Origin of the sequence: Nonomuraea sp. NPDC047529 (genome assembly GCF_040642995.1) — a bacterium.
Lineage (GTDB): Bacteria > Actinomycetota > Actinomycetes > Streptosporangiales > Streptosporangiaceae > Nonomuraea.
Map to the genome: position 1 here is coordinate 1 of NZ_JBEYTJ010000006.1, position 56500 is coordinate 56500.

Below are 56500 nucleotides of genomic sequence, written 5' to 3' on the forward strand. Positions count from 1 at the left end.
GTTACGCTCCCAGCTGCGGGTGCCGCCCCCCCCCCCCCCCCCCCCCCCCCCCGCCCCCCCCCCCCCCCGCCCGCGCCCCCCCCCCCCGCCCGGGGGGGCCTGCCGCCCCCCCCGCCCGGGCCGGCGCCCGTGGGCCCGCGGGCCCCTCCGTGTTCTCCGGCTCGTTCGTGTTCTCCGGCTCGTTCCCTAGGCCGGGCTCACCGTCATCGGCAGCCCGCCGCGCACCCGCAGCGACAGCATGGCCTCCGGGACCGCCCGCCGTCCGGGCAGCCCGGTCAGCCGCAGCTCGCGGGTGACCATGGCCAGCACGAACGTGGCCTCCATCATCCCCAGGTGGTTGCCCACGCAGAAGCGCGGGCCCGCGCCGAAGGGGATGTAGGCGTACCGCGGCCGGTCGGCGGGCGCGCCCGGCTCGAACCGCTCGGGACGGAACGCGTCCGGATCCCGCCAGTACGCCGGATGCCGGTGCAGCGTGTACGGGCTGATGAGCACGTCCGCCCCGGCCGGGACCCGGTAGCCGCCGACCTCGTCGGCCTCCCGCGCCACCCGCGTCAGCGCCCACACCGGCGGGTACAGCCGCATGACCTCCTCCAGCACCGCCGCCGTGTACGTGAGCCTGCGCAGGTCCTCGTAGGTCGGCGGCCGGTCGCCCAGCACCGAGACGGCCTCCGCCCGCACCCGCTCGCGCACCTCCGGATGCCGGTCCAGCAGGTGGAAGGCCCATGACAGCGTGCTGGCGGTGGTCTCGTGCCCGGCCAGCAGCACCGTGACCAGTTCCTCCCGCAGCCGCTGCCGGCCGGCCGGGTCCTCCCGCAGCCGGGTGGACCCGATCAGCAGCGACAGCAGGTCGCCGCCGCCGGTCGGGTTCGCCAGCCGCTCGGCCACCAGCAGGTCCACGACCCGGTACAGCTCCCGCCGGGACCGCCGGAAGCGCAGGTGCAGCGGCAGCGGCAGCCACAACGGCACCATGGCCAGCGTGACCATCTCGAACATGGCCTGGTCCTGGACGCCCTCGAAGGCGTGCCCGATGGAGTCGTGCGCGCCGAGGTCGGCCTCCAGCAGGGTGCGGCCGAGCACGCCGAGCGCCAGCCCGGTCATCTCCCCGGCCACGTCCACGGGCCCGCCGCCCACCCGGGCCCGCAGCCGCTCGACCAGGCGGCCGGCCTCCTCGGCCAGCACGGTGTCCTGCTGGGCCAGCCGCTTGTTCTGGAACAGCGGCTGGATGGTCCTGCGCTGCTGCCGCCAGCGATCGCCGTCGCTGGTCAGCAGGCCGTCGCCGATCACCCGACGGGCCTCGTCCAGGCCGATGCCCTTGCGGTAGTTGCCGCTGTTGTCGGCCAGGACGTGCTTGGCGTGGTCGGGATGGTTGAACAGGTAGATGGCCTTCGGGCCGATCGTCATGCGCACCGCGTCGCCGTACCGGGCGGTCGCCTTGGACAGCAGCGCGAGACGGTCGGTGACCAGCCGCCGGTACAGCACGGGCGCCGCCCAGGGCGGCGGGCCGGGCGGCACGCCGCCCGGCGCCACCGGGCGGGTGCCCAGCGCGGTCACGCCGACACCTTCAGCGGGGCCGGGGAGGTCTCCCCGAAGCGGCCCCGGTGGACCAGCAGGCCGTCGCAGTCGTCCCGCCGGCCCACGGACAGCACCTCGCCGACGATGATCGTGTGATCGCCGCCGTCGTAGGCGCGCCAGACCCGGCACTCGAAGCGGGCCGCCGCGCCCGCGATGAGCGGCACCCCGGTGACCTCGCCCGGCGTCACCTCGACGTCGGCGAACTGGGCCAGGCCGAGCGGCCGGTAGCGGTCGGCGAAGTGCCGCGCCTCGGCCTCCTGGTGCCCGGCCAGCACCGACACCCCGAACGACGTCGCCGCGGAGATGCACTGGTGCATCACGGCGCCCTTGCCGACGCACACCAGCAGCAGCGGCGGGTCGAGCGAGACCGAGGTGAAGGAGTTGGCGGTCATGGCGTGGGGGACCTCGCCGCCCGTGGTGATCACGGTGACGCCGGTGGCGAACGCCCCGAACGCGTCGCGCAGCGCCTTGACGTCCGCGATCCGCGGCGCCGGGGCCGATGAGTGGAGTTGCACGGTGACCTCCTGGGTCCGGGTTCTAGGCCAGGTACGGTTCGAGCGCCCTGACCAGGGGCTCGGGCACCCTCGCCGGCGCGGTCTTGGTGTTCGGCCCCCGCATGCAGGCCACCCGCTGCCTGCCGCGGGCGACGAGGACCTCGGGCGCGCCCGGGGTGACCCGGACGTAGTCGAAGCCGAACTCGATCTGCGTCTGCGCCAGCTCGATCAGGCGCATCCTGATGGACAGCTGGTCGAAGGCCGTGATCTCCGCGAAGAACTCGCAGTCGACCTTGAGCGTGAACAGCTTGAGGTCGTCCTGCAGGTCGTCGAGCACGTCGCGGGCCCGTTCCATGAGGAACATCTCGCGGCAGCGTCCCTGCCAGCGCAGGTAGTTGACGTAGTAGACGTTGCCGACGAGGTTGGTCTCCTCGAAGCCGACCGTGTGCAGGTACTCGTAGTAGGTGCCCATGGGCTAGGACCGCCCTTCGGTGAGGATCGCGACGACGACGGGGGCGGGCAGGCCGTTCACCCGGGTGGCGAGCGTGGCCACGGTCACGCCGCCGCCGGTCAGGACCACCCAGCCGTCGGACCCGGCCCTGTCCACCGCGAGCGGCACGTCCGTCCCGGCGGGGTCGGTGGTCCGCAGGCAGGTGAGCGCGGCGCGGATGCGGGCGCGGGCGGTGCCCGCGTCGTCCCCGCAGGCCGCGGCGATCTCACCGGCGAGCGTGTCCCGGCCGCCGTCCCGATCGTCACCAGGGTCGGTGGGGGTGACGGTCTCGACGGCGCAGGACACCGGCCCGGGGGCCGCCACGCACACCGCCAGGCCCGGCACGCCGGCCGACACCGTCCGCACACCCTCCGCCGCACTTCCGGCCACACCGCCCGCCGCACCGGGCACGGCCAGCCGGGCCGCGGCCAGGTCGCCGGCGCCCTCGCCCGGCTCCACGGCGACCGCCACCCGCGCGCCCGTCAGGTCCTCCAGCGTGCGCTCCAGGTACGGGCCGAGCAGCGGCGCGGCCCACGGACCGGCCCCGCCCTTCTTCCGCACGGCCTGCAGCCGCAGCCCCTCCCAGCGCTCGACGACCTCGCCGTCCTTCGTCCGCACCGCGACGTCGTAGACGTAGGCGTCGCCGTCCCTGGACCGCTCGGAGGCGCAGTAGCGCACCTCGTCCGCGCCGGACAGCGCGGCCCCGGCCGGGTGGACGCGTTCGATGCCGGTCGGCAGCAGGGTGGCGTCGGGCACGCACACCTGGTTGCCGTGCATCAGCGCGTCCCGCATGCCGGGGTCGCCCAGGAGCAGGTCCGGGGGCAGGAACCCGGCGAACCAGTCGCACTCCTGCGCCACCTGGAGGTCGGCGTCCACCTCGCGGGCCGCGGCCCGGTGGTAGCGGCGCAGCCGCTGGAAACGCCTGCCCTGGAAGAGCACCTCGCCGTAGAGCTGGGTGTCGGGGTCCAGCGCGACCGGCGGCAGCTCGTCGCCGGCCTGCTCGGGCGGGCCCTCGGGCGCGGCCCCGGCGTCCAGGCGCAGCACGGCCGTGAAGTGGTCGACGTCGAAGCCGGTCTCCTGGCTGCGGATGGCCACGGCGACCGTGTCGTGCCCGGTGACCGCCGCCGCCACCCGGAGCGTGGTGCTCCCGTCGGGCGGCACGATGATCGGCCGGACGAACTCCGCCTGCTCGACGACGGGCGCCCCGGGACGGCCGGTGGCCGCGTACGCCACCTGGGCCATGGCCTCCAGGCCGAACACCGCCGGGAACAGCAGGTTGCCGTCCAGCAGGTGATCGGCCAGGTACAGGTCGGTCCCGGCGTTCACCTCGACCTCGCTGACCAGCTCCACGCCGTGGTAGCGGACCAGCGGCGCGCCGACGAAGCGCAGCAGCGGCAGCTCCGGCTCCTCGCGGCGCACGGTGTGGATGCCCTCGGTCCGCCCGCTGATCACCACCACGCCGGGCGCGTCGGGATCGCTCACCAGGCGGCGCATGATCTCCACGCCCCGGTCCACCGGGATCGGCGTGATGCCCTGCTCGACCAGCCGGTCCACGACCGACAGCCGCTCGCCCATGCCGACCTCGGACCAGACCGACCACTCCATGCAGATCGCCCGGCAGCCCGGGTGCTGCTCGCCCGCCTCGCGGGTCAGGTCGGCCAGCCACTCGTTGGCGGTCGCGTAGTGGCCCTCGCCGTGCAGGCCCGCCCGGCCGATGATGCTGCCGAACGTCACCAGCAGCCGCAGCCGTCCCGGCTCGACCGCCTCCAGCACGTTGCGCAGACCGTCCACCTTGGGGGCGAACGTGCGGCGGAAGGCGTCCATGTCCAGCCCGGCGACGCCCTCGGGCTCGTTGCGCCCGGCGCCGTGCAGCACGGCGGTGACCGGCCCGAGCGCCTGCTCGGCCTCGGCCACGGCCCGCCGCACCTGGGCGGCGTCGGTGACGTCGGCCCTGGCGTAGTGGACGGTGAGCCCGGTCCCGGCCATGCGCCGCAGGTTCGCGGCCAGCTCCTCGTCCTGGGCGGGGTCGGAGCGGCCGAGCACGGCCACCTTGGCCGCACCGGCCGCCCCACTCGCCATGGCCATGGCGCACTCGGCGGTGATGCCCTTGCCGCCGCCGGTCACCAGGAGCACGTCGGAGCCGGTCAGCGGCTCCTCCGTCCGCTCCTGCCGGTACGGCAGCGCGCGCAGTGTCGGCACCCGCCGCGTGCCGTCGGCGTCGTAGTGCACCTCGCAGAACGCCGCCGTGGCGGCCGCCTCGGCGGCTACCCAGGCGGCGGCCTGCGGCGCGTCGTGCGGCAGGTGCACGACCGTGGTGGGCACGCCGCTCTCCAGATGGAGCGTCTTGGCCAGCCCCGCCGCGCCCCGGCCGTGCTGGACCAGGACGAACCGGGCGCCCGGCCCGCCGGCCAGGGCCGCCTTGGCGCCGAGCAGCGCCTGCTCCAGGTCGTCGGCCGCGCACCGCGCGGGTAGGCACACCAGGACACCGGAACCGATCTTCTCCCCTTCGAGTGCCTCGCGCAGCGGCCCCGCCAGGGGCGAACCGGCGGGCGTGAACACCTGCCACGACCCGTCGCGCTCCTCGGCGGTACGCCGGGGCCGCGGCTGCTCGTCCAGGTCCACGGCGAACGGGCGCACCCACGGCGCCGCGCCCGTCACGCCCCGCGCCGACTGGGCGCGCGGCTGCGCGGCCAGCCGGTCCAGGGCCTCGCCCAGCTCCTGGAGCGTCGCGGTGGCGACGTTGGCCGGCGCCATGCCCGCGGGCACGCCCAGATGCTGGGTGGCCTGGTCGATGATGTGCATGACGGTGACCGAGCTGAGGTGCAGCTCGTCCAGCGGCTTGCTGTCCTCGGTGACCATCTCCAGCGGCAGCTCGGCGCGTTCGGCGGCCAGCCGCCGCAGCAGCTCGACCGTCGACTCGCCCGGCTTGGCCGCCGTCCCGCCGCCCTGCTCGGCCGCCCGCTCCGCCGGCTGCGGGGCGGCGGCCTTGACGCGCACCTGCGGCGCCTGCTCGGCCGGGCTGGTGAAGAACGAGAACACCGCGCCGATCTCCAGCGGCTTGACCAGGCGCCCGTGGAACAGCTCCTCGCAGGCGACGGGCACGCCCGCCACGTGCGCGGCGCCGACCACGCCGAGCAGCCCGGCCAGCGACTCGCCGTCGGTGTCCAGCGCGACGGCCGGCACGTCGGTCAGCTCGGCCGCCAGCCTGCTGAGCACCCGGCCGGGGCCCACCTCGACCAGCAGGTCCACGTCCGCGGCCAGCGAGCCCAGCGCCTGGGCGAACCGTACGGGGGCGGTGATCTGCCGGTGCAGCAGCTCCGGGACGTCGGTGCCGGGAGCCAGGTCGCCGCCGGTGACGGTGGAGACGACGCGGCGGGCGACCGGCCCGAACCGCTCCTCCGCCAGGTAACCGGCCAGCGCCTCGGCCGCCGGGGCGACCAGGGGCGAGTGGAAGGCGTGCGAGACGTTCAGCCTGGTCCAGGTGAACCCGGCCCGCTCGGCCAGGCGGCCGGCCTCCTCCACCGCCGCCACCGGCCCGGCGACGACGGTCTGGAGCGGCCCGTTGTACCCGGCGATCACCACCGGCAGGTCGCCGGCCAGCTCCAGCACGCTCTCCGGCGCGGCCCGCACGCCGGCCATCGTGCCCGGCTCGCCGCGCTCCCGCATCGCCCGGCCGCGCTTGGTCGCCACGCGCAGCAGCGCGTCCTCGTCCATCGCGCCCGCCCAGTGCAGGGCCGACAGCTCGCCCAGGCTGTGCCCGACGGCCGCGTCCGCCTCGATGCCGAGCAGCGACAGCGCCCGCAGGCCCGCCATCGAGCCGGTGACGATGCGCGGCTGGGCGATCTCGGTGGCCGCCATGTCGCCGTCGGCGGGCAGGGCGGCGGTGGCGTACACCTCGGCGACGTCGGGGAAGCGCCTGGCCAGCGCGCCGCCGTCGGTGCCGCGGCCCGAGCCTTGCCCGGGGAAGAGGAAGCCGATCCTCGGCCGGGCCGAGGCGCGGCCCGCGAACGCCTTGCCGTCGGGGGTGGACAGGGTGTTCTCGCCGGACTCCAGCACCGTCAGCACGCGGGTGAGCTGCCGTACGGCGTCGTCGGGCGAGGAGACCACGACGGCCGCCCGGCACGGCAGGCCGCGCAGCCGCCCGCGCAGCGTGGCGGCCAGGTCGGCGAGCTGGCCGTAGGACACCTTGGGCACGAAGGCGAGCAGCTCCGACACCAGGCCGCGCAGCTCGTCCCAGGAGCCGCCGTCCAGCAGGAACAGCTCGGCGTCCTGCGCGGCGGCGGCCAGCGCCTTGACGCGGCTGGACGCCCGCCGCCGCGGGCCGGTGTTCTCCAGCACCACGTGCGTGTTGATGCCGCCGAAGCCCATGGCGGTCACCGCGGCACGCAGCGGCGCGCCCTGCGGCCACGGCTCGGCCGTGCGCAGCACCCGCAGCGTGGCGCCCTCGTCGGTGAGCACCTGGTGCGGGTCGACGCAGCCGATGGTCGGCGGCAGCACCTGCTCGTGCACGGCCATGGCCGCCTTGATCAGGCCCGCCACGCCCGCGGCCGCCTTGGCGTGGCCGATCATGCCCTTGATCGAGCCGACCGCGGCCGGCCGCGCGGCCGACTCCCTGGCCCGCGACAGCGCGGTCAGCTCGGTCGCGTCGCCGAGCGCCGTGCCCGTCCCGTGGCCCTCGAACAGCTCGACGGTCTCGGGGCCGAACCCGGCCTTGTCGTAGGCGCGGCGCATCGCCAGCAGGTAACCGCTCACCTCCGGGCGGGTGATCCCGCCCTTGCCGTCGGAGGAGACGCCCCAGCCGGCGATCGTGGCGTAGATCCGCCGACCGGCGGCCAGCGCGTCCTCCTCGCGCATCAGCACGACGATGCCGCAGCCCTCGCCGGGCCAGAACCCGTTGGAGTGCCGGTCGTACAGGCGGAAGTCGCTCTTGGCCAGCGCGCCGGTCTTGGCGAACCCGATCACCTCGAACGGGTCGATGGACAGGTCCACGCCGCCCGCGAGGGCCACGTCCACGTCGCGGTCGGTCAGTGCCTTGCCGGCCGTCACCACCGACAGCAGGGACGAGGAGCAGGCCCCGTCCACGGTGTAGCCGCCGCCGTTGAGGTCGAAGTGGTTGCAGATGCGCCCGGCGATCGTGTTGGACAGGCCGCCGGCCAGGGTGTCCTCGTCCACCGGCGGGAAGGGGCTCTTGTAGGACTCCTCGTAGTCGGCCAGGAACGCGGCCAGGCGCTCGTCGTCCCAGCCCTGGTCCTTCAGGGCCGCGGCGAGGGTGCGCCGCACGTACGGCCAGCGCAGCCGCAGCACGTTGGCCCGGGTGAACTCGCCGGTGAGCGTGTTGCCTACGACGACGCCGGTGCGCTCGCGCGGCAGCCCCTCGCCGTCGGCGAACCCGGCGTCGGCCAGGGCCCGGCCGGCCATGTCGAGGGCCAGCCAGTGGGCCAGGTCGGTCGACCGGTACGTGCTGCCGGCGATCTTGTGTGCCACCCGGTCGAAGGCGTAGCCCTCGATGACCGCGGCGGTCTTGGCGTAGAAGCGGTCCGGCGCTGCGGGATCGGGGTCCCAGTAGTCCTCCAGCCGCATGCGCTCGTCCGGGAGCCGGCGGAAGGCGCGGCGGCCGGCCACCGCGTTCTCCCACAGCTCCCTGGGCGAGGCGGCGTCAGGGTACCGGCAGGCCATGCCGACGATCGCGATCCTCGTCATGCCTTCGCGACCTCTTCCCGCGCGTGCTGCAGCGCCTGGGCGGCGGCTGCGCTGACCCTGGCGGCGTCGAGCTCGCGCGCCTTGTTCACGATGTGCAGCGCCCACAGGAAGCCGCCGCGGATCAGGCAGACGGCCGCCGTGGCGAAGAAGATCCCGTACGGGATGTTCATGCCCATGAGCAGGCCGTACACCACGGCGACGCCGCCGCCGAAGGCGACCTGGGACAGCGGTCTGGACGGGCTCGTGCCCGGGTCGGTGATCATGTAGTTGGTGAACAGGATGAACGCCACCCCGGTCATCATCGACAGCCCGCCGAGGATGGAGATGTCGTCGATGATCAGCCCGCGCACCACGGCCTGGAGGGCGAAGACGCCCACCCACCCGCCGATCAGCCACATGCGGCCGGTCAGCTTGCCGTTGATCATCGTGCCGCCGATGATGATGATCCCCGGGATGATCCAGTCGATCGGGTTGTCGACCTTCTCGGTGAAGTGGTACGGCGGCGCGATGCTGGCCCACGGCAGCAGCAGCAGGATGATCGCGATGCCGAAGTTGGACGGGTTCATGAAGTGCCGCATCCGCCCGCGCACCGGCGCCTTGAGCACCCACTTGGCGCCCACGGCGACGGTGACGCCGAACATCATGACCAGCACCTGGTCGTTGACGTAGATCAGCATGTTGAGCGCGATGGAGGTGATGTGCGCGGGATACAGGAACTCCATCAGCCCGCGCGGCCCGTTGCCGAGGAAGCGCGGCGCGCGGCCCTCCTGGCGGGCGCCGATCACCTCAAGGATGATCTCCACGGTGTAGCCGGTGGCCAGCGCCACGAACGGCCACGACCACGGCTGCTCGAACCCCAGCACGGTGTAGCCGAGGATGTTGAAGATCGTGATCGAGATCGCGAACCGGCGCAGCGCCGTGATCACTTTGGGATCGTGACGTGGCGGGGTGATCGTCTTGTCGGCCATGCCGTCACTTCTCCTTCGCTTGCGAGCCGAGCTGGAGGGTGTGCCAGCCGGGGGTGAGCGTGAGCTCCTGCTGGTGCCGCTGCCCGGCGCGGTCGCGCCAGTTCAGCTTCACCCGCACGGGGCCGGTGACGTTCGCGCCGAGGCCGATGTGCACCGCGTGCGCGCGCTTGCCGGAGTGGCCGCTGCCGCCGTCCACGCGGCCCATGAAGGAGCGGCCGTCGGGCGTGGTGGCGGTCACCGTCGCGCCGATCACCGGCGAGCCGGCGGCGGGCAGCGGGCCGGCCGCGGAGGGGCTGTCGTACTGCAGGCGCAGCCCGAGGAACGCGTTCGCCGAGCGGCTGGTGTTCAGGTAGAAGGCGGGGGCCTCCCACTGGCGGGCCACCGCGAAGTCGATCAGGCCGTCGCCGTTGACGTCCCCGGTCGCGATGCCGCGCGTCGGCACGGGCACGGCCAGGCCGAGCTGCTCCGACAGGTTGGCGTAGCGGCCGTCGGGGCCCTTGGCGAAGAAGGCCAGCGTCTGCGCGCCGGCGATGTCGGCGCCCTCGGTGACGTTCGGCCACGACTTGGGGTTGCTGGTCACGCCGTCGTTGGCGGCGGCCAGCTCCTGCAGCGGCGGCCAGCGGTTGACGTCGCCCTTGATGAACCCGGTCGCCTGGACGATCTCGTTCTCGCCGTCGTTGTCGAAGTCCTCGATCTTCGGGTCCCAGCCCCAGCCGGACCAGGCGGTGCGCAGCTCGGCGCTGAGGTCCTTCCACGGCGCCTCGCCCTGCCGCAGCTTCTCGCGCAGCTCGGCCTGGGTCTTGACGGTGGACAGGAACGTGAAGTTGCTCTCCTGGATGCCGTACGGGGTGGTGATGTTGCTGACGAAGAAGTCGAGCACCCCGTCGTGGTTGAGGTCGCCGGCGTCCGAGCCCATGCCCTTGAAGGAGTCCTCGCCGAGCACCTTCGACTTGGGCACGCCGATCTCGTGCGTCCCGATGGTGGGGGAGAACTTGATCGTGCCGGGGGTGGAGACGTTGTAGAGCAGGTGGTCGGGCCCGAAGTCGTTGTTCAGCAGCAGCTCGGGCAGGCCGTCGCCGTCGAGGTCGGCACTGGTGGCGCCCAGCTCCCAGCCGGTGGAGACGTCGGAGGGCAGCACGCCGTCCAGGCGGGTGAAGCCGCCGTTGCCGGTGCCGCGGAAGAAGTAGTCCCGGCCGCCGTTGAGGGCCTTGGACAGCGAGTGGTTCATCTGCACGCCGCCGTCCACGCGGCTGTCGAGGATGGGGCTGCCGTCGGGGAAGTAGTTGCCGACGAAGATGTCCTGCTTGCCGTCACCGTCGAAGTCGGCGACGGTCGCGACGTTGCTGTTCCACAGCTCGCCGGTGTACTTCGCGCCGCCGGAGTTGGGCACCAGCTCGGCCGCGTCGAAGGCGGCGGCCTCGAACCGGGACGCCGTGGGCCGCTGCAGGTGCAGCGTGGGCGTCCGGCCCCACCAGTAGACCAGCAGGTCGGTGCGGCCGTCGTCGTTGTAGTCGGCGGGGACCGCGCCCATGGGCGCCATCGCGTCGGTGACCGGCAGCGAGCCGAGCGACAGCGCGAACGGCCGGTACCGCTCGCTGCCGCCCTCGACCGGCGCCGGCGTGACGACCACCTGGTCGGTACGCGGGTCCACGATCACCAGGTCGTCGTCCCTGCCGTTGCCGTCGAGGTCGTTGAGCGCGATCGCGGCCCCCACGGAGGAGATCCAGGCGTCGATGTGCTTGTAGGCCTGGTTCACCTTGCGGACGGTCTTGGCCGGGCCGCCGCCCGGCATCGCGATGCTCAGGGGCTTGAAGCCGTACGCGCCGGCCATCCCGGCCTTGGTCGCGTCGGAGGCGAAGGTGGGGTGGCCGATCGCGAAGACGGCGATCATCAGCGCGAGTGCGGCGACGCCCGCCGCCTGCTTGCGCAACCACGCGGCTACCGAGGTCACGAGGGAACACCTCCATGGAAGACGAACGTCTCGGCGATGCGCCGGCGCCACCCCTCATAGGCGGGCGGCTTGTCATGCGATGTCGCGGTGGGACGGGTCGCGCGGCTCACCTCGGCCGCCTGCTCCGCCGTGGTGCCGCAGAGAACGCCCACGGCCGACTCGGTGTGCGGGAAGAGCAGCCCGGCCCGGATCCTGGCCTCGGCGGCGAACACGCTGCCCTGGGCCAGCGGCCCCTGGTGCGGTCCGGCGCGCTCGCGCAGCCACCGCAGCTCGGCGTCGTCGGCGCCGCCCGCGTAGGTGGCGGCCAGGCCGATGCCGGCGTAGAGGTCGGCGTGGCGGGACTCGGGGAACCGTTCGACCAGCGTGACCGCCCGCTCGGCGCTGGTGCCGGCGACGAACCACAGGGCGCGGCCGATGCCCTGGTCGAGGGCGTGGGCCGCGTACTCCTCCTGGCCGGCCGGCCAGGAGAAGCGGGCTTCGCGCACCTGCTGGTGCACGTACCGGTCGGTGTGGAAGTAGGCCTGGTGGAAGCCGTACCCGTCGTGGACCAGCCACAGCAGCAGCGGGTCCAGCAGGCCGGGCTTCGGCCACAGGAAGCGGGGGAGCCGGGCCATGGCCCAGCCGATCCCCACGTAGACCATGTAGTTGTGGTGGTGGCCGCGTCCCTGGAGGAAGGCGTTGACCCGGCGCAGATTGCCGAAGGTCATGCAGTCCAGGATGGCGAAGCCCATGCCCGCGCCCTCGTAGGCGAAGCCGCGGAAGCGGGCGGGCACCTCTTCGAGCCGGTCCTCGGCCTCGGCGACGGTGCGCGACTCCACGGCGTAGGCGTAACCGGCGAGAAAGTATTCGCCGACCGTCTCCAGTATTTCGGTGGATGCCGCGTTCTTCACCCAGAAGCCGCGCGTCTCGACTTTCGTCTCGCTGACGTCCGGCACCAGAATTTTGCGTCTGAGCGACCGCAATGCGCTTGCCAATTGAGCCTCCGCCGCTTATAGCCCGAACAATTCAATTTCATTGACACATGCCGCCCGGTGGCCGGACAACTTCGGGTTTGCTCAGCTCGGAGGGTCATTTTTGGGCGTGCGAAAGCGAATGACGTGCTTATTCGGGGACGCCGGTCAGCGGGACGGCACTTCGGCCTCGACCGCGAAATGCGCGCGCACCCTTCCGCGCCACAGCTCGTAATCCGGGACGCGTTCCGACGTGCCCGCGGCGACTTCGCTGTCGTCGGCGAGCGCGACCGCACCGGAAACGTCGAGCCCGGTCAGCACCGCGCCCGTGGCCGCCGAATGCTCCGGGACGAACCCCGAGTAGTGCCGGGCCTTGGTCGCGAACACCGACCCCTGGGCCAGCTCGCCCCGGTGCTCCCCGGCCTCCTCGCGCAGCACCGCCGCCGCGCCCGCCTCGCACCCGGCGAACGTGGCCGCCAGCCCGACCCCGCTCCACAGGTCCGCCTGCCGGCCCGGGGCGAACGCGCGCACCGCCGCGGCCACCTCGCCCGGCCTGCCGCCGTGGATGAACCACAACGCCCGGCCGACGCCCTGGTCCACGGCGCGCGGGAAGTAGGACGCGTCGCCCTGCCAGGGGTAGGGGTCGGGCACCTGCTGCCCGTCCACGTGGCGGCGGGTGTGGAAGTAGGCCAGGTCGAAGCCGTAGCCGTCCACGGCCAGCCAGCTCATCGTCGGGTGGTACGGGGTGCCGCTCAGGTCCGGCAGCACCTTCTTCCACAACACCCGCGGCAGCCGGGCCATGGCGAAGCCGATGCCGATGTAGGCCAGGAAGATGTGCGGCTGCCCGGGGCCCGTCAGCAGGTCCCGGGTACGCCGTCCGCGCCCGCCGCCCATGGCGTCGAGCACGGTGAAGGCCATCGTCGCGCCCTCGTAGGCGAAGCCGCGCTGCTCGACGTCCACCAGGGACAGCCGGCGCTCGATCTCCCACTGGTCGCGGACGTCGATGCCCCACTCGAAGCCGCACACGACGGCCTGCGGGATGGCCTCCAGGCGGTCGGTGAGCGCCGAGGGGACGACGGGGAAGCCGCGTGCGCCGAAGGTCACGTCGGCCAGGGATGGCGCCAGCACGAGCCGGCGCAGCGAACCGAGCAGAGACGACATGGTGTGCTCCTCCTTCAGGAACGTGAAGACCCCGCCTGCGAACGGCCCATGCGCGGGGACGGCCGTCCCCGGCGGGGGAGTTGGGGGCACGTCCCGCCCTGGCGGACGACGGGTCCGCTTCAGGATGCGGCCGGACCGGCGCCACGGGCATGTCGCAAAGTGCGCGATCGGCGCACGGGGGTCAGCTCGCCCAGGCCGCCAGCCGCCAGTCGCCGCCTCCGCCGGGCAGCGGCCTGCGCACCAGGACGGACGGGTCCGACCAGGCCGACGCCTCGCGCTCGGCCGCCTCGGCCAGGCGGCGGAAGACCGCCGCGACGACCGCTTCGAGTTCTTCGGGGGTCGCCTGCCCCCGCACCACGGTGAGTTCCATGCCTTCGACGCTCGCCCGCGGGCCCGCACGCCCGCAACTTCCTGCATGCCCGGTGCGCACGCCCGAGCCCGGTCCGGCGACGAAGGGCCGCCCCGTGCCCCCGCCCGTGCCCCCGCCCGTGCCCCCGCCCTGCCCCTGCCCGTGCCCCGGGTCAGGGGCGGACGGTCAGGGTCGGGTGGTCAGGGCTGGGCCTGGTCGTCGAACTCCACCACGAGCGGGAGGTCGGCCCGGCGGCGGATGTTCAGCTTGCGGTAGGTGCGGGTCAGGTGCTGCTCGACGGTGCTGATCGTGATGTAGAGCTTGGCCGCGATCTCGCGGTTGCTGTAGCCGGCCGCCGCCAGCGCCGCGACCCGGCGCTCGCCGACGCTCAGCACGCCGATCAGGTCGCCCGGCAGGGGGGAGGACGCGCCGTCCGGGTCCGCGGCCCGGCTGAGCGCGCTGATCATCGGCTCGGCCCCGCACTCCAGCGCCGCCGCCTGCGCCCGTCCGGCCACCGTGCGGGCCCGCCGGTACTCGCCCAGCGCCTCGTACGCCTCCACCAGGTCGAACAGCGCCCTGGCCAGCTCGTACCGGTCGCCGGCGAGCTGGAGGTACTCCACCGCCTGGCGCAGCAGCGCCGGACGGCGGGCCGGCTCGGAGACGGCCGCCTTGAGCCGCATCCCGATGCCGCGCCCCCGGTAGGCGCCGGGGCCGCAGCCGTCCAGGTGGGCCTTGATCAGCTCCCTGGCCTCCTCCGTCTGGCCCATCCGCAGGCACGCCTCGGCGGCGTCGGCCTGCCAGGGGATCAGCGCCGGGTTGTTCAGCCCCCAGGCCGTCACCAGCTCGCCGCAGCGCAGGAAGTCGTGCAGAGCCGGGACGAAGGACTCGCCGGCCAGGTTGTAGCGGCCGCGGGCGTACAGGTAGTGCAGGCCGTAGCGGGTCTGGAACATGGCCTCGGCGACCGGCCGGTCCAGCGGGTCGCGCACGGCCTCGTGCCGGCCCATCGCGGTCAGCGCGATGACCAGGCTGGCCAGCGGGCCGCCGATGGCCACGCCCCAGCTGCTCATGGGGATCGTGTCCAGCGCGATGCGGGCGTGCCGCTCGGCGGCCGGCATGTCGCCCTGGCGGATCGCGATCTCGGCCCGGATGGCCGCCAGCCGGGCCCGGCGGCTGGGCGCCTGCCGGGCCGCCGCCTCGTCGCCGAACAGGTCGCACAGCGGCGCGGCGCGCTCGCAACGCCCGGCGTAGGTGAGGGCGAGCAGGGAGTTCTCCACGACGTCCAGGGACATCTCGTCCAGCCGCTCGCCCTCCAGGATGCGCTCGACGGCGTCGAGGTTGTGCTCGCGCGGGCCGTGGGTCAGCACCTCGGCCAGGGCGAGCGTGGACTCCAGCCGCCGGTTGACGGCGACCGACACCATGCCGGCCAGGATGTGCTCGCGGGGCGGGTTGGCCACGTAGGCGGCCAGCGGCGGGCACGTCACGCGCAGCCAGAGCTGCGCCACGACCAGCTCGGCCAGCGTCGCGTGGTCGGAGGCCGACGCCTCCTGGTTGAGCTGCTCCAGCACGTCGCGGGCGTCCTCGAAGCGGCCGTGCCACAGCAGCGCCCGGGCCAGCACGACGGCGTCGCTGCCGTGCAGGCTGCCCTTCTGGAGGGCCTCGGTGAGCTGGTCCAGGTGCCCGGCGGGGGCGGCCGGGTTGATCCGCCACTCCGCGCGTACGAGCATGGTCATCAGCTTGGAGCGCTGGAGCTCGTCGGTGCACTCGCGCCAGGCCAGCTTCAGGTAGGCCACCGCCGACTCCACCTCGCCCTTGCGCAGCGCGGCCAGCGCGGCCTCCTCCAGCGTGGGCACCACCCACGGCGCCTCGACCCTGGCGGCCTGGAGCAGGCGGTCGGCGACCACGCCGGGGCGCACGCCCCGCGTGTAGGCCAGCTCGGCGGCGCGGCGGTACAGCTCCTTGCGCTCGGACAGGTCCATGCCGGCCAGCACCGCCGAGCGCACCGCCTCGTGACGGTAGCCGCCGCCGCGCAGCAGGCCGGTCGCGCCGATCGTGAGCAGCTCCCTGCTCACGTCCACGGTGGGCAGTTCGAGCATCTCGGCCAGTCCGTCGGCCTCGCCGAGGATGGCCAGGCCCTGCGCCACCCGGACCGTACGCGGGTGGCTGCGCCGCAGGCACGTCTCGACCGCTCGGACGAACCGGTCGCCGACGACCAGCTCGCGCGGCGGCGCCTCCACGGCCCGCAGGTGCTGGCGGTAGTCGGCGGCCAGCTCACCGGCCAGCAGCGGGTTGCCGCCGCTGATCGTGTGCCACTCGTCGGCGAACCGCTCGGTCGCGCTGAGCCCCACCTGGCCCGCCACCAGCGCGGCCACGCCCCTGCGCGACAGCGGGGCGAGCTGCAGGCGCAGGCAGTGCGGCAGCCGCAGCAGGTCGGTCTCCAGCGGCCCGTCCGTGCCCTGGCGGTCGTTGAGCGCGAACACCGCCACGATCCGCGCGTTCCGCACCCGCCGCGCCAGGTAGGCCAGGCAGAGCAGGGAGGTGCGGTCGGCGTGGTGCACGTCGTCCACGACGACCACCAGCGGGCAACGTTCGGACAGGTCGAGCAGCACCGTGACCAGCGCGTGCACGACCTGCGGGTCGAGCAGCCGCTCGGCGTCGGCGTGCGCCGCGGTCGCGGTCCGCACGCCCTCCGCCAGCAGCTTCTCCGAGCGCTCGCGCTCCTCCTCGACCAAGGGGGCGTCCTGGATGAGCTGGCGGAGCAGGCCGAGCTGCAGGTCCTGCTCCATGCGCGATCCTGTCGCCGTCACCGCGAGCGCGCCCAGCTCTATGGCCTGTTCGGACAGCGTGCGCAGCAGCGCGCTCTTGCCCGTCCCGGCGGGCCCGCCGACCAGCGCGACCCGTCCATGGCCGAGGATGGCGTTGGCGACGAGCGACTCCAGGCAGGACATCTCCTCCTGCCGTTCGATGAGAGTCATGGCCGTCTCCCCACATGTCGTGTTGCGCTCACGCTAGGCCGGGGCGGTATTCGATCTCTATCGTCCCGCCATCTGGCGCCGGTTCCTGGCCGGGCGCCGGCGTCCCGCATCGGGAAGGGGCAGGCCGGAGGCGGGGGCGGCGGGCGGCCGGCCCTCGCGGCGGGCGCGGGCCAGGGCCGCGCCCACGGCGGCCAGGGCCGCGGCCCCGGCCTCGGGCCCGGCGCCGGCGCCCCACGCCGTGCCGCCGTCCAGCCCGCACCGGGCGTAGACGGCCACCTCGCCGCCGGTCGCGCCGGTCGCGCCGTCGAGGTGGTGCACGGCGCGGACCCGGACGCCGGCGGCCTCCAGCGCCGCGCGCAGCGCCGCCACCGTGGCCGAACGGGCCTGCCCGTACGTGCCGTCGTCGACGTACAGCGTGGCCACCGCCCCGGCCGGGTCACCGACGGGCGCCGCCCTGTACTCCTCCTCGAACAGCCGCCTGATCCGCTCCGGCTCGACCTCGCCCTGCCCGGCCTCGGCCATCGCCTGGACGGCACGCGCCAGCTCGATCTGCAGCCCGCGCGGCAGCGTGATCCCGTACCGGGCGTTCAGCAGGTACGCCGGGCCGGCCTTGCCCGACTGGCTGGTCACCCGGACCACCGCCTCGTACGTGCGTCCCAGGTCCCGCGGGTCCACCGGCAGGTACGGCACCTCCCACGGCAGCTCCGCCGGATCCCGCCCGGTACGGGCCGCCTCCCGGTCCATCGCGTCGAACGCCTTCTTGATCGCGTCCTGGTGCCCGCCGGAGAACGCGGTGAACACCAGGTCGCCCCCGTACGGGTGCCGCGGCGGCACCGCGAGCCCGGTGCACTCCTCGACGACGCGCCGCACCCGGTCGAGGCCGGAGAAGTCGACGCCGGGGTCGACGCCCTGGGTGGCCAGGTTCAGGCCCAGCGTGACCAGGCAGACGTTGCCCGCCCGCTCGCCGTTGCCGAACAGGCAGCCCTCGACGCGCTCGGCGCCGGCCATCAGCGCCAGCTCCGCCGCCGCGACCCCGGTGCCGCGGTCGTTGTGCGTGTGCACCGACAGGCAGACGTGCTCGCGATGCGGCAGGTTGCGGTGCAGCCACTCGATCTGGTCGGCGAACACGTTGGGGGTCGAGCGCTCGACCGTGGTGGGGAAGTTCAGGATGATCGGCCGGTCGGGGCCCGGCTGCCAGACGTCCATGACGGCCGCGCAGACCTCCAGCGCGAAGTCCGGTTCGGTGTCGTGGAAGTGCTCAGGCGAATACTGGAACCGGACATCGCCCTCTTCAAGCAATTTATCGGCATATTTCATGACCAGTCGGGTTCCTTGGACTGCCAGATCCTTGCACTCGTCCCGGTTCATCCCGAACACCAGCTGCCGCGCCACCGGCGAGGTCGCGTTGTAGAGGTGGATCGTCGCCCTGGGCGCCCCGATCACGCTCTCCATCGTGCGTTCGATCAGCTCGTCGCGCGCCTGGGTCAGCACGGTCACGCACACGTCGTCCGGGATGCGGTCACGCTCGACCAGGAGCCGGACGAAGTCGTGGTCGTCCTGGCTGGCCGCCGGGAAGCCGACCTCGATCTCCTTGTAGCCCATGCCCACCAGCAGGTCGAACAGCACCAGCTTGCGTTCGGGGTCCATGGGCCTGGGCAGCGCCTGGTTGCCGTCCCGCAGGTCGGTGGACAGCCAGCGCGGCGGCGCGGTGAGCACGGCGTCCGGCCACGCGCGGTCGCCGAGCGGCATCCGCGGGAAGGGGCGATAGCGGCTGATCTTCATGTCCGGCCTCACTGTCCTTCAGCTGAGCGATCCGAAATAGACGGTCGAGAAATACGGCGAGATCAGGACCACGATGTTGTTCACGGCCGTCTCGTCCACCATGCGGAAGGTGACGACGATCTCCGGATAGGCCGGCCGCAGCCCGAGCCCGACGAAGTACGGGTCGGTGGCGAACACGATGCGGTAAAGGCCGCGGTCGAGCAGGCGATCGGCCCATGCGCTGACCGATCCGTCCTGATCCGTACGGGTCTCGGCTTCGAGCACCCACTGCCCGTCGGCGTCATGGTCGAGGCGTACGTGCAGATCAGCCGCCCCCCGGCCGTAGACGGCGTCCTGGGCTTGCACCGCTATTCCCATCGAACCTCTCCGAGTGGTCCGCGCGGGCCCTCCGCGCACGTGGCCACCCGGACGGCGACAGCTCGCGCCGCCCGGGCTCGCGCCCAGGCTGGCGTCGCCTGCTATTCGCCGGACCTCCGGCCGCTATCGCTGCGCTATCGCCGTCCGATCGCCGTGCGATCGCAGATGAGGCGTTCTTCTTATTTTGCGCTATCCCGGCTATCGCCGGCGGGTGCCGGGATGGGTGTGCACAGCGTCCAACGTGCGCTGATGGCAGGTGAAAAGGAGATGGATAAAGCGTGAATTGCGGACCGTGTGAGCGTCCATTCCGAAGCCGCGAACAAGACCGCGGTAATCACACGGAGGTAGATCGAAATGACCGCGACCACCGCCATCACCGCCCGCGTCCGCCTCGCCCTCGCCGTCGTGCTCGCCGCGCTCGCCGGCTTCGCGGCCATCGCCGCCGCCCCCGCCCCCGCGCACGCCGTCCCGTCCGCCGTCCAGCACGACGGCGTCAACGGCACCATGGACTGGCCCTGGGGTCTGATCGACGGTGTCTTCCAGGACTGACGGCGACAGGGAACCCGGATCACCCTGAAACGATCCAAAACTGGCCACATACCCAAGGGCGTTGTACCATCCACCCAACCATGGCAGAAACTTTTGAGGGGTAAGCACCAATTACGCCGCTCATCATGGCAAACACGCCCGGTTTCCGGTCGCGTCGGGAAAGATCTCCGACCGAGGGCGGTGATTTGTTTGAGGGGATGCGGGTGGAGTTTCGCGTGTTGGGTGCGCTCGAGGTCACTGCGAGCGAGAGACAGCTCGATCTGGGCGGGGCGCGGCAGCAGATCGTCCTCGCCGTCCTGATCCTGAACGCCAATCACTCGGTCACTCTGGACCGCCTCGTCGAGGCGATCTACGACGAGGACCCGCCGGCCACGTCGCGCGCACAGGTGCAGATCTGCATCTCCGCGCTCAGGCGCCTGTTCAGCGCCCACGGCCATCCCGAGATGATCGTCACCACCCGGCAGGGCTACATGTTGCGCGCCCCCGCCGACGCGATCGACGCACGCCGTTTCGAGAGCCTTGTGAGCCGGGCCCGCAAGGCTCGGGACGGCCGTTCCTTCCCCGAGGCCATCCAGCACTACCGCGAGGCGCTGGCGTTATGGCGCGGCCCGGCTTTCGACGGCATCGACAGCAGGGCCGTGCAGGCGCTGGCCAGCGGCATCGCCGAACAGCGCGTCACCGCCAACGAGGACTGCGTCCAGCTCGAACTGGACCTCGGCCGCCACCACGAACTGGTCGGCGAGCTGGCCGCGCTCGTGCAGGAACACCCGCTCAGGGAGGGGCTGGCCGCCCAGCTCATGGTCGCCCTCTACCGCTCCGGACGCCAGGCCGAGGCGCTGCAGGTCTACCGCGACGCCCGCCGGGTGATCGTCGAGGAACTGGGCATCGAGCCCAACGAACGCCTTCAGCAGCTCGAATCGGCCATCCTCACCTCCGACGAGAGCCTGGAGGCCCAGCCGCCCGCCGCGGTGGCCCCGCCCGAGCCGCCCGCCCGTCCGCCCGCGGTGCCGGGCATGCTCCCCTCCGACATCGCCGACTTCATCGGGCGGCAGGCGCAGCTCGACGTCATCAGGCAGCGGGTGACCGTCCCCCTGGCCGGGGACGGCCGCTTCGCCGTGCCCATCATCGCCGTCGCCGGACGGGCCGGGATCGGCAAGACCACGATCGCCGTGCACGCCGCGCACAGCGTCGCCGCGCACTTCCCCGACGGCCAGCTCTTCGCCGACCTGCACGGCGGCGTCTCCCGCCCGGTGCACCCCATGCAGGTGCTCGACCGGTTCCTGCGGGCCTGCGGCGTGCAGGGGACGGCGCTGCCCGACACCCTCGGCGAGCGCGCCGAGCTGTACCGCATGCTGCTGGCCGACCGCAGGATGCTGATCGTGCTCGACGACGCCGCCGCCGAGAGCCAGGTGCTGCCGCTGTTACCGGGCAGCCCGACCTCGGCCGTCATCACCACCAGCCGGACCCGGCTCGGCGGCCTGGCCGGCGCCACCCACGTGGACGTCGACCTCTTCGACGCCGCCCAGTCCGTCGAGCTGCTGTCGCGCATCGCCGGGGCCGAACGCGTACGGGCCGAGCCGGAGTCGGCCGCCGCCCTGGCCGAGCTGTGCTGCTTCCTGCCCCTCGCGCTGCGCATCGCCGGCGCCCGCCTGGCCTCACGCCCCCACTGGGCCGTCGAGCAGCTCGTGGACCGGCTCGGCGACGAGGCCCGCCGCCTGGACGAGCTCAAGCACGGCGACATGGGCATCAGGGCCAGCCTGTCGCTCACCTACGACGCGCTCAGCGAGCAGGCCCGCCGCCTGTTCCGCCGCCTGGCCATCCTGCACTCGCACATCTTCTCCGCCTGGACCGGCGCCGCCCTGCTCGACCGGCCGCTGGCCGACGCCCAGGACCTCTTCGACGACCTGGTCGACGCCCAGCTCATCGAGGTCGCGGGCGCCGGCAGGAACGTCAACGTCCAGTACCGCTTCCACGACCTCGTCCGCGTCTACGCCCACGAACGCCTGGCCGCCGAGGAGCCGCCCCCCGAGCGCACCGCGGCGCTGGCCCGCGTGCTCGGCGCGCTGCACCGGCTCACCGAGACCGCCAGGACCCGCGAGTACGGCCCGCCCGCCGGCCCCCACCTGAGCCCCGCCCCCGACTCGCCGCTCCCGGCCGAGCTGGTCGAGCGGCTGATCGCCGACCCGATCGGCTGGTTCGAGCGCGAGCGCCACGTGCTGCTCGCCGGCATCCGCCAGGCCGCCCAGGCCGGGTTCGTGGAGCTGTGCTGGCGTACCGCCATGAACGCCGAACCGTTCTTCGAGCTGCACGTCTACCTCGACGACTGGCGCGAGATCCAGGAGATCGCCCTGGAGGCCGCCCGCCGGGCGGGCGACGAGCGCGGCCAGGCCGAGATGTTGTGCGTCCGCGGCACGCTGGCGCAGACCGAGCAGCACTTCGGCGAGGCCCGGCGCGACTTCGAGGCCGCCCTGACGCTGTTCGAGAAGACCGGCAACGTCGTGCAGATCGCCCGGTCCCGGCGGAACCTGGCGTTCCTGGAACGCATGAACGGCCAGCTGGAGGCCGCCGCGACGCACCTGGAACAGGCGCTGGCCATCTTCACCGACATCGGCGACCAGATCTCGGCCGCGCACACGCTGGACAACCTGGCCGCCATCAGGTCGGAGTGCGGCGACATCGACGACGCCAAGATCATGCTCGCCGAGGCGCTGGTCCGCGGCAAGAGCGGCGGCAGCCGGCGCATCATCTCCCAGATCCTGCACCGGATGGGCCGGGTGCACCTGCAGGCCGAGGAGTTCGCGCTGGCGGCGGGCGCGTTCGAGGAGGCGCTCACGCTGGTGGAGGAGATCGGCGACACCGTCGGCGAGTCCTTCGCCCTGCACGGCCTCGGCATCGCCCACCTGCGCAGGGGACGGCTGCGCGAGGCCGCCGACCTGCTGCGCCGGGCGCTGGCCGTGGCCGAGACCGCCCGCCACCGCCTGGCCGAGGCGCACGCCCTGGCCGGGCTGGGCGAGCTGGCCGTCACCGCGAACGAGCCCGGCGACGCGATCGGCCGCCTGCGCAAGGCGGTCACGCTGTTCCGCCAGATGCGCGCGCCGCTGTTCGAGGCGCAGACGCTCACGATGCTGAGCGAGGTGCTGGTCGCCCTCGGCGACGCCAGCGCGGCGGAACGGGCGCTGTCACGGGTGCACGAACTGGCCGACGCGGTCGACGAACGGGCCGGTCAGCGGCTGCGCGACAACCTGTCCTCGGCCGCCGGGCTCGTGGAGGGCATCGGGTAGCCCGCGGCCCTCCGGCGTCATCCCGCACTGTCAGAGATGCCCGCGGGGGTCCGCCGTTGGGATTCTGGCGAGCATGAAGGCTCTGGTGCTGTCCGGCGGGTCCGGCACCCGCATGCGTCCCTTGAGCCACTCCATGCCGAAGCAGCTCATCCCGATCGCCAACAAACCGGTCCTGGAGCACGTGCTGGAGAGCCTGCGCGCGCTCGGCGTGACCGAGATCGGCCTCGTGGTCGGCGACAGGGAGGCGCAGATCGCCGAGGTCGTCGGCGACGGCTCACGGTTCGGGACGCGCGTCACCTACATCCGCCAGCTCCGCCCGCTGGGGCTGGCCCACTGCGTCAAGCTGGCGCGCCCCTTCCTCGGCGGCGACGACTTCGTCATGTACCTGGGCGACTGCGTCCTGGCCGACGGGATCGGGCCGATCGCCGAGGAGTTCCACGCGTTGCGCCCGGCCGCCCAGATCGTGGTGCACCGGGTGGCCGACCCCCGGCCGTTCGGCGTCGTCGAGACCGACGAGACCGGCGCGGTGCTGCGGGTGGTGGAGAAGCCGGAACGGCCGCGCAGCGACCTGGTCATGACCGGCGTCTACTTCTTCACCCCGGCCGTCCACGAGGCGGTGGACCGGATCGTCCCCGGACGCCGGGGCGAGCTGGAGATCACCGACGCCGTCCAGTGGCTGCTGACCTCCGGCCAGGAGGTCAGGGCCAGCCTCTACCGCGGCTACTGGAGCGACGCCGGCCGCGTCGACGACGTCCTGGAGTGCAACCGGCGGCTGCTGGCCCGGCTCTCCCGCGACATCGCCGGCCACGTGGACGCCGCCAGCCTGGTACGCGGCGACGTCGTGCTCGGCCCCGGCGCGCGGGTGGTCGCCTCCGTCGTCGAGGGACCGGCGATCATCGGCCCGGACACCCTGATCGTGGACAGCCACATCGGGCCCGGCACCTCCATCGGACGCGACTGCGTGGTGCGCTCCACCCGCCTGTCCGACTCCATCGTGCTCGACGGCGCCTCGATCGTGGCCGCCAGCGGCCTGCGCGGCTCGCTCATCGGGCGCTACACCACCGTCGCTCCCGGCCGCAGCGACCACCGTCTCGTGGTCGGCGACCACACGCGGATCGAGCTGACCACATGAACCCAGGGAACAAGGAGTGAGGACGTGACCGACGACGGCGCCCCGCGCGCGGGGCGGAAAGAGTGGCTCGGGCTGGTGGCGCTGTTCCTGCCCACCATGCTCGTGGCCCTGGACATCAGCGTGCTGTTCCTCGCGTTGCCGCACCTCAGCTCCGACCTGGGCGCGGACGCCACCCAGCAGCTGTGGATCACCGACATCTACGGCTTCATGACCGCCGGGTTCCTGGTCACCATGGGCTCGCTCGGCGACCGGATCGGCCGCCGGCGGCTGCTGCTGGCCGGCGGCGCGGCCTTCGGCCTGCTGTCGCTGCTGGCCGCCTTCTCCACCAGCCCCGAGATGCTGATCCTGGCCCGCGCCCTGCTCGGCGTCGCCGGGGCCACGCTGCTGCCCTCGACGCTGTCCCTGATCGGCGTCATGTTCCGCGACCCCCGGCAGTTCGGCCTGGCCATGGCCGCCTGGGGCACGGCCTTCATGCTCGGCATCGCGCTCGGCCCGGTGGTCGGCGGCGCGCTGCTGGAGCGCTTCTGGTGGGGGTCGGTCTTCCTGATGGGCGTGCCGGTCATGCTGCTGCTGCTCGCGGCGGCCCCGCTGCTGCCGGAGTTCCGCGATCCCGCCGGCGGGCGGATCGACCTGGTCAGCGTCGTGCTGTCGCTGGGCGCCATCCTGCCGCTGATCTACGGGCTCAAGGCGGTCGCCCGCGACGGCTGGGGCGCCGGTCCCGCCGTCGCGGTCACCGCCGGGCTGCTCGTGGCCGCGGTGTTCGTGCACCGGCAGCGCGCGCTGACCCACCCGCTGCTGGACGTGCGGCTGTTCCGCCACCGCGCGTTCACCGCCGCCGTGCTGATCGGGCTGCTGTGCGGGGCGCTGCAGACCGGGACCGGGATGGAGGTCGCGCTGTTCCTCCAGACGGTCGAGGGCATGTCGCCGCTGGAGGCCGGGCTGTGGCTGCTGGGTCCGGCCGTCGCGCTGATCGTCTCGATCAACCTCACGCCGCGGCTGGCGAGCCGGGTGCGGCCGGCGTACCTGCTGGGCGGCGGCATGGTGATCGCGGTCGTCGGGCAGCTCCTGCTCACCCAGGTCGTGGTGGGCGCGGTGACCGCGCTGATCGTCTTCCTGGGCGTGTGCTACTTCGGCGTCGGCCCGGTCGGCGGCATGATCAACCAGGTGGCGATGAGCACCAGCCCGCCGGAGAAGGCCGGCTCGGCCGCCTCGCTGGTGGCCACCGGCGGCGAGTTCGGCGTCGCGCTCGGCGTCGCGACCCTGGGCAGCCTCGGCACCGTGGTCTACCGGGGCGCGTTCACCCCGCCCACCGGCACCCCGGCGCTCGCCCAGGACGGCATCACCGGCGCGGTCGCCGTGGCCCGGGACCTGCCCGCCGACCAGGGCGCGGCGCTGCTCGGCGCGGCCCGCGAGGCGTTCACCGCCGGTCTGCACGCGGTCGCGTGGGCGAGCGCCGCCCTGTGCGCCGTGCTGGCCGTGCTCGCGCTGGTCCGGCTGCGCGGCGTGGCGCCCTTCGCCGGCGTGCACGACGGCCACCACCAGCCGGACCAGGAACCCGTCCTGGTGGACTGAGCGCACACCAAGGACTGAGCGCACACGAAGGCGGGCCCGGGGAACCGGGCCCGCCTTGGTCCTGCGAGGGGTCAGTCCAGGCCGAAGCGGGCGCGGGACAGCTCCCGGTTGGCCAGGGCTCCCAGGTAGATCGCGAACCCGGCGTGGCTGTGCGTGGTGGACATGTCCCGCCAGATGCGCTCGATGCGCTGCCCGTCCCGGACCGCGCTCGAACCGGCCGTCGGGAACAGGCAGCCCTCGACGGCCCGCCAGGCCAGGCGGGCGACCTCGCGGCTGATGGTGGCCAGGCGCACGTCCCGCTCCCTGGTGAACGCCTCAGGGCCCGCCGCGCAGGTCCGGCTCCACTGCTGGACGGCGTTCGTCAGGGCCGCCTCGGCGGCGGCGAGCATGCCGGCGGCCTCGCCGTACCAGGACTGGTAGTCGGGGTCCTCGGCGCGGATGGTGAACGGCGGGAAGATGGTCGTCCTGGTCCGCATCAGCTCCTCGTAGGCGTCCAGGGCGCCCTGGGCCATGCCCAGCACGACGGCCGCGCTGCCGAGCAGCATGACGCTGAGCGGGCCGCCGCCGTACTCGGGGTTGCCGTGCAGCTCGCGGCCGGGGGTGCCGCCGGTGACGACGGCCTGGCTGAGGTGCAGCGGCAGCGTGAGGTGGCCGGGGACGCGGCCGCCGTCCATGACGATGCTGTGCGAGCCGCTGCCCTTCAGGCCGAGCTGGCCGCCCCAGTCGTCCAGCCGGCGCCACTGGTCGCGCGGCGCGGTGAACAACATGGGCTGCCCGTCCACGACGACGTGGCCCATGAAGTGGGTGGCGTACGGGGCGCCCGAGCAGTAGCTCCAGGTGCCGTCGAGCAGCCACCCGCCCTCGCCGTCGGGACGGGCGGAGCCGCCGGGCGCGACCGTGGCCGGGCAGATGAAGTCGCCGCAGGCGAACAGCTCGCTCTGGGCCCGCTCGCCGAACAGCGTGGCGACCGCCAGTGTGTGCGCCGAGCCGAAGGAGTACATCCAGCCGGTGGACGGGCAGCCCCGCGCGAGCGTCATCGACACCCGCATGAAGGTCTCCACGCCGAACTCGTAGCCGCCGAAGCGGCGGGGGACCAGGATGCGGTACAAGCCCGCCCTGGCGAACGCCTCGTGGGTGTCGGGTGCGTAGTAGGTGCGCCGTTCCGTCTCGGCCTGGCGCTCGACCAGGGCAGGCACCATGGCCTCGGCCCTGGCGACGATCTCGTCGGGGGTGAGTCCGGGCTCGGGCGGAGCCACGGGGGCGTGGGTGACGGCTGTCATGCTGCGCGAACCCTTCGTCTCGGGTTTTCCCCCAAGACTCGCCCGGCCCCGGTGACCTTCGCATCTCCGTGCGTGCCCGGCAACCCCGCACGCCGGAAGATGCGCCCCGCAACCGGCGAATGGGACGTTCAGGGAGCAGTGTCCCGACTGACGTCCCGGGAGGACATGGTGTTGATGACAGGTGCTCCGGCGCGGGAAGACCTCGTCCGCCGCGCGACGGAGGCAGGCCCTGTCCTGCGCAGGAACGCGGCCTGGGCGGAGGAGAACCGCAGGCTGCACGAGGAGACGATCGAGGCGCTGGCCGAGGCCGGCGTCTTCAGGCTGCGGACCCCGCGCCGCTACGGCGGCGCCGAGGCGGACACGCGCACCCTGGTCGAGGTCGCCGCCGAGCTGGGCCGCGCCGACGGCGCCGCGGCGTGGACGGCCTCGGTCTACTGGATCCCGACCTGGATGGCCGCCCACTTCCCCGAGGCCGTCCAGGACGAGGTGTTCGCCACCCCCGACGTGCGGATCTGCGGCACGCTCAGCCCCACCGCGATGGCCGTGCGCGCCCAGGGCGGCATCGTGGTCAACGGCAAGTGGGGCTTCGTCAGCGGCGCGCACCACAGCCACTGGCAGGAGATCGTGGCCGTCGTCGTGGGCCCGGACAGCGAGCCCGAGCCCGTCATGGCGCTGGTCCCCATGAGCGACCTGGTCGTCATCGACGACTGGCACACCTCCGGCCTGCGCGGCACCGGCAGCGTCAGCACCGTGGCCCAGGACCTGTTCGTCCCCGCCGAGCGGGTCATGCCGCTGGGCGCGATCCTCCAGGGACAGCACGCCGACGACGTCAACGCCGGCTCCCCGATCTACCGCTCGCCGCTGCTGCCCGTGGCCGCCGCCTCCTCGGTCGGGACCGTGCTCGGCCTGGCCAAGGCCGCCCGCGAGGTCTTCTTCGAGCGGCTGCCCGACCGCAAGATCACCTACACCGGGTACGCCAGCCAGAGCGCCGCCCCGCTGACCCACCTCCAGGTCGCCGAGGCCACCTTCAAGCTCGACCAGGCCGAGTTCCACGCCCACCGCCTGGCCTCGACCGTGGACGCCAAGGACACCGCCTCCGCCCAGTGGACCATCGAGGAGCGCGTACGCGCCCGCGCCGACATGGGCGCCGTCTGCCGCCTGGGCAAGGAGGCCGTCGACATCCTGGCCACGGCCAGCGGCGGCTCCTCGATCTACAGCGACGTGCCCATCCAGCGCATCGCCCGCGACGTGCACGCGGTCAACCAGCACGCCCTCATGCACCCCAACACCAACGCCGAGCTGTACGGGCGGATTCTGTGCGGCCTCGAACCCGACACCCTCTACATCTGAAGGAGATCGCCATGACCACCGTGTCGGCCCCCGACCAGACCCTCGCCGTCGCCGCCCTGCCGCAGCAGATCATCGCCGCCTGGGCCGCCCACGACGCCGAGGCGTTCGCCGCCGTCTTCACCGAGGACGGCTCCATGATCCTGCCCGGCGTGTACCGCAAGGGCCAGGCCGAGATCCGCGCCTTCATGGGCCACGCCTTCGCCGGGCCGTACCAGGGCACCCAGGTCACCGGGCAGCCCATCGACCTGCGCTTCCTCGGCGAGGACGTCTGCCTGCTGACCACCGAGGGCGGCGTGCTGGCGGCCGGCGAGAGTGAGGTCGCCCCCGAGCGCGCGGTCCGCGCCTCCTGGCTGGCCGTCCGGCGCGACGGGCAGTGGAAGCTGGCCGCCTACCAGAACAGCCCGCGTGACTGAGATGACCGCTCACGTCGCACAGCGCGCGGTGGTGCTCGGCGGAGGCATGGCGGGGCTGCTGGCCGCGCGCGTGCTCGCCGAGCACTGCGCCGAGGTCCTGCTGGTGGACCGGGACACGCTGACCGGCGCGGAGGGCCCGCGCCGGGGCGTGCCGCACGGCTGCCACGCCCACGCCCTGCTGGCCCGCGGCCAGCAGATCCTGGACGAGCTGTTCCCCGGCCTCACCCAGCAGATGATCGACGACGGGGTGCCCGCCGGAGACCTCGCCACCAGCCTGCGCTGGTACTTCAACGGCCGCCGGCTGCGCCCGGCCCCCACCGGCCTGATCAGCGTCTCGGCCACCAGGCCCGTCCTGGAGGAGCAGGTCAGGAACCGCGTCTCGGCCCTGCCCAACGTGCGCTTCCTGGAGCGCACCGACATCCTCGGCCCGACCGCGACGCCGGCCCGCGACCGGGTCACCGGCGTGCGCGTGCGCGACGCCGCCGGCGTCGAGGAGCATCTGGCCTGCGACCTGCTGGTGGACGCGACGGGCCGCGGCTCGCGCACCCCCGCCTGGCTCCAGGAGCTCGGCTTCCCCCGGCCGGAGGAGGACCGCGTCAAGATCGGTCTGGCCTACACCACCCGCCACTTCCGCCTGCGCCGCGACCCGTACGGCGAGGACCTGTCGATCAACCCGGTCGCCTCGCCCGCGAACCCGCGCGGCGCGTTCTTCCCCAAGCTGCCCGGCGACATGAGCATGCTCTCCCTCACCGGCATCCTCGGCGACCACCCGCCGGCCGACCTCGACGGCTTCCTGGCCTTCGCCAAGTCCCTGCCCGTGCCGGACGTCTACGAGGCGATCCGCGACGCCGAACCCCTCGACGAGGGCGTCACCTTCACCTTCCCGGCCAGCGTGCGGCGCCGCTACGAGCGCCTGCCCGCCTTCCCCGACGGCCTGCTGGTGCTGGGCGACGGCGTGTGCAGCTTCAACCCCGTCTACGGCCAGGGCATGACCGTCGCCGCCATGGAGGCGATGATCCTGCGCGGGCACCTCCAGGCGGGGGCGGTCCCGTCCTGGCGGGCCTTCTTCAGGGACATCTCGCGGGTCATCGACGTCCCGTGGGACATCTCCGCCGGCGCCGACCTCGCCTTCCCCGGGGTGGAGGGGCGGCGTACCGCCAAGGTGCGGATCGGCAACGCCTACATGGCGCGCCTGCACGCCGCGGCGGCCCGCGACGGCGCGGTCACGGCCGCGTTCATGCGGGTGGCCGGGCTCGTGGACCCGCCGCAGACGCTCATGCGGCCCGCGCTCATGCTGCGGGTCCTGTGCCAGAGCGGCGGCGGCGCGGCTCCTGTCGCCGCCCCCGGGCAGCAGCCGCAGGTCCCGCTGCTCAGGTCCTGACCCCGTCCGCACGAGAAAGGACGCCGGCGGAATCTCCGCCGGCGTCCTTTCGCGTCGTACGGCTACCTCAGCGACCTGGCGAACGCGCGCACGTCGCCCACCAGCAGCTCAGGCTGCTCCATGGCGGCGAAGTGGCCGCCCCGATCGAACTCGGTCCAGTGGCTGATCGTCGGGACGTCCCGGTCGGCCAGCCTGCGCACCGGCACGAAGATGTCCCTGGGGAAGACCGCCACGCCCACGGGCACGGTGATGGGCGGCGGCCGGTGCCCCTCGGCGGCCATCTTCAGCCCCGCCGCGCCCTCGTAGTAGAAGCGCGCCGACGACCCGGCGGTCGCGGTCAGCCAGTAGATCGACACGTTGGCCAGCATCCGGTCCCGGTCGACGGCGTCCTCGGGCGCCTTGTCGGAGTCCGTCCAGTCGTGGAACTTCTCCACGATCCAGGCCAGCTGCCCCACGGGCGAGTCGGTGAGCGCGTACGCCAGCGTCTGCGGGCGGGTGGACTGGAGTTTCATGTAGCCCGACAGCTCCTCGTCGAACCGCGCCAGCCCGGCCAGCCGGCCCTGCTCGGCGGGCGACAGCCCGGCCAGCTCGGCCGGGTCGCCGGACGGGAAGGCCATCAGCATGTTGACGTGCGCGCCGATCACGTGCTCGGGAGCCAGCCTGGCCAGCTCCAGCGAGATCACCGCGCCCGCGTCGCCGCCCTGCGCCAGGTAGCGGTCGTAGCCCAGCCGGCGCATCAGCTCGGCCCACGCCAGCGCCACCCGGTACGGGTGCCAGCCCGCCTCCCTGGTGTGCCCCGAGAACCCGAACCCCGGGATCGACGGGATGACCAGGTGGAAGGCGTCGGCCGGGTCGCCGCCGTGCGCGCGCGGGTCGGTGAGCGGCCCGATCACGTCCAGGAACTCGGCGACCGAGCCCGGCCAGCCGTGCGTCAGCAGCAGCGGCACGGCGTCCGGCTCCGGCGAGCGCACGTGCAGGAAGTGCACGTCCGCGCCGTCGATCTCGTCGACGAACTGCGGGTGCCGGTTCAGCTCGGCCTCGGCCGCCCGCCAGTCGAAGCCGTGCCGCCAGTGGTCGGCCAGCTCCTTGAGGTAGCCCAGCGGCACGCCGCGCTCCCAGCCGGTGCCGGGCAGCTCGTCCGGCCAGCGGGTGGCGTCGAGCCTGCGGTGCAGGTCCAGCAGGTCGGCGTCGGGGATGTCGATGCGGAATGGACGCATGAGTGTCCGCCCTTCTCTCCTCAGGGTTGGGTCGAGCAGGTCAGCCGGTGCCGGTGCGCCGCAGCTCCTCGAAGGAGGACAGGTCGGGCACCGTCCAGCCGTCCAGGTCGTACTCGCCGAGACACCGGTCGACGAAGGCCGCGTACTCGTCGAGCTGGCCGCCGGCCATCTGCGAGAACAGCAGCTCGACCCGGGTGTTCTCGTGGTTGCCGCCGTAGTTGCGCTCGTAGAGCTCGTGGCGGCCGCCGAACTCCGAGCCGATCGCGTCCCACAGCAGCTTCATCACCTTGACGCGGCCCTCGGCGTCGGTGCCGTCCGAGCCGCGCAGGTATTTGTCCAGGTACGGGCGGATGTCCGGGTTCTTGAAGTCGGCCGCGCCGGAGTTGACGTAGATGAGCCCGCTGGCCACGTCCTGCAGGATGATCTCCTTGATCCGCGGGTAGCCGATCTGCATGAACCAGCGGTAGGCCAGGCCGTACTGGGGGTTGGGCAGCAGGGCGCCGTTGCGCCACTCCACCGGGTTGCGGGCGGCGGCGTCCGACAGCGCCCAGAACAGGTTCCGCCAGGCCAGCACCTCGCCGATCCGGGTCTGCACGCCGCGGAAGTCCTTGGTGCCGGTGATCTCCAGCGCCCTGACCAACAGCCCGGCGATGAACTCCAGCTTGACCGCCAGCCGGGTGCAGCCGTGGAAGGTGAAACGCTCGGTGAAGCCCGACTGGCCGGTGAACAGCTGCGCCTTGCCGAGGTCGCCGTAGATGAACACGTTCTCCCAGGGGATCAGCACCTTGTCCAGGACGAGGATGCTGTCGTTCTCGTCCAGGCGGGAGGAGAGCGGGTAGTCGAACGGGCCGCCGGTCAGCGCGGCGGCCATGCCGTAGGACGGGCGGCAGATCAGCTTCAGCCCCTGCGCGTCCATCGGGACGGTGGCCACCAGCGCGAACTCGCGCTTCTTGACCGGCAGGCCGTAGTGGGCGATGAAGTTGTAGTGCGTCAGCGCCGAGCCGGTCGCGACCACCTTCGCCCCGCTGACCACGAGCCCCGCGTCGGTCTCCCGCTCGACGTGCACATAGACGTCGTTGACCTCGTCCGGCGGGCGGTTGCGGTCGACCGGCGGGTGCACGATCGCGTGGTTCCAGAACAGCACCTTCTCCTGCGACTCGCGGTACCAGCGGCGGGCGTTGCCGTCGAAGGGGGCGTAGAAGCCGGCGTTGGCGCCCAGGGTGCCGAGGAAGGAGGCCTTGTAGTCGGGGCTGCGGCCCATCCAGCCGTAGCTCATCCTGGCCCACGTCGCGATGGCCCGCTGGTCGGCGACCAGGTCCTCGACCGTGCGCGGGGTGGTGAAGAAGCGGTGCGTGTAGCCCTCGCCGCCGCTGTCGGTGGGGCAGGTCAGCAGCTCACGGGTGCCGTCGGCGTGCAGGGCGTCGTAGAGCCTGGCGGTCATCCGCACCGGGTTGTGGAACGCCGGGTGCTCGGTGACGTCCTTGACGCGCTCACCGTAGAGGTAGATCTCACGATCGTCACGCAGGCTCTCGACGTACTCGCCGCCCGTGAGCGGACGGGTCTTCGGCGCGGCATCGGGCATCGGACATCTCCCAAGGGCAGGCGGCACGGTGCACCCTCAGCGTGGCACCCGGGGACGCGGCGGCCATCTCGCGATGTGCGCTGTTTCGCGGGCGCGGACGCGGGCGGCACTCTGGAAGGTGCCCCTGCGCGCGCCACGGTGTGACGATGGCCGCGTGACGGAGCATCGCCTGTGGGCGCTGGCCCACCTGGGAACCCCGATGGCCATCCGGGTGGCCGCGACGCTGAGGATCGCCGACCGGCTCGCCAAGGCGCCGGCCACCGGCGCCGAACTCGCCCCCGCCGTGGGCGCCGACCCCGGCACCCTGGAACGCCTCATGCGCTACCTGGCCGCCAGGGGAGTGCTCGGCCGCGACGACGACGGCAGGTACACGCTGACCGCGCTCGGCGAGGAGCTGCGCGACGACCACCCGGCCGGGATGCGCGCCATGCTGGACATCGAGAGCTGGGAAGGACGGGCCGAGCTGGCCTTCGCCCACCTGCTGCACAGCGTGCGCACCGGTGAGGCGGCCTTCCCCCGGCAATTCGGCCGCTCCTTCTGGGAGGACCTGGCCGCCGACCCGGCCCGCGCCGCCGCGTTCGACGCGCGCATGGCCGCCGAGGTCCCCGGCCGGGCCCCCGCCATCGTGGCCGGCTACGACTGGGGCAGCCTCGGCCACGTCGTGGACGTCGGCGGCGGCGACGGCTCTCTGCTCATCGCGCTGCTCACCGCCCACCCCGGGCTGCGCGGTACGGTCGTCGACCAGCCCGCCACCGCCCGGGCCGCCGCCGCGGCGCTGGAGGCCGCCGGCCTGTCCGGCCGCGGCGACGCCGTCGGCGGCAGCTTCTTCGACCCGCTGCCCCCAGGCGCCGACGGCTACCTGCTGTCGTGGATCCTGCACGACTGGAGCGACGACGACGCCGCCGTCATCCTGGGCCGCTGCGCCGCGGCGGCCGGGCCGGACGGCTCCGTCTTCGTGGTGGAGGACTTCGGCCCCGACGGCGAGTCGCCGCGCACCGGCATGGACCTGCGCATGCTCGTCTACTACGGCGGCCGCGAGCGCGCCGTCGCCGACCTGCGGGCCCTGGCCGGGCGCTGCGGCCTGGAGATCGCCTCGGTGCATCCGGCGGGCGCGCTGCGGATCGTCCGGCTGGTGGCCCGCCCGTGACCCCCGCCGAGATCGTCGCCGCCCTGGTCGCCCCCGAAGGCCGCCGTGACCCCTACCCCCTGTACGAGCTGCTGCGCGCCCACGGGCCGGTCGTCCCGGTACGCCCCGGCCTGACCGTCGCCGTCGGCTACGCCGAGATCAACCGCGCGCTGCGCGACAACCGGCTCCGCGTCCAGGACGCCGCCGGGTACGACCACATCTATCCCGACTGGCGCTCGCACTCCTCGCTGCGCGGCTACACCGACTCCATGCTGTACCGCAACCCGCCCGGCCACACCCAGACGCGCCGCCTGGTCAGCAGCGGCTTCACCCCCGCCCGCGTGGCCGGGATGCAGGAGTCGGTCGAGCGGATGGTCCACCGGCTGCTGGACCGGCTGGCCGACCTGGGCGCCGGCGGCACGCCCGTCGACTACGTCGCCGAGTTCGCCTCCCGGCTGCCGATCGCCGTCATCAGCGCGCTCATCGGCGTGCCCGAGGACGACCAGAAATGGTTCCGCCAGGTCGCCTCGGACCTGACGATCGCCCTGGAGGGCATCACCAACGTCTCCAGGCTGTCCATCGCCGACAAGGCCATGGACGAGCTGGCCGGCTACTTCGGCGACCTCATCGACGACCGCCGCCGCCACCCGGCCGACGACATGCTGACCGCCCTCGTGCGGGCCCACGACGACGGCACCCGGCTCAGCCACGACGAGCTGGTCGGCAACCTGATGCTGCTGCTGACCGCCGGGTTCGAGACGACGAGCTTCCTGCTCGGGCACGGGCTGCGGCTGGCGTTCGAGCATCCGGGCCTGGCCGCGCGGCTGCGCGAGGAGCCGGAGTTCGCCGCCGCGTACGTGGAGGAGGTCCTGCGGTTCGAGGCGCCCGTCCAGGCGACCAGCCGGTGGGCCGAGACCGCGACGGACATCTCGGGCATCCCCGTGCCCGGCGGGACGAAGGTCGTCCTCATGCTCGCCGCCGGCAACCGGGACCCGCGCCGCTTCCCCGACCCGGCGCGCTTCGACCCGGACCGGCCGGACGTCCAGCCGCTCAGCTTCGGCGCCGGGCCGCACTTCTGCCTGGGGGCGCCGCTGTCGCGGATGGAGGCCCGCATCGCGCTGCCGCTGCTCCTGCGGCGCTTCCCGGCCCTGTCCGCCGCCGAGCCCCCGGACCACCGCGACCGCTGGGTGGGCCGCGGCCTCCACCGCTTCCTCATCACCACCACCTCACCCGTTCCCGCGCGCCCGTGACGGGTGCGGCCTCGCGCAGTTCCCGCTCCAGTCCCGCAGCGGCGGAGGTCGTGACGCGTGTACCGGCCTCCTGCCCGGCGTGGCTGCCCGGCAGGGTCAGTGGGCGCTCCAGCCGCCGTCCACCGGCAGGATCGCGCCCGTCAGGTAGGACGCGGCCGGGCCGGCCAGCAACAAGGCCGCGGAGGTGAGTTCGCCCGGCTCGGCCCAGCGTCGGAGGGGAACCTCATGGTGCAGGAACTGCCGCACCTGCGGGTCGTCGTCGGCGTTCGTGTTGAGCGGCGTGCGGAAGGGGCCGGGGGCGAGGGCGTTGACGTTGATCCCGAAGGGGGCGAGCTCCACGGCCAGGCTGCGGGTGAGCTGGACGACCGCCCCCTTGCTCGCCGCGTAGGCGGACCGAGCGGCCGCGCCGACGAGCCCGAGGGCGCTGGCCAGGGTCACGATGCGCCCGTACCCCGCGGCCCGCATCGCCGGCACGACCGCCTGGCAGGCCAGGAAGGTGCCGACGACGTTCGTCTCCAGACAGCGTCGCAGGACGGACACGTCCAGGTCCGTGATCTCGCCGCGGGCCTGGACGCCGGCGCTGGTCACCAGCACGTCCAGGCGTCCGTGACGGGACAGGATCTCCGCCACGAGCCGCCGGGTGGCGTCCTCGTCGGTCACGTCGCAGGCCAGCCCCGACGCGGGGCGGCGGGTCGCCCGGGTGATTCCCGCGGCCGCCTCCTCACACGCCTCGCGGCGCCTGCCGGACACCACGACGTGGGCGCCGGCGCCGGACAGCGCCTGCGCGATGGCCAGCCCGAGGCCGGACGAGCCGCCGGTGACCAGGGCGACCTGACCGGCCAGGTGCGAGTCGTTCATGCGTACGTCCTCAGAGATCGGCGAACGGTGGTGCGGAGGAGGACGTACCCGACCAGGAGCGAGACCACCAGCAGCGCGGCCGCGTCCACGACGGCGGCCAGCCGGACACCGCTCAGCAGGGCCGCGGCCGGGGCCTGGCCGGCGGATCGGAGCGCGGACGCGCGGGTCACGCAGACGGCGCTGAGGATCGGGATGCCCACGGTGATGCCGATCTGCTGGGCGCTCGTCACCAACCCGGTCGCCAGCCCTTGAACCGTGTCGGGGAGCCCGGAGGTCACGGTGACGCCGTAGGAGACCACGGCCGACATGTGGCCCACCGAGGCCAGGCACACCACGGCCAGGACCGGCCAGGCACCCTCGGTCACGGTCATCGCGGCGGTGCAGACGCCCTGCAGGGCCAGCCCCGCCGCAAGCGTCCGCCCCGCGCCCAGCACGCGGATCACCCGGGAGGAGACCATGCCCGTCACGGCCAGGACGACGCCCTGACCGCCGAAGAACAGACCTGTCCACAAGGGGGACAGCGCCACGACCTCCTGCAGGTAGAGAGTCAGCAGGAAGATGAACGCGCTCATCATGGAGAAGGTGATCAGGCCGCCCAGGCTGCCGAAGGCGACCGTGGGCCGGCGCAACATCGTCAGCGGAACCAGCGGTTGCGCGGCCCGCGACTCGATGATCACGAACACGCCCAGCGACAGCACGGCCGCCGCCAAGGCCACCACCCTCACCGCTCCTGTGGCCGACAGGGCGTAGATGAGGCAGACCAGCCCCGCGCTGACGGTGGCCGCGCCGGGCAGATCCAGCCGGGAGGATCGGGCACCCCGGCTCTCGGTCAGCAGGCCGGGCGCCACCACGGCCAGGACGACGCCCGCGACGGCCAGTGACGCCATCGTCGACCGCCAGCCCAGAGTGTCGGTCATGGCGCCGCCGACCAGCATGCCGACAGTGAATCCGAGCGAGAGCACCGACCCGCTGACGCCGAGCGCCCGGTTGCGCCGCGGCCCCTCGGGGAAGGTCGTCGTCAGCAGCGACATGCCGGTGGGTACGACGGCGGCGGCCCCCAGCCCCTGCAGGGCACGCCCCGCGACGAACACCCCCGGACTCCACGCGAGGGTGGCCAGCACGGAGGCCGCGGTGAACAGCAGGACGCCGCCCAGGAAGAGCCTGCGCCGGCCGTGCAGGTCCGCCATGCGGCCGAACAGCAGCAGGCATCCTCCCGACGGCAGCGCGAAGGCGGTGACGGCCCACTGCAGGTCGGCCTGTTCCATCCCCAGCTCCCGGCCGAGATCAGGCAAGGCCACATTTAAGATCGAAAAATCCAGAGAAATGATGAATTGCGCGGCACACAGGATGGCAAGGATGAGTTTCGCACGCGTCGTGAACCGGGCGTCGTGCTCCCCGGAGGAGGTCCCGGCAGCGGCGTCCCTCGGCAAGGGGTCGATCGTCATGGCGTCCACGCTCGGCCATGACGGGACGCCGTGGGGAGAGCGCGGTGACACTGGTGGTGGCACCACCAGCCGAGGCGGTGCGCGATGACGCCGGGAGAAGGACGTCGCCGGGACCTGCGTGACTTCCTGGTGAGCAGACGTGCCCGCATCAGCCCGGCCTCGGCCGGCCTCCCGGCCGGTGGGCGCCGGCGCACGCCCGGGCTGCGCCGTGAGGAGGTCGCGGTGCTGGCCGGGGTGAGCCCGGGGTGGTACCAGTGGCTGGAGCAGGGACGCGAGATCAACGTCTCCGCGCAGGTGCTGGACGCGGTGGCCCGGGTGCTGCGACTGGACGAGGTCGAACGGCGGCACCTGTACACGCTGGCCGGGCTCAATCCACCGCCGCCGACCGGGCACCCGCACGCCTACTGCGACGGCCTGCAACGACTGATCGAGGCCTGGGATCCCAAACCGGCGACCATGCTGGACGCCTCCTGGAACCACGTGGCCTGGAACGAGTCGGCCAGGCTCGCGCTGAACATGGCGCAGGCCGAGCGCAACTGCCTGGTGGGCTTCTTCCACGACCCGCGGTTCCGCCGCCGGGAGCGGGCCTGGCAGGACCTGGCGCCGACCGTGGTGGCGGCCTTCCGCGCCGCGGCGGCCGAGCAGCCCCCCGATCACGACATCCATGACGTGGCCGGGGCACTGGCCGCGACCAGCCCCGAATTCGCCCGGTTGTGGGCACGACAGGACGTACAGGCGGCCGGAATCTGGATCAACGAGGTCGACCATCCCGTCGTGGGCACGCTGACGTTCGAGAGCAGCCAGCTGAGACTGCCCGCCAGACCCGACCTGACCATGGTGCTGTACAACCCGCTTCCCCGCACCGACACGGCCGACAAGATCGCGTGGCTACGGTCCGCCACCGCGACCCTCTGACCGCCTCACCGCCCTGCCTGTAGAGAGGGTCGTGAACCGGAGCGCGTCTCTCGACGACGTTACGGCGAGATGTGCCCCCCCGGCGGTGAGGCATGTCCAGAGCAGTCGCCGAACCGCGCCCACCCCATCGGGCTCGACCTTGGCGCGCGCACGTCGGAAAATACGGCCGTGGCCATCTGCGCCGGGCTGACCCACCTCCGCCGCGTCGCCGACGGCCGCACGTCGACCACAGCCGAAGGACACATCCACCTATGTCACCACCGATCACATAGGAGCCTAGGAGTCCCTTCCATGACCACCGTCATGCTGGTCCACGGCGCCTGGCACCGTCCGAGCACCTGGGCGAGGCTGGAGCCCGAACTGCACGCACTCGGTTACGCCACGCGCACGCCCGCGCTTCCGAGCGCCGGTGAACGTCCCACCGCGGGCATGCACGACGACGCCGCCGTACTGGCCGGGGAACTGGCCGCGGTCGAAGGCCCGATCGTGCTGCTCGCCCACTCCTACGGGGGAATCCCGGCGACCGAGGCCGCCACCGGGGCGGGCAACGTCGAGCGGCTGATCTACCTCACCGCGTACATGCCGGACCGGGGACAGTCGTTGTACACCCTCCACGGCCTGCCGGACACCGACGACACGAGCGGCCTGTTCCCCCTCGTCGACCAGCCGCGCACCTCGCTCTACGGCGACCTTCCGGACGCCGAGGCCGAGCAGGCGATGAGCCGCCTGGTCAACCAGACCAGGCGGTCCTTCACGGAGAAGGCCGACACGGCCGCCTGGCACGACATCCCCTCCACCTACATCATCGCCGAGCGGGACCAGGCTCTCCCGCCCGCCCTGCAAGAGCGGATGGCAGCCCGAGCCGCCGAGATCCGCAGGCTGTCCACCGGCCACTCCCCGTTCCTGTCCCAGCCGGACCGTCTGGCCGCCCTCGTCGACGACATCGTGCGGTCCGCGGCCGGCTGAACCCTGCTCAACGCGGCCTCTACGCCAAAGGCTCCGGCTACGACTCCGGCGCGACCGCGGTCAACCGTTCGACGGCCTTCCAGAGGTCGGCTTCGCGCTGCGGGTCGTAGGACTCGTCCGAGGAGCGGCCCACACGGTTGCGGTCGACGTAGGAACCGGTCGGCGCCCGGAGCGTGCCGAGGACGACGTCGGCGAGGTGGCGTCCGGCGGCGCCGGGGCTCGTGGCGAAGGGGGTGAGGATCATCAGGGGCATGACGCGCCGCATCGCGAACCGGGAGAAGGGATCGGCGTCGCGGGCCAGGCCGGTGCCGGGGACGAACCCCGGGTTGTAGGCCACGACGTCGATCCCGGACGGCAGGCGGCGCGCGTACTCGTGAACCAGGTAGATCGTGGCCAGCTTGCTCGTCGAGTACGCGGTGCGCCCACCGGCCGCGGTGTGCGGCTCGGCGAAGGCGCCCGTACGGGCGAGAGCGTCCGGGGACTTCCAGACCGGCCCCGGCACCATGCCCAGGTTGTGCCTGAGGTCGCCGAAGTGGGTGTCACTTGACGTGATCACGATCCGGGCAGGGGTGGCGAAACGGTCCTGGAGCAGGCGTACGAACAGATGGTTGGCGAGCACGTTGACCGTGAAGGTGGACTCCAGCCCCTCCGGTCCCTCGGTCAGCGCGTTGCTGTGCTGAATGCCGGCGTTCCCCACGAAGCCGCGCAGGGGCGGCAGGTCGCCGCGGTCGAGCCGGTCGCGGATCTCGACGGCGGCCGCCCGGACGCTGTCCAGCGAGCCGAGGTCCGCCTGGACGTGCGAGACCGGGCGCCCGCCCGAGGAGAGCTCCGCGGCGAGCCGCGCGCCGGAGGACGGGCGGGCGACGACGACGAGATGCGTCTCCGGCGACCGGCGCAGGATGTGCCGGGCGGCGACGCGGCCGATTCCGCGGCTCGCGCCCGTCATCACCAGGGTGTGCTTCATGCCGGGTTCCTTCGCTGTCGCACCGGTGGCGCCCGCTCCGGGCGCAGGTCCACGGTCGTCCCAAGCGCCGTCGCCGGCCAGTGCACCGTCCGTCACTAGGACCGGCAGTACCCAGGCTCAGCCGTCGCCGTGCCGCGAGAATGGGTCCATGGCTGCCTCCCGCTCCGATTTCGCCGCGCTCCTGCGCGCCTGGCGTGACCGCCTCTCCCCGGCCGACGCCGGCTTCACGGCGACCGGCGGCCGTCGCGCGCCGGGACTGCGCCGCGAGGAGCTGGCCCAGTTGGCGGGGCTGTCCGTCGACTACGTTCTGCGCCTGGAACAGGCCCGCGCCAAGAACCCCTCGGCGCAGGTCGTCGGCGCTCTCGCGCGCGCCCTTCAGCTCGCCCGCGCCGAGCGCGACCAGCTCTACCGCAGCGCCGGGCTCCTGCCGCCGCAGGACGGGACCGTCGACACCCACGTGCCCCCAGGCATCCAGCGGCTCGTCTCGCGCCTCGGCGACGTCCCGATCGGCGTGTTCACCGCGGACTGGACCCTGGTGTGGTGGAACACCATGTGGAGCGCCCTGCACGGCGACCCCGCCGCCCTCCCGGCCGCCGAGCGCAACCTCGCCCGCGCGCTCTTCGGCGACGGCGCCGCGAGCGCCCTGATGCTCCCCGTCCGGTCCGAACGCGGACCGGACGCGTTCGCCGCCTCGATCGTCGCCGACCTCAAGGACGCCGTCTCCCGCTATCCCACCGACGCCCGGCTCGATCGTCTCGTACGAGAACTCCGCGAGACATCCGGCGCCTTCGCCCATCACTGGGCCGCGCGGACGACCGCCGCCCCGCACACGACCGACGCGAAGACCATCCGGCACCCTCAGGTCGGCGACATCCTGCTCGACTGCGACGTCCTCATCGTTCCCGGCGCCGACCTGCGCCTGGTCACCTACACGGCGGCGTCCGGAAGCGCCGAGGACGGAAAGCTCGACCTTCTCCGCGTCACGGGAGGCAGCGTCGCCACTGTCGCCGCCACTGTCGCCGCCACGCATCACTGACCGGTTTTCGTTACTCGACCTCGGTGTCCTCGGGGACGCTCCCGGCCAGTGCGGCGAGGGTCGCCGGCGCAGCGCCGAGGCCACCCGGTCGCCGATCGCCTCCGGTTCCGGGAGCACTCCGCAGCCGTCCATGGCGAGCGGGACCAGGCTGATGTCGAGGCGGATGGCGATGACGAGTTAACCCCGATCGGTGACGCCCGGCTCGTGCACGAGATCATCCCGGGCTCCGAGCCCGCCGTCACCGAGGACACCGCACACCTGCCCGACCTCGAACGACCGGCCGAGTTGAACGAGGCGCTGAGCAGGTTCCTCGACTCGATCCCGCAGAAGCGATGACCCCATGACGGCGTCGATCACCGCCGCTCCTGCGGGTCACCTGGTCCTGATCCGCTCCAGGGAGTCGTCCCGGCAGCCGGCGGGCGCGCTCACCGGGTTGCAGCGGACCGGCGCCCCGCTCGGCAGCTCGGCCGTGTAGTCGCTGCCGTGCCTGGCCGACAGGCCGATCGCCGGGAAGTCGGTGCTGACCATCTGCGCGCCGCTGTCGAGTGCCGCCTTCAACCGGCCGGTGCTGCCCGACCTGGCCTCGGTGAACGGCACGTCGGACCGGGTCCGCACGTAGTAGCCCTTGCGTACGAGGTCCTGGATCTGCGCGGTGTTGGAGCCCTCCGGCTCATTCCAGCCGACGAAGGCGGCGTCAGGCCGGCCGGGCCGGGAGTTCGTGAACAGCACCCGCCCTTCAAGGCTCGGCCGGCCCGCCAGGTAAGGCTCCTGGATGGCGCTCGCCTGGTTGTCCATGAAGAACATGACCTTGCCACGGGACGCCTTCAGCTCCGGCCAGCCGTACTTGAGCACCGACTGTTCGAGGGTGAGCCCCGGCCTGCGGACGTCGTCGGGGGTGATGAGCCGGTCGGCGGGGAAGACCGAGCGGATCTCGGCGTCCAGGGCGTCCATGAGCGCCGGGTCCCAGGCCGGGCTCCTGGCTCCGCCCATGGCCTCCTTGGCCGGGTCGGTGCTCTTGAACTCGGTCAGGATCGTCAGCGGAACGTGGCCGGGGTTCTTGTCGGACCACTCGCGTACCTGACGCAGGCAGGTGAGGAGTGCGGAGCAGTTGGTGCCGTAGTCGTGGTCGGCCCAGTGCAGCACCTTGAAGCCGGGCCGGGCGAGGGCGGGGTCGTCGAGCGCGGGCAGGCCGGCGTCGCGGCGCACCAGCGGGTTGCTGTAGAGGCCACCCCGAGGGTCGGGGAAGACGTCCAGCTCGATGCCGCGCACGTGCTGGGCGCCGAACTGGTTGGGCAGGGCGGTGTGCGAGTACTGCAGGTTCCACCAGTTGGCGTCGGTCCTGCGCTGCACGTCCTTCTCGGCGTCGGTCAGCTCGCGGTGGTAACTGTTGTGGGTCGCGATGGTCTGGACGTGGTTGATCCGCAGGGTGCCGTGGCCGTTCGTGGCGGCGTCGGCAGCGGGGACGGCCGCGAGCGCGGTGACGGCGGTGGCGGCGATGAGGGCGAGACGGCGCATGGGATCCGACACTCCAAGGCGGCGGTGAACAGGTGATCAATAAATGTCCCAACGTGTCGGGAAAAATGCGCAAACGTCAAAGGATGACCGGCGGCTGTCCGTCACCGAGCCGAGCGGCCGAGATATCGGCGCAGGGCTTCGCGCCCACCCGGAACGAAGGGCCCTCGATCGACCACCTTCCGCAGTTCGGCCTCGGTGAGCCAGGCATGCCACCCGATCTCGGACGGATCTGCGGCCAACGGCCCGGCGATCACGGCCTCGTGCACCCCGAACCAGACGGGGCTGATCCCGCCCTGGCACAGGAACTTGAACAAGAAGCGGACCGGGACGACGGCGCCCAGTTCCTCGGCCAGTTCGCGGGCCGCCGCGTCCTCGTACGATTCGCCCACGCCCGCGCCGCCGCCGACCATCACGTCATAGTGGCCGGGAAGACGAACATGCCCCTCGGCCCGGCGCAGCACGAGGATCCGCCCCGTCGGGTCGCGGCACACGGTCGTAGACGCCACTGACAACCCGGCGTGGGGTCACCCCCGCTGCTTCCACGACTCGACCTTCAGCGCCGACAAGTCCCGGCGTGCACCGTCCTCACCCACGACGGCGCTCACCCGGGCATCGGGAAGGTAAGCAACCTCAGTTGACTAAAGCCGAATTAGTCAACTATGGTTGCTTGCATGCCGGCAGAAACCACACCTCAGGACCCTGCCGACGCGCTCGCGGCGGTCGCGGCGCTGCGGCGCCTGGCCGACCACCTCGAGGACGCCGCCGTGGAGCAGGCCATGCGCGCCGGGTGGAGCTGGCCGGAGGTCGCCGAGGCGCTCGACGTCACCCGGCAGGCGGTCCACAAGAAGCACGCCAAGCGGCTCATCGCCGCCGGCGTGACGCTGAGGAGACGACAGTGAGCACGATCGACCACTACATCAACGACATCGTCCTGCGGGGAGCGGCCGAGGCGCGGGAGGAAGGCTCTGCCGCCACCGAGGCCCACCACCTCCTGCTGGCCATCGCCGCCGTCGAGGGCACCGTCGCGCACCGCGTGCTGACGGCGGCGGGGCTCGGGCGGCAGGCCGTCAGGGACGCGCTGCACCGGGAGTTCGAGCACAGCCTCGAAGCGGTCGGGGTGTCCCTCGCCTCCCATGACCTCCCGAAGCCCTTCCGCGACCCCAAGGATCAACCGAAGCCCGGCGCCTCCGCCCGGCTCGCGCTCGAACGCGGTTTTGCCGCCGCCAAAGGCAAGAAGGACCTGCGTCCCGCGCACCTGCTGCTCGGCGTCCTGAGTGCCGACGTCGGCATCGTTCCCCGTGCGCTCGCGCTGGCGGGCGTCGACCGGGCCGGACTGATGGATCGCGTCAAGGAGACGCTCACGCGCGAAAGCTGGTGACCAGCACCCCTGCCTCCCCACGCACCGGCCCCGGTTCGGGCCGCGATGCGCCATGCCCTCGCGCCGGGCTTCGCCGGCACGAGGGCATCCGATCACGAGAAGAGGTCATCTCATGACGAAGAGCAACGGTGTCGTGCTCGACGTCGACGGGCTGCGCATGCGCTACGGCCCGCTCGACGTCCTGCACGACGTCACGTTCCAGGCCCGCCACGGCGAGGTTCTGGCCCTGCTCGGGCCGAACGGCGCGGGCAAGACCACCACGATCGAGATCCTGGAGGGTTTCCGCGCCCGGTCGCAGGGCCGGGTCTCGGTACTCGGCGCCGATCCCGCGCACGGCGACGAGCTGTGGCGGGCCAGGCTCGGGATCGTGCTGCAGTCCTGGCGCGACCACGGCAAATGGCGGGTACGCGAGTTCCTCGCCCACCTCGGCGCCTACTACGCCCCCTACGCCGCCCCCGGGATCCCGCGGCCCTGGGACCCTGACGAGCTGATCGAGAGGGTCGGTCTGACCGAGCACGCCGGCAAGAAGCTGAAGACGCTGTCGGGCGGCCAGCGGCGCAGGCTCGACGTGGCGGTCGGCCTCGTCGGGCGCCCCGAGATGTTGTTCCTCGACGAGCCGACCACCGGCTTCGACCCGCAGGCCAGGTCCGACTTCCACGATCTCGTGCGCGACCTGGCCGAAGCCCGCGAGACCACCGTCCTGCTCACCACCCACGACCTGGACGAGGCCGAGAAGCTGGCCGACCGCATCCTCGTGCTGAACGGCGGCCGGATCGTCGCCGACGGCACCTCCGCCGAGCTGGCACGGCGGATCGCCGGCGAGGACGAGGTGCGCTGGACGCGCGACGGGCGGCGGTACGTCGAAAGGACGCCCGACTCGACCACGTTCGCCCGCGAGCTGTTCGCCCGCCACGGCGACGACGTCCAGGAACTGGAGGTCCACCGGGCCTCGCTGGAGCAGACGTACCTGGCGCTGGTGCGCGAGGCCGAGAGGGAGGCCCGATGAACGCGACCGCCCTGCGCGCGGGCTGGTCCCGGGGCCTGATCGAGCTGCGGCAGTCGTTCACCAACGGCGCCGAGCTGTTCTCCCACTTCCTGTGGCCCGCCCTGATGGTGGGCACGCTGTTCTTCATCCGGGACCTGCCGGTCGGCACGCTCATGCTCGGCGCCCTGGCCTTGCCCGGCATCCTCGGCATGAACGCCGCGACCGGCGTGATCGGCATGAGCCAGCAGCTCACCGCCGACCGCGAGGACGGCACGCTGCTGCGCGCCAAGGCGACCCCGCACGGGATGCCCGCCTACCTGATGGGCAAGCTGATCTCGGTGTCCGGCGGCCTGCTGGCCGACCTGGTGATCTTCCTCGTGCCGGCCGCGCTCCTCGTCGAGGGCCTGCGGATCGGCCCGGGCTCCTGGCCCGGCCTGGCCTGGGTGCTGGCGCTCGGACTGGTCGCGACCCTGCCCATCGGCGCGGTCCTGGGCTCGGTGTTCACCACCGCACGCGCCCAGGGGCTGGTCCAGCTGCCGTTCCTCGCCCTGATCGGCATCTCCGGCATCTTCTACCCGATCACCGCACTGCCCGAGTGGCTGCAGTGGCTCGCCCAGATCTTCCCCGTCTACTGGATGGGACTCGGCATGCGCTCGGCCCTGCTGCCGGACTCGGCGCTCGCCGTCGAGATCGGCGAGTCCTGGCGGCACCTGGAGACCGCCGGAGTGCTGGGCGCCTGGGCGGTGCTCGGCCTGCTCGTGGCGCCGCTCGTGCTGCGGCGGATGGCACGCGGGGAGTCCGGCTCGACGGTGGCGGCACGCCGTGAGCGTGCCCTGCGGCGGGTCGGGTGACCGCCGTGACCGTCACGACGGTGACCGGCCGATCCCTGGCGCCGGACCTGGCCCGGGGCGTGATGTTGCTGGCGATCGCGGTGGCGCACGCGCCGGTGTTCGTCACGGGCACGTCCTTCGGGGTGCTCGACGGCGTGGCCGCGTTCCTCGATCATCTGCTCGCCCACAACCAGGCCCGGCCGATGTTCGTGGTGATGTTCGGCTACGCGCTGGGCCAGTTCGCGTACCGGCATCAGGTGAAGGGCGGGGACTGGGACTCGCTCAAGAAGCTCCTGCGGCGCCGGAGCCGATGGCTGATCGTCATCGGCTTCGTGCACGGAGTGCTCGTGCCGCTGGACATCATCGCGGTGTACGGGCTGACGTTGCTGATGCTCGTCCCGCTCGTACGGGCCCGGGACTCGGTGTTGTGCTGGACGGCCGCCCTGACCCTCCTCCCGGCGGTGCTCGTGACCTCCGGACCGGTCCTGATGGCCTTGGCCGGCGCCGTGGACGTCGCCGGGGCAGGGATCATGCCGGCCGACCTCGGCTCCCATCTGCTGTCCGGCCTCCAGATGTGGCCGCTGAAGACGGTCCTGGGCACGATCGACATCGTGCCGGGCATGATGCTGGGCATCTGGGCGGCCCGCCGCCGCCTCCTGGACGACCCCGAGCGGCACCGGCCCCTGCTGCGCCGCGTCACCGTGATCTGCCTCGGTGTCGCACTCGCCGGCCGGCTCCCGGGAGCCCTGCTGCTGTCCGGCGCGTGGACGCCCCCCGCGCCGTGGGCAGCCGTCCTCGCGCACACCCTCACCGGCTATGCCGGCGGCATCGGCCTGGCCGCCCTCATGGGGCTCATCGCGACACGCCCCCGCCTCGGCCCCCTCACCGCCGCACTCGCCGCCCTCGGCCGGCGCTCGCTGACCTTCTACCTGTTCCAGTCAGCGGTGTTCCTCGCCCTGTTCTACCCGTTCACGCTGGGCCTGTCCGACGACCTGGGCTTCGCCGCCGCCTTCGGAACCGCCCTCGCGGTCGGCGCCGTCTCGATCGTCCTCGCGACCTGGCTGGACCGCACAGGCCACCGAGGCCCGATGGAGGTCCTCCTACGGCGCCTGACCTACGGCCACCGCAACACAACGGCCTAGTGCAAGAGCTGTTCCTTGGACCCGCCGGCCGCGCCCGGCCCCGCCTGGAGCGTCGATCAGCACCCGGATCACGGCACCTCCAGCGGAACCCGCGCGCGGAGCCGGTAGCCGCCGCCCGGCAGCGTCCCCACTTCCAGCCGCCCGCCGGCGTTCCCGACCCGCTCGGCCAGCCCGGCGAGCCCGTTCCCCGGAGCACGGGCGTCCCCGTCGTCCATGGGGCCGGTCGGGCGGCCGTCGTCGCGGACCTCCAGGCTGGCCGCCGTCTCACTCACCCCCAGCTCGATCCAGCACCGCCGGGCCCGGCTGTGGCGCAGGACGTTCGTGACGGCCTCGCGTACCGCCCAGGCCAGCAGCACCTCGGCGGCGGCCGGGATGGGCCCGTCGGCCGGCGAGACCCGCACCTCCACCCCGGCCACCTCAAGATTCTGGGTGGCGGTCTCCAGCTCCGCTGACAACGACGGCGTGCGATAGCCCGCGATGGCGAGCCGCACCTCGTCGAGCGCCCGCCGCGCGGCCCCTTCCACCTCACTCATCTCCCGCGCCGCCCGCGCGGCGTCGGTGGTCGCCAGCCGGGCGGCGAGCTGGCTCCTGATGGTGATCGAGGTGAGCGTGTGGCCGAGCGTGTCGTGCAGGTCCCTGGCGAAGCGCAGCCGCTCGTTCTCCACGGCCAACCGCTCCACCTCGGCGTACGCCGCCTGGAGCCGGACCAGCAGCAACCCCATGTGCTTCATGCCGTAGCAGGTCGCCGCCTGCACCGCGATGACGAGCGGCACCCACCACAGCTGCCCGAACGGCACCTCGGCGGCCACCAGGACCAGCACCTCCACGACGGCGGTCGCGGCCGCCGCCGCCGCGAACGCCCGATCGCCCAGCGAGGCCGCGAACGCGCTGATCACGAACACGAACGACGTGTACGCCCACGGCGCTCCGAACAACGGCAGCAGTGCCAGCGCCGACCCGGTCATGCCCGCCAACGCCCACGGCCGCGGCCTCAGTGCCCGCCCGCCCAGCACCCGCCACATGATCGCCAGCCAGCAGGCGGCGAACCCGGCCACCAGCGCCAGCGCCCCCACCACGGCCACGGGCTCAGGACCGGCGGCCAGGAACACCCGCAACGGCCAGACCACCAGCAGCAACCAGACGAAGCAGGTAGCACGGGCCAGCGTGCGGCCCCGCCGGACGGCGGGCTCCCGTGCCGGCGACCTCACAGGGACCGTCACGACGATCGACGGTAGCACCACAGCCCCAGGGCGCCGAAGCCCAGCGTCCACGCCGTCAGCACGCCCAGCCCCGACCAGGTCGGCGGCAGGCCGTCCAGCGCCCGCCACCCCAGTGACCCCGCCTGGTAGGCCGGGCTGTACTCGGCCAGCACCCGCATCCCTTCCGGCATCATCTCGACCGGCAGCCACAGCCCGCCCAGCACCGACAGCCCGAAGTAGACGGCGGTCATGGCCAAGGTCGCGGCCGGCCCCCGCAACGTGTACCCGAAGGCGATGCCCAGCGCCGCGAACGGCAGCACGCCCACCCAGATCAGCGCCACCAGCGCGGGCCAGGTGCCGACGGACAGGCGCACGTCCGACAGCAACGCCCCGGCCGCCAGCACGGCCACGATGCCCGGCAGCGCCCCGGCCGCCCCGCTCAGCAGCTTGGCCGTCACGTAGCCGTGCGCGGGCAGCGGCGTCACCGCGAGCTGCCGCAGCCAGCCCTTGCCGCGCTCCAGCGCGATGGTGTTCCCGATGAACAGCGCGCCCGCCATCGCGCCGTACGTGGCCATCGACACCATCGTGTACGCGGCGAGGTCCCCTTGCCGTCCCTGCGGGGCCAGGTTCAGCACCTTGGTCCACAGCAGGTACAGCGCCACCGGGAACGCCGTCAGCATGACCAGGTTCACCGGACTGCGGAAGCCGCGCCGCAGCTCCAGCCGCACGTAGGCACCCATCAGTCCCGTCCTCCTCCGGTCAGGCTCAGGAACGCGCTCTCCAGGTCCGTGCTCTCCACCCGTACGTGGCGGACCTGCTCGTACGTGGCGAACAGGGCCCGCAGTGTGGCGTCGGAGTCGTTCGTGCGCAGGGTGACGGCGTGGCCCTCGATCACGGTGTGCAGCACGCCGGGCAGCGCTCCGAGCAGGGCCGGGTCCGCGCCGTCCAAGGCGCAGCGCACCTCCAGGCCGCCGACCAGCGACTTGACCGCGGCGACGGGGCCGTCGGCGACGACCTTGCCCTGCGCGAGCAGCACGATCCGGTCGGCGTGGTCGTCGGCCTCGGTCAGGTAGTGCGTGGCGAACACGGCGGTACGGCCCGCGGCGGTCCTGGACCGTACCTCCTGCCACAGGGCGCGGCGGCTCTCCACGTCCAGGCCGACCGTCGGCTCGTCCAGCACCAGCAGCTCGGGATCGCCGACCACGCACAACGCGAACCTGACGCGCTGCCGCTGCCCGCCCGACAACCGGCCGACGCGCTGCCCGGCGAGCTCCTCGACGCCCGCCGCCCGCATCGCCCGCTCAGGCGCCATCGCCCGCGGGTACATCCCCGCCACCGCCCTCACCAGCTCCGCCACCCGCACGTCCTCCAGCAGCCCCGACTCCTGCGGCAGCACTCCGACCCGTCCTGTGCGCAGCGCCTCCAGCGGTGTGCGGCCGAGCACCCGGGCCGAGCCCGTGCCGGGGGCCAGCAGCCCGAGCGCGACGGACAGCAGCGTGCTCTTGCCCGCGCCGTTGGGGCCGAGCACCGCCACCGTCTCTCCCTCACCCACGTGCAGATCCACGCCGCCGAGCGCGGCGATCCGGCCGTAGTGCTTGCTCACGGCCTCCATCTCCAGTGCGTTTCCCATGCGGCCAGCCTGGTCGCCGGGGTGGTGACGGAGGTAGTGCCGTACGTCAGCCGGGCCCGTATGACGGATGTCAGTCGTCCGGGGTCACCTGGGAAGCCTGCGCGTCGCGACGGCCGTGAGCGCCGCGGCGGCCGCCGCCAGCGTGGAGCCGTCGGGGCGGCGGGGGCGAAGATCTGGCTGGGAACGCCGCTTCCCCGGGCTGCTGGCCTCGATCCTCGCCGCCTCCCCGCCACGCCGCCCGGCGGACTGACGATCCGGGGCGGAGCCACCCGCGGGCGTAGGCGTCGGTGATGCAGGTGTACGGGTCGCGCACCACCCACTCGGTGAGTGGGGTGCCGTCCATCCGTGTCAGGACGTACTTGTCCTCCTTGTGCCACAGGGCCTCGGAAACGCGCCTCCCCGCCGGATAGGCGCGCGAGACGGTTTCCGCTGGGACGCCCATGGCGACTGCGAGGGCGGTGGCGGCGGCGAAACCGTCTGCCGGGGTTCCACCGGCGGTTGAGGCTTTCCCGCCCGCCCTTCCAGCGCTCCCCGGCGGAAGTCTCCGGGGCTGGTTCAACGACAGCCTTGACGTATGAGCGCTGGAAGGGCGGGGAACCCGGTGCCGTTCGTGTCCTGCGGCGTTCAGGGGCCGAACCTGGCCCACGCGTTGCCGATGACGGCCGCCGCCGGGGCCGTGAGCGTGGCGGCCGTCGTGCCCGTCCCGCTCACGAAGGCGGCCGTCATCGGCCCTGCGCGGACCACGACCGAGATGAGGAGAGATCATGACTGATGCCCTGCCGGATCCGGTGACCTTCCCGATGCCCCGTGCGGCGGCCTGTCCGTTCGACCCGGCGCCCGAGCTGACCCGCCGCAGCGAGGAATCGCCCGTCTCACGCGTCCGCCTCTGGGACGGCACCACCCCCTGGCTGGTCACCCGCTACGACGACGTCCGCGCGGTGCTGGCCGATCCGCGTGTCAGCGTCGACGTGTCGCAGCCCGGCTTCCCGCACACCAACGCGGTGAGCAAGGCACGCGACGCGCGGATGAAGACGCTGATGCAGATGGACGCCCCCGAGCACACCGCCCATCGGCGCCTGCTGACCGCCGACTTCACGATCAGGAAGATGGAGGCGCTGCGGCCCAGGATCCAGCGGATCGTCGACGACCTCATCGACGACCTGCTCGCCGGCCCCAACCCGGCCGACCTGGTGGAGGCGGTCGCGCTGCCGGTCCCTTCGCTGGTGATCTGCGAACTGCTCGGCGTGCCCTATGCGGACCGGGCCTTCTTCCAGCGCGTGGCCGGCGAACTCGTCATGGACGAGGGCGACCCCGCGCGGGCCCTGGCCGCCGCCGAGGAGCTGAACGCCTACCTGGAGGCGCTGGTGCAGGCCAAGAGCGACAAGCCGGGCGACGACATCCTCAGCAGGCTGGCCGTGGAGCAGTACAGGACGGGGGCGATGACCCTGAACGAGATCTCCACGATGGGCCAGCTCCTGCTGGTGGCCGGGCACGACACCACCGCCAACATGATCGCGCTCGGCACGGCCGCGCTGCTGGCCCACCCCGGCCGGCTCGCGGCGGTGCGTGACGGCGACCCGGCGCTGGTGGCCGACGCCGTCGAGGAGCTGCTGCGCTATCTGTCCATCACCCACACCGAGGCCCGCCGCGTCGCCCGCGAGGACCTGGAGGTCGGCGGCACGGTGATCCGGGCGGGCGAGGGCATCGTCGTCGTGAAGAGCACCGCCAATCGGGACCCGTCGGCCTTCCCCGACCCCGGCGTCCTCGACGTCCGCCGCAAGGCCCGTCACCACGTCGCCTTCGGGTACGGCGTCCACCAGTGCCTGGGGCAGTCGCTGGCCCGGGTGGAGCTCCAGGTCGTCTACGGCACGCTCTACCGGCGCGTCCCCACGCTGGCGGCGGCCGTGCCGCTGGAGGAGCTGGACTTCAAACAGCAGGCCGTCTTCTACGGCGTCCGCGAACTGCCCGTCACCTGGTGATCGAACGAAGGAGTCAAGCACATGAAGGTCACCGTGGATCAGGACGCCTGCACCGGCTCGGGGCAGTGTGTCCTCGTCTGTCCCGACGTGTTCGACCAGCGCGAGGATGACGGCATCGTCGTCCTGCTGCGGGACAGCCCGGAACCGGGGCTGCGTGAGGGCGTCGGCGAGGCCGCCCGGCTCTGCCCGGCCCGCGCGATCACGCTGAGCGGGTCGTGAGCCGGCCCTCCCGGATCGTGGTCGTGGGCGCCTCGGCGGCGGGCCTGACCGCCGCCGAGGCCCTGCGCCGCGACGGATTCACCGGCTCGCTGACCCTGGTCGGCGCGGAGCGGCGGGAGCCCTACGACCGGCCCCCGCTGTCCAAGCAGATCCTGCTCGGCAGGTGGACGCCCGATCGCGTGACGCTGGGCCGCCACGAGTCCCGCGCCGCGCTGGGCGCCGACTGGCGGCTCGGCGTCGCCGCCACCGGCCTCGACACCGGCGCGCGCGAACTCGCCCTCTCCGACGGCGGCGTCCTGCCCTACGACGGGCTGGTGATCGCCACCGGCGTCGTCCCGCGCCGGCTGCCGTCAGGACACGAACTCGGCGGCGTGCACGTGCTGCGCACCCTCGGCGACGCCCTCGCCCTGCGGGAGGGGCTGCTCGCCGCCCGGTCGGTGGTCGTCGTCGGCGCGGGCTTCCTCGGAACGGAGGTCGCCGCCGTCGCCCGGCGGCTCGGCCTGGACGTCACCCTGGTCGATCCGCTCCCCGCGCCGTTGACCGACCGGCTCGGCGACCGGGTGGCGCGACTGCTGGCCGGCCTGCACACCGGGCACGGCGTCCGCCTGCGCCCCGGCACCCTGGTCACCGGCCTGACCGGCCACGACGGCCAGGTGGACGGTGTCGACCTGGACGGCGGCGCGCACGTCCCGGCCGACCTGGTGCTCGTGGCCGTCGGCTCGGCCCCGGCGACCGGCTGGCTGACCGGCAGCGGCCTGGACGTGGAAGACGGCGTCAAATGCGACCACCGGTGCCGGGCCGCGCCCGGCGTGGTCGCCGCCGGCGACGTCGCCTCCTGGTGGCACCCCCGCTTCGGCCGCCTGCGCGTCGAACACCGGCTGAACGCCACCGAGCAGGGCACGGCCGCAGCCAGGACGCTCCTCGGCGGGCAGACCCCCTTCGCGCCCGTGCCCTACTTCTGGACCGACCAGTACGACGTGAAGATCCAGGTCCACGGTGTCACCGGCGGCGACGCCCGGTTCCAGGTCGTCGCCGGGGACCCCGCCACCGGCCGGTTCGCCGGCCTGTACGGCAGGGACGGCCACGTCATCGGCGCCATGACCTGGAACCTGCCCCGGCAGGCACGCGAGCTCCGCCGCCACGTCGCCGAACGGACCCCGTGGCGGCAGGCGACCACCGGATGACCCGGCGCTCGACCGCGCATCAGCGGGCCCGTCCGTGACGGGCCTTCGCCCTCTTCGACGCGATCGGCGCCGTGGTTGCGGACGTCCCGTTTGAGGGCCTGGGTGTCATGCCCGAGGCGCTGGGCGAGCTCGGCGGCGGCGGTCGCGGGCACTTCGTGGATGAGGCGCAGCAGATCGTCGGTCCAGGGGCCGCGGCGGCCGGCCTTGTCGATGCCGGCCGGCCGCCGCCGTATTCCGGCTGCCTCCTCGGCGTCCAGGGCACCGCGTTCGCGGACTGCCACGCGGGGAGGCCAACGATGGGGCGCCTCGTGGCGCGGTGTGCCTCACGTCATGCTGCCGCCTGTGAGCGCGGTGGCGAGCTTGTCCATGGCGGACGTCGCGGACGGGCTCGCGGTGGGGCCGAGCGCGGTGAGGCTGGCCATCAGGGCGGCGATCTCGCGCAGGTCGAAGGCGATGGCGGGGATACGGCCGTGCCGGCCGAGAGCGACTCCTCCGCCGCGGCCGGTGGTGACGTCGATGGGGACGCCGGACTGCCGGAGGCGTTCGACGTCACGGGCGATGGTGCGTGCGGAGACGCCGAAGTCGCGGGCGAGGGTGCCGACGGTGATGCGATCGGCGACGGCGTGGAGCCGTTCGATGAGGTGTTGCTGGCGCTCGACACGGCGCACCGTCAGGTGGTTCTCGCGCGAGGCAGCGGACTTCGCGGACGACTTCATGTCGAAGGATCGTAACCATGACACAGGCCTGTCCAGGTTCGTGGCTAACGTGACATCCCATGAGCGAGAACACCGTCGTGCGCGAGTTCCTCGACCGATACGCCCGCGCCCTGCTCGCCGAGACGGCGCACAGCGCCTGGGCCGACGTCACCCGGCACCATGAGGGCAGCGCCACCGAACGCCACCTCTGTCACCTCATCGACACGGTGCCCCCGCTGACCCCTCTCGGCCGATGAGCGCTCCGGCGTTCAGGATCGAGCCCGCGTCGGCGGACCGCTTCGACGACGTCTCGACCATGCTCGCCCCCAGAAGGCCGGGCACGACCGCCTGCTGGTGCCTGAGCCATCGCATCGATCCCGCGGTCAACCGCGAACTCGGTCCCGACCAGCGGCCGGGCTACATGCGACGCCTGTGCCGACAGCCGGTCGCACCGGGTGTCCTGGCCTATGACGTCGATGAGGTCGTCGGCTGGGCCGGTGTCGCGCCCCGCGTCGAGGTGTATTCCGTCGCCCACAACAGCAGGATCCCCAAGATCGGCGACGACCTCGCGATCTGGTCGATCTGGTGCCTGAAAGTCCGTGCCGGCCATCGCGGCCGGGGGGTGGCGAGGGCGCTGATCGACGGCGCGGTCCGGTTCGCACGCGAGCACGGCGCCGCGGCCGTCGAGGGCTACCCGGTCGACAACGACGGCAAGAAGATCGACACCATGCTGGCGTTCGTCGGTACCCGCTCCCTGTTCGAGTCCGCCGGCTTCGTCAAGATCGCCGACACCGGGGCGACGGCCGCCGGAGTGCCGCGCATCGTCATGCGACTCGGCGGTTGAGGCCGGGCGGCGCCACGGTCCGATCCGCGGGCCGGACAGACGCGGCGCTCGCCGTGCTGTTCCGAGGCGCTCAGTAGAGAATCCACAGTTCGTAGTGCGGCTGCCCGTTCTCCCAACTGCTCCGGAACCATGGGCACTTGTAGCCGCGTCCCCATCGCACACCGTCCCTGTGGCACGCGTTGTAGCCCTCCGAGTTGAGCTTCGCGACAGAGCACCCAGAGGGGCCCCGGAAGCCGCGGGCAGGGAAGAACGAATCCTGGGCGAAGAGGGGGTGAGGTGGCGCCACACTCGATCCTGGGCCCGCCAGGAAGCGCGACCTGACCTTCTCCAACCCGACGACCTCGCCGACGAGCTCGATCAGGCGCCGCAATGGTGATCTTTTTGGGTCAAGACGCCGCGTTCTGGCTGGTCGGCATGCTGATGCTCCGGGACGCAACCCACGCGAGCACCTGTGTCGTCAGCTCAGCATGGTTGGCGCCGACGGCGTGGAACACGGTCGTGATCAGCTCTCGGCCCTGTGCCGCGTCCGCCAGGGCGTCGTCGATCCACTCCTGCGGCGCTTCACGCTCACGCAGCCGGCGTTTCCGCTCGTCATCAGGGCAGTCCAGCAGAGCCCAATGGACCGGCCCGTCCCATCGCACGAACGCGGGCACCTCGCCGGCGTCGGGGATCGGACACATCAGCAGCACGGGATGACCGGCCCGGCGCACCATGGTCACGATGCGTCGCCACATCCGGTCGTAGGCCGGCCAGATCGGCGCCGCCTCGGGTACCGCGATGGGCACACCGATCAACTCGCCGTCCTCGAGCAGCTCGTCCATGTCCATCACGACCAACCCGTCCGCCGCCTGGAGGAGGTGCGGCAGCAAAGTCGTCTTGCCCGCGCCGGGCGCCCCCGCGAGCAGGTACAGGGGTGCGTGAATGCCCTTGAGACGATCTCCCATCCAGCCGATGGTAGCCAGCCGGACGTTGAGGTGCCGAGCATGGAAGGCGGACGTCGGGACGCTCCCGGCGTCATCGGCGTGTGTGGCCGTCGTCCGCGGCCGACGTGGCGCGGGTCAGGGCCTCGTGCCGGTAGTCCTTGGGCGGCAGGCCGTACCTGGCGCGAAAGGACTTGCTGAGGTCGGCGGCGCGGACGAATCCCCAGCGGGCGGCGATGACATGGATGGGCTGCGCGGCCAGGCTCGGATCGGCCAGGTCGGCACGGCAGTGCTCCAGGCGGCGGCGCCGGATCCAGGCTGTCAGCGTCGTGCCCTGACGCTGGAACAGCAGTTGCAGGTAGCGCACGGAGATGTGGTGCCGGTGGGCGATCGCGCGGGGCGTCAGGTCGGCGTCGGCGAGGTTGTGCTCGACGAACGTCCGGATGCGCGCCATCAGGGCAAGCTGCCGGGTCTCGGGCGACAGGCGGTCCTGCGCGTTCAGCAGATGGGCGAGGAAGGCCAGGGCCAGGTCCAGGGTGGCGGCGCCGAGGCGCTTCACGTCAGGTAAGGACATGGACTGCGCCTCGCGCACCAGCGTCCTGAGGTAGCCGGCGAGGATCGCGCCGAAGCCGCCGCCCGCGGGCACCGCGTGGGCCAGGAGCGCGTCGACCTTGCCGGACGGCAGGGGCAGCTCGGATTTGGGCAGATGCACGATGATCGCCCGCGCCGGCCCCGGCCCGTCGAACGCACCGCCCTCGTAGGGGTGCGAGGTGTCCCACATCACCAGGTCGCCGGCCCCCATCCGGGTGTCGTTGCCGCCCTGGGAGATCCACATCGTGCTCCCGACGATCAGGGCGAGCTCGTACCTCTCGGGGTCGGAGCGGCGGATCAGCGCGGGCGTGCGCACCGAGCTGAGC

Annotated in this window: 51 protein-coding genes (1 of these 51 cut by a window edge); 25 read left to right on the top strand and 26 right to left on the bottom strand. The window is 72.9% G+C overall.

Annotated elements, in window-relative coordinates:
• Window positions 1-186: 186 nt before the first annotated feature.
• The 12 genes from ABZ815_RS11705 to ABZ815_RS11760 all read right to left on the bottom strand — a co-directional run bounded on the left by ABZ815_RS11705 (window position 187) and on the right by ABZ815_RS11760 (window position 18734).
• Window positions 187-1551 carry a cytochrome P450 gene (locus ABZ815_RS11705; protein WP_357696677.1) on the bottom strand — a complete coding sequence of 455 codons (1365 nt, stop codon included), beginning with the start codon at window positions 1549-1551 and terminating at the stop codon, window positions 187-189.
• Window positions 1548-2087, bottom strand: a complete 540-nt coding sequence (locus ABZ815_RS11710) for a flavin reductase family protein (protein WP_357696679.1) — start codon at window positions 2085-2087, stop codon at window positions 1548-1550. The genes ABZ815_RS11705 and ABZ815_RS11710 overlap by 4 nt, the downstream gene beginning before the upstream one ends.
• A 22-nt stretch (window positions 2088-2109) precedes the next feature.
• Window positions 2110-2538, bottom strand: a complete 429-nt coding sequence (locus tag ABZ815_RS11715) for an acyl-CoA thioesterase (RefSeq protein ID WP_357696681.1) — start codon at window positions 2536-2538, stop codon at window positions 2110-2112.
• 3 nt (window positions 2539-2541) lie between these two features.
• Window positions 2542-8256 (bottom strand): SDR family NAD(P)-dependent oxidoreductase, encoded by a 5715-nt coding sequence (locus tag ABZ815_RS11720; RefSeq protein WP_357696683.1) that lies wholly within the window; start codon window positions 8254-8256, stop codon window positions 2542-2544.
• Window positions 8253-9224 carry an enediyne biosynthesis protein gene (locus tag ABZ815_RS11725; RefSeq protein ID WP_357696685.1) on the bottom strand — a complete coding sequence of 324 codons (972 nt, stop codon included), beginning with the start codon at window positions 9222-9224 and terminating at the stop codon, window positions 8253-8255. Before ABZ815_RS11725 ends, ABZ815_RS11720 begins: the two co-directional genes overlap by 4 nt.
• 4 nt (window positions 9225-9228) lie before the next feature.
• Window positions 9229-11175 carry a CRTAC1 family protein gene (locus tag ABZ815_RS11730; RefSeq protein ID WP_357696687.1) on the bottom strand — a complete coding sequence of 649 codons (1947 nt, stop codon included), beginning with the start codon at window positions 11173-11175 and terminating at the stop codon, window positions 9229-9231.
• Window positions 11172-12149: a DUF1702 family protein gene (locus ABZ815_RS11735; RefSeq protein WP_357696689.1), complete on the bottom strand. Its 978-nt coding sequence runs from the start codon at window positions 12147-12149 to the stop codon at window positions 11172-11174. Before ABZ815_RS11735 ends, ABZ815_RS11730 begins: the two co-directional genes overlap by 4 nt.
• 144 nt (window positions 12150-12293) lie before the next feature.
• Window positions 12294-13286 (bottom strand): DUF1702 family protein, encoded by a 993-nt coding sequence (locus tag ABZ815_RS11740; protein WP_357696691.1) that lies wholly within the window; start codon window positions 13284-13286, stop codon window positions 12294-12296.
• Between the two features lie 181 nt (window positions 13287-13467).
• Window positions 13468-13656, bottom strand: a complete 189-nt coding sequence (locus tag ABZ815_RS11745; RefSeq protein ID WP_357696693.1) for an acyl-CoA carboxylase epsilon subunit — start codon at window positions 13654-13656, stop codon at window positions 13468-13470.
• 179 nt (window positions 13657-13835) lie between these two features.
• The gene (locus ABZ815_RS11750) at window positions 13836-16607 is read right to left on the bottom strand and encodes an AAA family ATPase (protein ID WP_357696695.1); all 2772 of its coding nucleotides are present in this window, start codon (window positions 16605-16607) and stop codon (window positions 13836-13838) included.
• A gap of 57 nt (window positions 16608-16664) precedes the next feature.
• Entirely contained in the window at window positions 16665-18389 is a 1725-nt protein-coding gene (locus ABZ815_RS11755) for a 2-isopropylmalate synthase (RefSeq protein ID WP_357696697.1), read from the bottom strand.
• A gap of 18 nt (window positions 18390-18407) precedes the next feature.
• Window positions 18408-18734 (bottom strand): hydroxyisourate hydrolase, encoded by a 327-nt coding sequence (locus ABZ815_RS11760; protein ID WP_357696699.1) that lies wholly within the window; start codon window positions 18732-18734, stop codon window positions 18408-18410.
• 366 nt (window positions 18735-19100) lie between these two features.
• On the opposite strand from ABZ815_RS11760, the gene ABZ815_RS11765 reads away from it, so the two are divergent.
• From ABZ815_RS11765 to ABZ815_RS11780, 4 genes are all read left to right on the top strand, one after another.
• Window positions 19101-19295 carry a hypothetical protein gene (locus ABZ815_RS11765; RefSeq protein WP_357696701.1) on the top strand — a complete coding sequence of 65 codons (195 nt, stop codon included), beginning with the start codon at window positions 19101-19103 and terminating at the stop codon, window positions 19293-19295.
• A gap of 215 nt (window positions 19296-19510) precedes the next feature.
• The gene (locus ABZ815_RS11770) at window positions 19511-22576 is read left to right on the top strand and encodes a BTAD domain-containing putative transcriptional regulator (protein ID WP_357696703.1); all 3066 of its coding nucleotides are present in this window, start codon (window positions 19511-19513) and stop codon (window positions 22574-22576) included.
• Between the two features lie 73 nt (window positions 22577-22649).
• Entirely contained in the window at window positions 22650-23708 is a 1059-nt protein-coding gene (locus ABZ815_RS11775) for a glucose-1-phosphate thymidylyltransferase (protein WP_357696706.1), read from the top strand.
• Window positions 23709-23732: 24 nt separating this feature from the next.
• Complete coding sequence (locus tag ABZ815_RS11780; RefSeq protein WP_357696708.1) at window positions 23733-25280, top strand: MFS transporter; 1548 nt, start codon at window positions 23733-23735, stop codon at window positions 25278-25280.
• Window positions 25281-25351: 71 nt separating this feature from the next.
• Here ABZ815_RS11780 and ABZ815_RS11785 read toward each other — a convergent pair whose 3' ends face one another.
• The gene (locus tag ABZ815_RS11785) at window positions 25352-26560 is read right to left on the bottom strand and encodes an acyl-CoA dehydrogenase family protein (RefSeq protein ID WP_357696710.1); all 1209 of its coding nucleotides are present in this window, start codon (window positions 26558-26560) and stop codon (window positions 25352-25354) included.
• 174 nt (window positions 26561-26734) lie between these two features.
• Here ABZ815_RS11785 and ABZ815_RS11790 point away from each other — a divergent pair, with 174 nt between their 5' ends.
• Genes ABZ815_RS11790 through ABZ815_RS11800 form a run of 3 tightly spaced genes read left to right on the top strand, consistent with a single transcriptional unit; the run spans window position 26735 to window position 29704 of the window.
• Window positions 26735-27910 carry an acyl-CoA dehydrogenase family protein gene (locus ABZ815_RS11790; RefSeq protein WP_357696712.1) on the top strand — a complete coding sequence of 392 codons (1176 nt, stop codon included), beginning with the start codon at window positions 26735-26737 and terminating at the stop codon, window positions 27908-27910.
• Window positions 27911-27921: 11 nt separating this feature from the next.
• Window positions 27922-28323: an SgcJ/EcaC family oxidoreductase gene (locus tag ABZ815_RS11795; RefSeq protein ID WP_357696714.1), complete on the top strand. Its 402-nt coding sequence runs from the start codon at window positions 27922-27924 to the stop codon at window positions 28321-28323.
• A 1-nt stretch (window position 28324) separates the two neighbouring features.
• Window positions 28325-29704 (top strand): FAD-dependent oxidoreductase, encoded by a 1380-nt coding sequence (locus ABZ815_RS11800; RefSeq protein ID WP_357697230.1) that lies wholly within the window; start codon window positions 28325-28327, stop codon window positions 29702-29704.
• A gap of 62 nt (window positions 29705-29766) precedes the next feature.
• Here the strand turns inward: ABZ815_RS11800 and ABZ815_RS11805 are convergent, their stop codons facing one another.
• A complete protein-coding gene (locus ABZ815_RS11805) occupies window positions 29767-30921 on the bottom strand; it encodes an epoxide hydrolase family protein (protein WP_357696716.1) in 1155 nt (384 codons plus the stop codon).
• 40 nt (window positions 30922-30961) lie between these two features.
• On the bottom strand, window positions 30962-32503 hold the full coding sequence (locus tag ABZ815_RS11810; protein ID WP_357696718.1) for a 4-hydroxyphenylacetate 3-hydroxylase N-terminal domain-containing protein: 1542 nt from the start codon (window positions 32501-32503) through the stop codon (window positions 30962-30964).
• A 154-nt stretch (window positions 32504-32657) separates the two neighbouring features.
• On the opposite strand from ABZ815_RS11810, the gene ABZ815_RS11815 reads away from it, so the two are divergent.
• The gene (locus tag ABZ815_RS11815) at window positions 32658-33650 is read left to right on the top strand and encodes a methyltransferase (RefSeq protein WP_357696720.1); all 993 of its coding nucleotides are present in this window, start codon (window positions 32658-32660) and stop codon (window positions 33648-33650) included.
• A complete protein-coding gene (locus ABZ815_RS11820) occupies window positions 33647-34879 on the top strand; it encodes a cytochrome P450 (protein WP_357696722.1) in 1233 nt (410 codons plus the stop codon). Before ABZ815_RS11815 ends, ABZ815_RS11820 begins: the two co-directional genes overlap by 4 nt.
• Before the next feature lie 96 nt (window positions 34880-34975).
• Here ABZ815_RS11820 and ABZ815_RS11825 read toward each other — a convergent pair whose 3' ends face one another.
• Together ABZ815_RS11825 and ABZ815_RS11830 are read right to left on the bottom strand one after the other, a co-directional pair.
• Entirely contained in the window at window positions 34976-35737 is a 762-nt protein-coding gene (locus ABZ815_RS11825) for an SDR family oxidoreductase (protein WP_357696724.1), read from the bottom strand.
• Window positions 35734-37182 (bottom strand): MFS transporter, encoded by a 1449-nt coding sequence (locus ABZ815_RS11830; RefSeq protein ID WP_357696726.1) that lies wholly within the window; start codon window positions 37180-37182, stop codon window positions 35734-35736. The genes ABZ815_RS11825 and ABZ815_RS11830 overlap by 4 nt, the downstream gene beginning before the upstream one ends.
• Before the next feature lie 84 nt (window positions 37183-37266).
• On the opposite strand from ABZ815_RS11830, the gene ABZ815_RS11835 reads away from it, so the two are divergent.
• Entirely contained in the window at window positions 37267-38097 is an 831-nt protein-coding gene (locus ABZ815_RS11835; RefSeq protein WP_357696728.1) for a helix-turn-helix transcriptional regulator, read from the top strand.
• A 291-nt stretch (window positions 38098-38388) separates the two neighbouring features.
• A complete protein-coding gene (locus ABZ815_RS11840; RefSeq protein ID WP_357696730.1) occupies window positions 38389-39063 on the top strand; it encodes an alpha/beta hydrolase in 675 nt (224 codons plus the stop codon).
• A gap of 37 nt (window positions 39064-39100) precedes the next feature.
• Here the strand turns inward: ABZ815_RS11840 and ABZ815_RS11845 are convergent, their stop codons facing one another.
• Window positions 39101-40027 carry an SDR family NAD(P)-dependent oxidoreductase gene (locus tag ABZ815_RS11845; RefSeq protein WP_357696732.1) on the bottom strand — a complete coding sequence of 309 codons (927 nt, stop codon included), beginning with the start codon at window positions 40025-40027 and terminating at the stop codon, window positions 39101-39103.
• A 148-nt stretch (window positions 40028-40175) separates the two neighbouring features.
• On the opposite strand from ABZ815_RS11845, the gene ABZ815_RS11850 reads away from it, so the two are divergent.
• Window positions 40176-41063, top strand: a complete 888-nt coding sequence (locus ABZ815_RS11850) for a helix-turn-helix transcriptional regulator (RefSeq protein WP_357696734.1) — start codon at window positions 40176-40178, stop codon at window positions 41061-41063.
• A 204-nt stretch (window positions 41064-41267) separates the two neighbouring features.
• The gene (locus tag ABZ815_RS11855; protein ID WP_357696736.1) at window positions 41268-41399 is read left to right on the top strand and encodes a hypothetical protein; all 132 of its coding nucleotides are present in this window, start codon (window positions 41268-41270) and stop codon (window positions 41397-41399) included.
• Window positions 41400-41435: 36 nt separating this feature from the next.
• Here ABZ815_RS11855 and ABZ815_RS11860 read toward each other — a convergent pair whose 3' ends face one another.
• Together ABZ815_RS11860 and ABZ815_RS11865 are read right to left on the bottom strand one after the other, a co-directional pair.
• Window positions 41436-42578: a phosphatidylinositol-specific phospholipase C1-like protein gene (locus tag ABZ815_RS11860; protein WP_357696738.1), complete on the bottom strand. Its 1143-nt coding sequence runs from the start codon at window positions 42576-42578 to the stop codon at window positions 41436-41438.
• A gap of 101 nt (window positions 42579-42679) precedes the next feature.
• A complete protein-coding gene (locus ABZ815_RS11865; protein WP_357696740.1) occupies window positions 42680-43084 on the bottom strand; it encodes an NUDIX domain-containing protein in 405 nt (134 codons plus the stop codon).
• A gap of 165 nt (window positions 43085-43249) precedes the next feature.
• Between ABZ815_RS11865 and ABZ815_RS11870 the strand changes: the two genes are divergently transcribed.
• From ABZ815_RS11870 to ABZ815_RS11890, 5 genes are all read left to right on the top strand, one after another.
• The gene (locus tag ABZ815_RS11870) at window positions 43250-43477 is read left to right on the top strand and encodes an RNA polymerase subunit sigma-70 (protein WP_357696742.1); all 228 of its coding nucleotides are present in this window, start codon (window positions 43250-43252) and stop codon (window positions 43475-43477) included.
• Window positions 43474-43956 carry a Clp protease N-terminal domain-containing protein gene (locus ABZ815_RS11875; protein ID WP_357696743.1) on the top strand — a complete coding sequence of 161 codons (483 nt, stop codon included), beginning with the start codon at window positions 43474-43476 and terminating at the stop codon, window positions 43954-43956. Before ABZ815_RS11870 ends, ABZ815_RS11875 begins: the two co-directional genes overlap by 4 nt.
• A 112-nt stretch (window positions 43957-44068) precedes the next feature.
• The gene (locus ABZ815_RS11880; RefSeq protein ID WP_357696745.1) at window positions 44069-44962 is read left to right on the top strand and encodes an ABC transporter ATP-binding protein; all 894 of its coding nucleotides are present in this window, start codon (window positions 44069-44071) and stop codon (window positions 44960-44962) included.
• Entirely contained in the window at window positions 44959-45792 is an 834-nt protein-coding gene (locus tag ABZ815_RS11885) for an ABC transporter permease (protein WP_357696747.1), read from the top strand. Before ABZ815_RS11880 ends, ABZ815_RS11885 begins: the two co-directional genes overlap by 4 nt.
• A 5-nt stretch (window positions 45793-45797) precedes the next feature.
• The gene (locus ABZ815_RS11890; protein ID WP_357696749.1) at window positions 45798-46913 is read left to right on the top strand and encodes a DUF418 domain-containing protein; all 1116 of its coding nucleotides are present in this window, start codon (window positions 45798-45800) and stop codon (window positions 46911-46913) included.
• Between the two features lie 68 nt (window positions 46914-46981).
• Here ABZ815_RS11890 and ABZ815_RS11895 read toward each other — a convergent pair whose 3' ends face one another.
• Genes ABZ815_RS11895 through ABZ815_RS11905 form a run of 3 tightly spaced genes read right to left on the bottom strand, consistent with a single transcriptional unit; the run spans window position 46982 to window position 49742 of the window.
• Window positions 46982-48133, bottom strand: a complete 1152-nt coding sequence (locus tag ABZ815_RS11895; protein ID WP_357696751.1) for a sensor histidine kinase — start codon at window positions 48131-48133, stop codon at window positions 46982-46984.
• Window positions 48130-48852: an ABC transporter permease gene (locus ABZ815_RS11900; RefSeq protein WP_357696753.1), complete on the bottom strand. Its 723-nt coding sequence runs from the start codon at window positions 48850-48852 to the stop codon at window positions 48130-48132. The genes ABZ815_RS11895 and ABZ815_RS11900 overlap by 4 nt, the downstream gene beginning before the upstream one ends.
• Complete coding sequence (locus ABZ815_RS11905) at window positions 48852-49742, bottom strand: ABC transporter ATP-binding protein (RefSeq protein ID WP_357696755.1); 891 nt, start codon at window positions 49740-49742, stop codon at window positions 48852-48854. The genes ABZ815_RS11900 and ABZ815_RS11905 overlap by 1 nt, the downstream gene beginning before the upstream one ends.
• 67 nt (window positions 49743-49809) lie before the next feature.
• Here ABZ815_RS11905 and ABZ815_RS11910 point away from each other — a divergent pair, with 67 nt between their 5' ends.
• The 5 genes from ABZ815_RS11910 (at window position 49810) to ABZ815_RS11930 (ending at window position 53124) form a co-directional block, all read left to right on the top strand.
• The gene (locus ABZ815_RS11910) at window positions 49810-49992 is read left to right on the top strand and encodes a hypothetical protein (protein WP_357696757.1); all 183 of its coding nucleotides are present in this window, start codon (window positions 49810-49812) and stop codon (window positions 49990-49992) included.
• Between the two features lie 324 nt (window positions 49993-50316).
• On the top strand, window positions 50317-50514 hold the full coding sequence (locus tag ABZ815_RS11915; protein ID WP_357696759.1) for a hypothetical protein: 198 nt from the start codon (window positions 50317-50319) through the stop codon (window positions 50512-50514).
• Entirely contained in the window at window positions 50507-51721 is a 1215-nt protein-coding gene (locus tag ABZ815_RS11920) for a cytochrome P450 (protein WP_357696761.1), read from the top strand. The genes ABZ815_RS11915 and ABZ815_RS11920 overlap by 8 nt, the downstream gene beginning before the upstream one ends.
• 21 nt (window positions 51722-51742) lie before the next feature.
• Complete coding sequence (locus tag ABZ815_RS11925; protein WP_357696762.1) at window positions 51743-51940, top strand: ferredoxin; 198 nt, start codon at window positions 51743-51745, stop codon at window positions 51938-51940.
• The gene (locus ABZ815_RS11930; RefSeq protein WP_357696764.1) at window positions 51937-53124 is read left to right on the top strand and encodes an FAD/NAD(P)-binding oxidoreductase; all 1188 of its coding nucleotides are present in this window, start codon (window positions 51937-51939) and stop codon (window positions 53122-53124) included. The genes ABZ815_RS11925 and ABZ815_RS11930 overlap by 4 nt, the downstream gene beginning before the upstream one ends.
• A 323-nt stretch (window positions 53125-53447) precedes the next feature.
• Here ABZ815_RS11930 and ABZ815_RS11935 read toward each other — a convergent pair whose 3' ends face one another.
• Window positions 53448-53840 (bottom strand): HTH domain-containing protein, encoded by a 393-nt coding sequence (locus tag ABZ815_RS11935; RefSeq protein ID WP_357696766.1) that lies wholly within the window; start codon window positions 53838-53840, stop codon window positions 53448-53450.
• A 59-nt stretch (window positions 53841-53899) separates the two neighbouring features.
• Between ABZ815_RS11935 and ABZ815_RS11940 the strand changes: the two genes are divergently transcribed.
• Both ABZ815_RS11940 and ABZ815_RS11945 read left to right on the top strand, forming a co-directional pair.
• On the top strand, window positions 53900-54076 hold the full coding sequence (locus ABZ815_RS11940) for a hypothetical protein (protein WP_357696768.1): 177 nt from the start codon (window positions 53900-53902) through the stop codon (window positions 54074-54076).
• The gene (locus ABZ815_RS11945; RefSeq protein WP_357696770.1) at window positions 54073-54663 is read left to right on the top strand and encodes a GNAT family N-acetyltransferase; all 591 of its coding nucleotides are present in this window, start codon (window positions 54073-54075) and stop codon (window positions 54661-54663) included. Before ABZ815_RS11940 ends, ABZ815_RS11945 begins: the two co-directional genes overlap by 4 nt.
• 386 nt (window positions 54664-55049) lie before the next feature.
• Here ABZ815_RS11945 and ABZ815_RS11950 read toward each other — a convergent pair whose 3' ends face one another.
• Window positions 55050-55607 (bottom strand): AAA family ATPase, encoded by a 558-nt coding sequence (locus ABZ815_RS11950; RefSeq protein ID WP_357696772.1) that lies wholly within the window; start codon window positions 55605-55607, stop codon window positions 55050-55052.
• Between the two features lie 70 nt (window positions 55608-55677).
• On the bottom strand, window positions 55678-56500 hold the 3' portion of the coding sequence (locus ABZ815_RS11955; RefSeq protein ID WP_357696774.1) for a helix-turn-helix domain-containing protein. Its footprint extends 191 nt past the window's final position; the window shows 823 of its 1014 coding nt (coding positions 192-1014); its start codon lies beyond the right edge, outside the window — the gene reads right to left on this strand; the stop codon is at window positions 55678-55680.

Bases quoted from the DNA above. Each gene is read 5' to 3' on its own strand.
- ABZ815_RS11715 (WP_357696681.1), bottom strand. From the start codon at position 2,538: ATGGGCACCTACTACGAGTACCTGCACACGGTCGGCTTCGAGGAGACC.
- ABZ815_RS11720 (WP_357696683.1), bottom strand. From the start codon at position 8,256: ATGACGAGGATCGCGATCGTCGGCATGGCCTGCCGGTACCCTGACGCC.
- ABZ815_RS11725 (WP_357696685.1), bottom strand. From the start codon at position 9,224: ATGGCCGACAAGACGATCACCCCGCCACGTCACGATCCCAAAGTGATC.
- ABZ815_RS11740 (WP_357696691.1), bottom strand. From the start codon at position 13,286: ATGTCGTCTCTGCTCGGTTCGCTGCGCCGGCTCGTGCTGGCGCCATCC.
- ABZ815_RS11745 (WP_357696693.1), bottom strand. From the start codon at position 13,656: ATGGAACTCACCGTGGTGCGGGGGCAGGCGACCCCCGAAGAACTCGAA.
- ABZ815_RS11750 (WP_357696695.1), bottom strand. From the start codon at position 16,607: ATGACTCTCATCGAACGGCAGGAGGAGATGTCCTGCCTGGAGTCGCTC.
- ABZ815_RS11755 (WP_357696697.1), bottom strand. From the start codon at position 18,389: ATGAAGATCAGCCGCTATCGCCCCTTCCCGCGGATGCCGCTCGGCGAC.
- ABZ815_RS11765 (WP_357696701.1), top strand. From the start codon at position 19,101: ATGACCGCGACCACCGCCATCACCGCCCGCGTCCGCCTCGCCCTCGCC.
- ABZ815_RS11775 (WP_357696706.1), top strand. From the start codon at position 22,650: ATGAAGGCTCTGGTGCTGTCCGGCGGGTCCGGCACCCGCATGCGTCCC.
- ABZ815_RS11785 (WP_357696710.1), bottom strand. From the start codon at position 26,560: ATGACAGCCGTCACCCACGCCCCCGTGGCTCCGCCCGAGCCCGGACTC.
- ABZ815_RS11790 (WP_357696712.1), top strand. From the start codon at position 26,735: ATGACAGGTGCTCCGGCGCGGGAAGACCTCGTCCGCCGCGCGACGGAG.
- ABZ815_RS11795 (WP_357696714.1), top strand. From the start codon at position 27,922: ATGACCACCGTGTCGGCCCCCGACCAGACCCTCGCCGTCGCCGCCCTG.
- ABZ815_RS11800 (WP_357697230.1), top strand. From the start codon at position 28,325: ATGACCGCTCACGTCGCACAGCGCGCGGTGGTGCTCGGCGGAGGCATG.
- ABZ815_RS11805 (WP_357696716.1), bottom strand. From the start codon at position 30,921: ATGCGTCCATTCCGCATCGACATCCCCGACGCCGACCTGCTGGACCTG.
- ABZ815_RS11810 (WP_357696718.1), bottom strand. From the start codon at position 32,503: ATGCCCGATGCCGCGCCGAAGACCCGTCCGCTCACGGGCGGCGAGTAC.
- ABZ815_RS11825 (WP_357696724.1), bottom strand. From the start codon at position 35,737: ATGAACGACTCGCACCTGGCCGGTCAGGTCGCCCTGGTCACCGGCGGC.
- ABZ815_RS11830 (WP_357696726.1), bottom strand. From the start codon at position 37,182: ATGACGATCGACCCCTTGCCGAGGGACGCCGCTGCCGGGACCTCCTCC.
- ABZ815_RS11835 (WP_357696728.1), top strand. From the start codon at position 37,267: ATGACGCCGGGAGAAGGACGTCGCCGGGACCTGCGTGACTTCCTGGTG.
- ABZ815_RS11840 (WP_357696730.1), top strand. From the start codon at position 38,389: ATGACCACCGTCATGCTGGTCCACGGCGCCTGGCACCGTCCGAGCACC.
- ABZ815_RS11845 (WP_357696732.1), bottom strand. From the start codon at position 40,027: ATGAAGCACACCCTGGTGATGACGGGCGCGAGCCGCGGAATCGGCCGC.
- ABZ815_RS11850 (WP_357696734.1), top strand. From the start codon at position 40,176: ATGGCTGCCTCCCGCTCCGATTTCGCCGCGCTCCTGCGCGCCTGGCGT.
- ABZ815_RS11860 (WP_357696738.1), bottom strand. From the start codon at position 42,578: ATGCGCCGTCTCGCCCTCATCGCCGCCACCGCCGTCACCGCGCTCGCG.
- ABZ815_RS11870 (WP_357696742.1), top strand. From the start codon at position 43,250: ATGCCGGCAGAAACCACACCTCAGGACCCTGCCGACGCGCTCGCGGCG.
- ABZ815_RS11880 (WP_357696745.1), top strand. From the start codon at position 44,069: ATGACGAAGAGCAACGGTGTCGTGCTCGACGTCGACGGGCTGCGCATG.
- ABZ815_RS11885 (WP_357696747.1), top strand. From the start codon at position 44,959: ATGAACGCGACCGCCCTGCGCGCGGGCTGGTCCCGGGGCCTGATCGAG.
- ABZ815_RS11900 (WP_357696753.1), bottom strand. From the start codon at position 48,852: ATGGGTGCCTACGTGCGGCTGGAGCTGCGGCGCGGCTTCCGCAGTCCG.
- ABZ815_RS11905 (WP_357696755.1), bottom strand. From the start codon at position 49,742: ATGGGAAACGCACTGGAGATGGAGGCCGTGAGCAAGCACTACGGCCGG.
- ABZ815_RS11910 (WP_357696757.1), top strand. From the start codon at position 49,810: ATGTCAGTCGTCCGGGGTCACCTGGGAAGCCTGCGCGTCGCGACGGCC.
- ABZ815_RS11915 (WP_357696759.1), top strand. From the start codon at position 50,317: ATGAGCGCTGGAAGGGCGGGGAACCCGGTGCCGTTCGTGTCCTGCGGC.
- ABZ815_RS11920 (WP_357696761.1), top strand. From the start codon at position 50,507: ATGACTGATGCCCTGCCGGATCCGGTGACCTTCCCGATGCCCCGTGCG.
- ABZ815_RS11925 (WP_357696762.1), top strand. From the start codon at position 51,743: ATGAAGGTCACCGTGGATCAGGACGCCTGCACCGGCTCGGGGCAGTGT.
- ABZ815_RS11935 (WP_357696766.1), bottom strand. From the start codon at position 53,840: ATGAAGTCGTCCGCGAAGTCCGCTGCCTCGCGCGAGAACCACCTGACG.
- ABZ815_RS11940 (WP_357696768.1), top strand. From the start codon at position 53,900: ATGAGCGAGAACACCGTCGTGCGCGAGTTCCTCGACCGATACGCCCGC.
- ABZ815_RS11945 (WP_357696770.1), top strand. From the start codon at position 54,073: ATGAGCGCTCCGGCGTTCAGGATCGAGCCCGCGTCGGCGGACCGCTTC.
- ABZ815_RS11950 (WP_357696772.1), bottom strand. From the start codon at position 55,607: ATGGGAGATCGTCTCAAGGGCATTCACGCACCCCTGTACCTGCTCGCG.